The 57,671-nt window shown below is 37.4% G+C and carries 58 protein-coding genes, 1 pseudogene and 1 riboswitch (1 of these 60 only partly in view); of the genes and pseudogenes, 55 read left to right on the forward strand and 4 right to left on the reverse strand.

Annotation, left to right across the window (positions count from 1 at the left end):
* Positions 1 to 110: 110 nt before the first annotated feature.
* The 4 genes from ACFQV5_RS02405 to ACFQV5_RS02420 all read left to right on the forward strand — a co-directional run bounded on the left by ACFQV5_RS02405 (position 111) and on the right by ACFQV5_RS02420 (position 1,680).
* On the forward strand, positions 111 to 233 hold the full coding sequence (locus ACFQV5_RS02405; protein WP_379243390.1) for a GNAT family protein: 123 nt from the start codon (positions 111 to 113) through the stop codon (positions 231 to 233).
* Between the two features lie 32 nt (positions 234 to 265).
* The gene (locus ACFQV5_RS02410) at positions 266 to 847 is read left to right on the forward strand and encodes an SUKH-4 family immunity protein (protein WP_379243277.1); all 582 of its coding nucleotides are present in this window, start codon (positions 266 to 268) and stop codon (positions 845 to 847) included.
* A gap of 297 nt (positions 848 to 1,144) precedes the next feature.
* The gene (locus ACFQV5_RS02415) at positions 1,145 to 1,336 is read left to right on the forward strand and encodes a hypothetical protein (protein WP_379243279.1); all 192 of its coding nucleotides are present in this window, start codon (positions 1,145 to 1,147) and stop codon (positions 1,334 to 1,336) included.
* Positions 1,297 to 1,680, forward strand: a complete 384-nt coding sequence (locus ACFQV5_RS02420) for a hypothetical protein (RefSeq protein ID WP_379243281.1) — start codon at positions 1,297 to 1,299, stop codon at positions 1,678 to 1,680. The genes ACFQV5_RS02415 and ACFQV5_RS02420 overlap by 40 nt, the downstream gene beginning before the upstream one ends.
* Before the next feature lie 146 nt (positions 1,681 to 1,826).
* Here ACFQV5_RS02420 and ACFQV5_RS02425 read toward each other — a convergent pair whose 3' ends face one another.
* The gene (locus tag ACFQV5_RS02425; protein ID WP_379243283.1) at positions 1,827 to 1,952 is read right to left on the reverse strand and encodes a TetR-like C-terminal domain-containing protein; all 126 of its coding nucleotides are present in this window, start codon (positions 1,950 to 1,952) and stop codon (positions 1,827 to 1,829) included.
* Between the two features lie 225 nt (positions 1,953 to 2,177).
* Here ACFQV5_RS02425 and ACFQV5_RS02430 point away from each other — a divergent pair, with 225 nt between their 5' ends.
* From ACFQV5_RS02430 to ACFQV5_RS02525, 20 genes are all read left to right on the forward strand, one after another.
* Entirely contained in the window at positions 2,178 to 2,957 is a 780-nt protein-coding gene (locus tag ACFQV5_RS02430) for an alpha/beta fold hydrolase (protein WP_379243392.1), read from the forward strand.
* A gap of 341 nt (positions 2,958 to 3,298) precedes the next feature.
* Positions 3,299 to 3,565, forward strand: coding sequence for a CD3324 family protein (locus ACFQV5_RS02435; protein WP_379243285.1), 267 nt, complete (start codon positions 3,299 to 3,301; stop codon positions 3,563 to 3,565).
* Between the two features lie 156 nt (positions 3,566 to 3,721).
* Entirely contained in the window at positions 3,722 to 4,804 is a 1,083-nt protein-coding gene (locus ACFQV5_RS02440) for a nucleotidyltransferase domain-containing protein (protein WP_379243287.1), read from the forward strand.
* Between the two features lie 157 nt (positions 4,805 to 4,961).
* Positions 4,962 to 5,609 (forward strand): hypothetical protein, encoded by a 648-nt coding sequence (locus tag ACFQV5_RS02445; protein WP_379243289.1) that lies wholly within the window; start codon positions 4,962 to 4,964, stop codon positions 5,607 to 5,609.
* A gap of 346 nt (positions 5,610 to 5,955) precedes the next feature.
* Entirely contained in the window at positions 5,956 to 6,522 is a 567-nt protein-coding gene (locus ACFQV5_RS02450) for an NAD(P)H-dependent oxidoreductase (RefSeq protein WP_379243291.1), read from the forward strand.
* Between the two features lie 174 nt (positions 6,523 to 6,696).
* Positions 6,697 to 7,218 (forward strand): TetR/AcrR family transcriptional regulator, encoded by a 522-nt coding sequence (locus tag ACFQV5_RS02455; protein WP_379243293.1) that lies wholly within the window; start codon positions 6,697 to 6,699, stop codon positions 7,216 to 7,218.
* Positions 7,219 to 7,893: 675 nt separating this feature from the next.
* Positions 7,894 to 8,601: a hypothetical protein gene (locus ACFQV5_RS02460; RefSeq protein ID WP_379243295.1), complete on the forward strand. Its 708-nt coding sequence runs from the start codon at positions 7,894 to 7,896 to the stop codon at positions 8,599 to 8,601.
* 245 nt (positions 8,602 to 8,846) lie between these two features.
* A riboswitch (ZMP/ZTP riboswitch) is annotated at positions 8,847 to 8,925 on the forward strand.
* A gap of 58 nt (positions 8,926 to 8,983) precedes the next feature.
* On the forward strand, positions 8,984 to 9,118 hold the full coding sequence (locus ACFQV5_RS02465) for a hypothetical protein (RefSeq protein WP_379243297.1): 135 nt from the start codon (positions 8,984 to 8,986) through the stop codon (positions 9,116 to 9,118).
* On the forward strand, positions 9,115 to 10,014 hold the full coding sequence (locus tag ACFQV5_RS02470) for a phosphotransferase (RefSeq protein WP_379243299.1): 900 nt from the start codon (positions 9,115 to 9,117) through the stop codon (positions 10,012 to 10,014). The genes ACFQV5_RS02465 and ACFQV5_RS02470 overlap by 4 nt, the downstream gene beginning before the upstream one ends.
* Positions 10,015 to 10,493: 479 nt before the next feature.
* Positions 10,494 to 11,291 carry a phosphotransferase gene (locus ACFQV5_RS02475; RefSeq protein ID WP_379243301.1) on the forward strand — a complete coding sequence of 266 codons (798 nt, stop codon included), beginning with the start codon at positions 10,494 to 10,496 and terminating at the stop codon, positions 11,289 to 11,291.
* Positions 11,292 to 11,614: 323 nt separating this feature from the next.
* Positions 11,615 to 12,685, forward strand: coding sequence for a serine hydrolase domain-containing protein (locus ACFQV5_RS02480; protein WP_379243303.1), 1,071 nt, complete (start codon positions 11,615 to 11,617; stop codon positions 12,683 to 12,685).
* A gap of 38 nt (positions 12,686 to 12,723) precedes the next feature.
* The gene (locus ACFQV5_RS02485) at positions 12,724 to 13,206 is read left to right on the forward strand and encodes a GNAT family N-acetyltransferase (RefSeq protein WP_379243305.1); all 483 of its coding nucleotides are present in this window, start codon (positions 12,724 to 12,726) and stop codon (positions 13,204 to 13,206) included.
* A 74-nt stretch (positions 13,207 to 13,280) separates the two neighbouring features.
* Positions 13,281 to 13,721, forward strand: coding sequence for a phosphotransferase enzyme family protein (locus tag ACFQV5_RS02490; RefSeq protein WP_379243308.1), 441 nt, complete (start codon positions 13,281 to 13,283; stop codon positions 13,719 to 13,721).
* A gap of 16 nt (positions 13,722 to 13,737) precedes the next feature.
* Positions 13,738 to 14,262, forward strand: a complete 525-nt coding sequence (locus ACFQV5_RS02495; RefSeq protein ID WP_379243394.1) for a phosphotransferase enzyme family protein — start codon at positions 13,738 to 13,740, stop codon at positions 14,260 to 14,262.
* A 193-nt stretch (positions 14,263 to 14,455) separates the two neighbouring features.
* The gene (locus tag ACFQV5_RS02500; protein WP_379243310.1) at positions 14,456 to 14,635 is read left to right on the forward strand and encodes a hypothetical protein; all 180 of its coding nucleotides are present in this window, start codon (positions 14,456 to 14,458) and stop codon (positions 14,633 to 14,635) included.
* Between the two features lie 192 nt (positions 14,636 to 14,827).
* The gene (locus ACFQV5_RS02505; RefSeq protein WP_379243312.1) at positions 14,828 to 15,169 is read left to right on the forward strand and encodes a hypothetical protein; all 342 of its coding nucleotides are present in this window, start codon (positions 14,828 to 14,830) and stop codon (positions 15,167 to 15,169) included.
* A gap of 462 nt (positions 15,170 to 15,631) precedes the next feature.
* Entirely contained in the window at positions 15,632 to 16,309 is a 678-nt protein-coding gene (locus tag ACFQV5_RS02510) for a Type 1 glutamine amidotransferase-like domain-containing protein (protein ID WP_379243314.1), read from the forward strand.
* A 43-nt stretch (positions 16,310 to 16,352) separates the two neighbouring features.
* Entirely contained in the window at positions 16,353 to 16,751 is a 399-nt protein-coding gene (locus ACFQV5_RS02515) for a hypothetical protein (protein WP_379243316.1), read from the forward strand.
* Between the two features lie 250 nt (positions 16,752 to 17,001).
* On the forward strand, positions 17,002 to 17,526 hold the full coding sequence (locus tag ACFQV5_RS02520; protein ID WP_379243318.1) for a phosphotransferase-like protein: 525 nt from the start codon (positions 17,002 to 17,004) through the stop codon (positions 17,524 to 17,526).
* A 272-nt stretch (positions 17,527 to 17,798) separates the two neighbouring features.
* The gene (locus ACFQV5_RS02525; protein ID WP_379243320.1) at positions 17,799 to 19,067 is read left to right on the forward strand and encodes a LamG-like jellyroll fold domain-containing protein; all 1,269 of its coding nucleotides are present in this window, start codon (positions 17,799 to 17,801) and stop codon (positions 19,065 to 19,067) included.
* Positions 19,068 to 19,614: 547 nt separating this feature from the next.
* Here ACFQV5_RS02525 and ACFQV5_RS02530 read toward each other — a convergent pair.
* Positions 19,615 to 20,121 carry a MerR family transcriptional regulator gene (locus ACFQV5_RS02530; protein WP_379243322.1) on the reverse strand — a complete coding sequence of 169 codons (507 nt, stop codon included), beginning with the start codon at positions 20,119 to 20,121 and terminating at the stop codon, positions 19,615 to 19,617.
* A 176-nt stretch (positions 20,122 to 20,297) separates the two neighbouring features.
* Between ACFQV5_RS02530 and ACFQV5_RS02535 the strand changes: the two genes are divergently transcribed.
* Complete coding sequence (locus ACFQV5_RS02535; protein ID WP_379243324.1) at positions 20,298 to 21,152, forward strand: SDR family NAD(P)-dependent oxidoreductase; 855 nt, start codon at positions 20,298 to 20,300, stop codon at positions 21,150 to 21,152.
* 348 nt (positions 21,153 to 21,500) lie between these two features.
* Here ACFQV5_RS02535 and ACFQV5_RS02540 read toward each other — a convergent pair whose 3' ends face one another.
* Positions 21,501 to 21,785 (reverse strand): hypothetical protein, encoded by a 285-nt coding sequence (locus tag ACFQV5_RS02540; protein ID WP_379243326.1) that lies wholly within the window; start codon positions 21,783 to 21,785, stop codon positions 21,501 to 21,503.
* Between the two features lie 271 nt (positions 21,786 to 22,056).
* Here ACFQV5_RS02540 and ACFQV5_RS02545 point away from each other — a divergent pair, with 271 nt between their 5' ends.
* The 24 genes from ACFQV5_RS02545 (at position 22,057) to ACFQV5_RS02660 (ending at position 44,748) form a co-directional block, all read left to right on the forward strand.
* Positions 22,057 to 23,796, forward strand: coding sequence for an ABC-F family ATP-binding cassette domain-containing protein (locus ACFQV5_RS02545; RefSeq protein ID WP_379243328.1), 1,740 nt, complete (start codon positions 22,057 to 22,059; stop codon positions 23,794 to 23,796).
* Between the two features lie 427 nt (positions 23,797 to 24,223).
* Complete coding sequence (thyX, locus tag ACFQV5_RS02550; protein WP_483874789.1) at positions 24,224 to 25,003, forward strand: FAD-dependent thymidylate synthase; 780 nt, start codon at positions 24,224 to 24,226, stop codon at positions 25,001 to 25,003.
* Positions 25,000 to 25,707, forward strand: coding sequence for an HAD family hydrolase (locus ACFQV5_RS02555; protein ID WP_379243330.1), 708 nt, complete (start codon positions 25,000 to 25,002; stop codon positions 25,705 to 25,707). The genes thyX and ACFQV5_RS02555 overlap by 4 nt, the downstream gene beginning before the upstream one ends.
* A 284-nt stretch (positions 25,708 to 25,991) precedes the next feature.
* A complete protein-coding gene (locus ACFQV5_RS02560; RefSeq protein ID WP_379243332.1) occupies positions 25,992 to 26,669 on the forward strand; it encodes a hypothetical protein in 678 nt (225 codons plus the stop codon).
* 322 nt (positions 26,670 to 26,991) lie between these two features.
* The gene (locus ACFQV5_RS02565; protein WP_379243334.1) at positions 26,992 to 27,468 is read left to right on the forward strand and encodes a hypothetical protein; all 477 of its coding nucleotides are present in this window, start codon (positions 26,992 to 26,994) and stop codon (positions 27,466 to 27,468) included.
* A 108-nt stretch (positions 27,469 to 27,576) separates the two neighbouring features.
* Entirely contained in the window at positions 27,577 to 27,867 is a 291-nt protein-coding gene (locus tag ACFQV5_RS02570; protein WP_379243336.1) for a hypothetical protein, read from the forward strand.
* A gap of 315 nt (positions 27,868 to 28,182) precedes the next feature.
* On the forward strand, positions 28,183 to 30,201 hold the full coding sequence (locus ACFQV5_RS02575) for a DUF5054 domain-containing protein (RefSeq protein ID WP_379243337.1): 2,019 nt from the start codon (positions 28,183 to 28,185) through the stop codon (positions 30,199 to 30,201).
* 179 nt (positions 30,202 to 30,380) lie between these two features.
* Positions 30,381 to 31,256 carry an aldose 1-epimerase family protein gene (locus ACFQV5_RS02580; RefSeq protein ID WP_379243338.1) on the forward strand — a complete coding sequence of 292 codons (876 nt, stop codon included), beginning with the start codon at positions 30,381 to 30,383 and terminating at the stop codon, positions 31,254 to 31,256.
* Positions 31,257 to 31,862: 606 nt separating this feature from the next.
* Complete coding sequence (locus tag ACFQV5_RS02585) at positions 31,863 to 32,240, forward strand: hypothetical protein (RefSeq protein WP_379243340.1); 378 nt, start codon at positions 31,863 to 31,865, stop codon at positions 32,238 to 32,240.
* A 213-nt stretch (positions 32,241 to 32,453) separates the two neighbouring features.
* A protein-coding gene (locus tag ACFQV5_RS02590) for an IS3 family transposase (protein ID WP_379243342.1) occupies positions 32,454 to 33,616 on the forward strand; the annotation gives its coding sequence in 2 pieces (ribosomal slippage) (positions 32,454 to 32,718 and positions 32,718 to 33,616; 1,164 coding nt in all).
* A gap of 464 nt (positions 33,617 to 34,080) precedes the next feature.
* Positions 34,081 to 34,632, forward strand: a complete 552-nt coding sequence (locus ACFQV5_RS02595; RefSeq protein ID WP_379243344.1) for a hypothetical protein — start codon at positions 34,081 to 34,083, stop codon at positions 34,630 to 34,632.
* A 346-nt stretch (positions 34,633 to 34,978) separates the two neighbouring features.
* A complete protein-coding gene (locus ACFQV5_RS02600; RefSeq protein WP_379243346.1) occupies positions 34,979 to 35,434 on the forward strand; it encodes a HEAT repeat domain-containing protein in 456 nt (151 codons plus the stop codon).
* Positions 35,435 to 36,382: 948 nt separating this feature from the next.
* Complete coding sequence (locus ACFQV5_RS02605; RefSeq protein ID WP_379243348.1) at positions 36,383 to 36,913, forward strand: SMI1/KNR4 family protein; 531 nt, start codon at positions 36,383 to 36,385, stop codon at positions 36,911 to 36,913.
* Positions 36,914 to 37,093: 180 nt separating this feature from the next.
* Positions 37,094 to 37,327 (forward strand): hypothetical protein, encoded by a 234-nt coding sequence (locus ACFQV5_RS02610; RefSeq protein WP_379243350.1) that lies wholly within the window; start codon positions 37,094 to 37,096, stop codon positions 37,325 to 37,327.
* A 1,142-nt stretch (positions 37,328 to 38,469) separates the two neighbouring features.
* Complete coding sequence (locus ACFQV5_RS02615; RefSeq protein ID WP_379243352.1) at positions 38,470 to 39,147, forward strand: SDR family NAD(P)-dependent oxidoreductase; 678 nt, start codon at positions 38,470 to 38,472, stop codon at positions 39,145 to 39,147.
* A gap of 767 nt (positions 39,148 to 39,914) precedes the next feature.
* Complete coding sequence (locus ACFQV5_RS02620) at positions 39,915 to 40,184, forward strand: hypothetical protein (protein WP_379243354.1); 270 nt, start codon at positions 39,915 to 39,917, stop codon at positions 40,182 to 40,184.
* A 132-nt stretch (positions 40,185 to 40,316) separates the two neighbouring features.
* Positions 40,317 to 40,484, forward strand: a complete 168-nt coding sequence (locus ACFQV5_RS02625; protein ID WP_379243356.1) for a hypothetical protein — start codon at positions 40,317 to 40,319, stop codon at positions 40,482 to 40,484.
* Between the two features lie 34 nt (positions 40,485 to 40,518).
* Positions 40,519 to 40,935, forward strand: a complete 417-nt coding sequence (locus ACFQV5_RS02630; RefSeq protein WP_379243358.1) for an Imm44 family immunity protein — start codon at positions 40,519 to 40,521, stop codon at positions 40,933 to 40,935.
* A gap of 256 nt (positions 40,936 to 41,191) precedes the next feature.
* Positions 41,192 to 41,365: a hypothetical protein gene (locus ACFQV5_RS02635; protein ID WP_379243361.1), complete on the forward strand. Its 174-nt coding sequence runs from the start codon at positions 41,192 to 41,194 to the stop codon at positions 41,363 to 41,365.
* A 143-nt stretch (positions 41,366 to 41,508) separates the two neighbouring features.
* Positions 41,509 to 41,910, forward strand: coding sequence for a hypothetical protein (locus tag ACFQV5_RS02640; RefSeq protein WP_244717210.1), 402 nt, complete (start codon positions 41,509 to 41,511; stop codon positions 41,908 to 41,910).
* A gap of 445 nt (positions 41,911 to 42,355) precedes the next feature.
* On the forward strand, positions 42,356 to 42,568 hold the full coding sequence (locus ACFQV5_RS02645) for a hypothetical protein (protein ID WP_379243363.1): 213 nt from the start codon (positions 42,356 to 42,358) through the stop codon (positions 42,566 to 42,568).
* A 127-nt stretch (positions 42,569 to 42,695) separates the two neighbouring features.
* Positions 42,696 to 43,526 (forward strand): hypothetical protein, encoded by an 831-nt coding sequence (locus ACFQV5_RS02650; RefSeq protein WP_379243365.1) that lies wholly within the window; start codon positions 42,696 to 42,698, stop codon positions 43,524 to 43,526.
* Between the two features lie 289 nt (positions 43,527 to 43,815).
* Positions 43,816 to 43,995, forward strand: a complete 180-nt coding sequence (locus ACFQV5_RS02655) for a phage terminase small subunit-related protein (RefSeq protein WP_379243367.1) — start codon at positions 43,816 to 43,818, stop codon at positions 43,993 to 43,995.
* Positions 43,996 to 44,268: 273 nt separating this feature from the next.
* Positions 44,269 to 44,748: a hypothetical protein gene (locus ACFQV5_RS02660; protein WP_379243369.1), complete on the forward strand. Its 480-nt coding sequence runs from the start codon at positions 44,269 to 44,271 to the stop codon at positions 44,746 to 44,748.
* A 67-nt stretch (positions 44,749 to 44,815) separates the two neighbouring features.
* Here the strand turns inward: ACFQV5_RS02660 and ACFQV5_RS02665 are convergent, their stop codons facing one another.
* Positions 44,816 to 45,136: a hypothetical protein gene (locus tag ACFQV5_RS02665; protein WP_379243371.1), complete on the reverse strand. Its 321-nt coding sequence runs from the start codon at positions 45,134 to 45,136 to the stop codon at positions 44,816 to 44,818.
* Between the two features lie 1,363 nt (positions 45,137 to 46,499).
* Here ACFQV5_RS02665 and ACFQV5_RS02670 point away from each other — a divergent pair.
* The 6 genes and pseudogenes from ACFQV5_RS02670 to ACFQV5_RS02695 form a co-directional block, all read left to right on the forward strand.
* Positions 46,500 to 47,367 (forward strand): annotated as a pseudogene (locus ACFQV5_RS02670) (AraC family transcriptional regulator).
* An 859-nt stretch (positions 47,368 to 48,226) separates the two neighbouring features.
* Positions 48,227 to 49,198: a patatin-like phospholipase family protein gene (locus ACFQV5_RS02675; protein ID WP_379243373.1), complete on the forward strand. Its 972-nt coding sequence runs from the start codon at positions 48,227 to 48,229 to the stop codon at positions 49,196 to 49,198.
* Positions 49,188 to 50,927: a DUF6273 domain-containing protein gene (locus ACFQV5_RS02680; protein WP_379243375.1), complete on the forward strand. Its 1,740-nt coding sequence runs from the start codon at positions 49,188 to 49,190 to the stop codon at positions 50,925 to 50,927. The genes ACFQV5_RS02675 and ACFQV5_RS02680 overlap by 11 nt, the downstream gene beginning before the upstream one ends.
* Positions 50,928 to 52,164: 1,237 nt before the next feature.
* Positions 52,165 to 52,440 carry a hypothetical protein gene (locus ACFQV5_RS02685; protein WP_379243377.1) on the forward strand — a complete coding sequence of 92 codons (276 nt, stop codon included), beginning with the start codon at positions 52,165 to 52,167 and terminating at the stop codon, positions 52,438 to 52,440.
* 26 nt (positions 52,441 to 52,466) lie between these two features.
* On the forward strand, positions 52,467 to 54,551 hold the full coding sequence (locus tag ACFQV5_RS02690) for a S8 family serine peptidase (protein ID WP_379243379.1): 2,085 nt from the start codon (positions 52,467 to 52,469) through the stop codon (positions 54,549 to 54,551).
* A gap of 39 nt (positions 54,552 to 54,590) precedes the next feature.
* Positions 54,591 to 57,671, forward strand: the 5' portion of a protein-coding gene (locus ACFQV5_RS02695; RefSeq protein ID WP_379243381.1) for an RHS repeat-associated core domain-containing protein. 2,409 nt of this gene lie beyond the right edge of the window; the window shows 3,081 of its 5,490 coding nt (coding positions 1-3,081); the start codon lies at positions 54,591 to 54,593; its stop codon lies off the right edge, out of view.

Below are 57,671 nucleotides of genomic sequence, written 5' to 3' on the forward strand. Positions count from 1 at the left end.
TACACGATTGGTTATATACATATTCAAGGTCTTGCTGTCAAAAAGGAATTACACAACATAGTGGGATAGGTACAAAACTACTAAGACACACTGAGAATTATGCTAAAGAAATAGGAATATCAAGTATAATTTTATGTAGCGGATTTAAGCGAACTGACGCCCATGCTTTTTATGTGCACAATGGCTATGACAAAGATTCCTACTGCTATGATAAGATGATTAAACTTGACTAACCATTATACAAGCGAAGAGAGGGAAAGGATCTTTGAAACGTGTTGTCGTCTATGATCCGGATCTTGTCAGATCCGTCAATTTGCCTGAGGAGGTAGAGGTATACTTGCTTAAGGAAGGGCTTCCTCTTATCGAGCCCGCGGATGCGGTCTTAGGCGTTCACTTCCAATCATTCGCGGATATGGGGCTTCTTCACCTTGGAGAAAGTAAGCTACTTCCTATCGGATACGAATGGGAGCCGGAAAGCGCCATTTTGGGGCTGGCTCAAGGTTCGGGGCATCTATGTTACTTCCAACCGTGCTCCGGACAATCAGGATTCGTCAACTCGGATGTCCGTCTGTTTTTGTTGTTCTTATCCTGCGTCCGATCTTTTATAGTAAGTCACTCTGAAGGTGATCAAGTGACGATATGGACGGCCGAGGAGATGCGTGAACGACTGGCCGCTTTCCGCCGAGGTGAGATCGTCCCGCAGCGTCCGAAACGACCAGTCTTTGACCGGAAGACGGAGTTGACCCGGATGCGGGCTTTTTTTGAAGAGAAGGATGCGGCCAGCCTGGCAGACGAAAACCATTGGTGGAGCTGCGTGCTTGAGCAACTGGAAGACGGCTTGTTATAGAACTTAGCAGACAGTATCTTCCGTCCGAACAGGAGTGAAGATATCAAAAAGCATTAATTAGTTAGACACGATTGGATGATGGTAATCATATAAAGATGCGAACAATGATAGGTTCTATTCTTTTCAATGGTGTATTAATGGTCACTTTGAAGCAAACAAAGGAAACAGGAATTAAGGGACACAGAGGGCATGGTTTTGGGATGACTATTAAACTAACGGGATACGATAACTCAATCAAATTATGAAGGCAGCTGATCATTGAGATTGGCTGCCTTTATTTAACTAACGGCGGCTATAATGGACCAATTTACTCAACTTGAAAAAGGGATCAATGATTGGCTATATGGAATCGAGCTGCTTCCTAGAACACTTGCTCATCAGGACTTTTATGAGATGAATATCATGTTGAATTCTGTTCAACAACAAGAAGGGAAACTAACCTTAATTGATTGGCAATTCGCAAGTATTTCAGGATCGGTGAGGATTTAGGGCGGTTCTTAGGTTTAAGTGTTAGTCGGGGTCAGATACCGATTGAACATTTTAAGATCTACCTTGAATTATTTATTTCTTCTTATTTAAAAGGGATGAGGAAGGCTGGGTGGGATGGAGACGAAGACCTGCCTCGTTTCGGATTTCTAGCTGCATTTGCCTTACGTTCGGTATGGGAAGTGCCGAAAATGCTCAAAAATCTTTTACAAAATCCTGAATCACACGAAAGTAAAAAACTGATGTTAATTACGGAATTGCAAATGGAAATTTCAATAGAAGTTGAGAGACTTCGTGTCAATTCAATACTCAAGAAAAAAGGGCAAGAACATGTTCCAAAAACATAGTAGCAATAGAAGTCGCTGATGTGAACAGCACCCCAATTGATAGATTGAGTCTAACAATTGGGGTGCTGTTCACAAGGATGGCCTTTAAACTTGTAGTACAGCACAATAACGGTAGCATGAGCTATATCCTTGAAGAATTCACTTTTTCAAACCAGCTGCAAAATATCAACGTGAACTGTTATGGTTGAAAGGGTTCGAGCCATTTCTTCAGGAGTTTCTTTCCTTCCACTATTTAGCCATTCTTGAATTACTCCAAAATGAGTTGATGCCATATAAGATGTTACATATTTCAAAGGAACCAATGATTCATCCTCATTTATATATTTGTTTCTTGCCCGACTCTCGTAGCACTCGCTTGCTCATCCGCATGCAGAATACCCTGCTTCAATGTGAAAACACACGATCGCAACAAAGTTTAACGCGGAAATCAGGCATTCACCCAGCCTTGGGTGAATATCTTAATGGGAAATTACTTTTTAATAATTGAGGTGATACACTTGGGATACTTTGTAACTGTAGAACCAGGGGTCAACGTATTTATAGAGGACATCAATACGAAGGGAAATAAAACGATACTTTTTATACATGGATGGCCGCTAAACCATAAACAATTCGAATATCAGTTCAATTTCCTTCCAACGCTTGGATATCGTTGTATCGGAATGGACTGGAGGGGATACGGTAATTCGGATAAACCTTTTAGCGGGTACAGTTTCGATAGATTAGCAGATGATGTCCGGATGGTCATCGAGACATTACAGTTAAGAGACATAACACTGGCAGGACACTCTACCGGAGGCGCGATCTCGATTCGTTATATGGCTCGTTACAAAGGGTATGGGGTATCTAAACTCGTCCTGATCGACGCTGCCTCTCCATCTAGCGTTCCAAAAGAATTTACAAATAAAATCATAGAAGATACAAATCATGACCGACCGCAAATGCTTCAAGACCAAACGGGAATTTTTTTCTTTCAGTATATTTCCGAACCGAAATCCGATTGGTTCGTTTTAATGGGATTACAAGCGGCGAATTGGGCGACTTCCGCCATTATGGTCACGCTTCGAGATGAAGATGTTTACAACGATCTCGGTCAGATCGATGTACCCACATTAATCATCCACGGAATTCATGATAAAGTCGTTCCGTTTACCCAAGCTGAGGAAACTAATAAACTGATCAAAAATTCGAAGCTAGTTCCGTTCCATTACAGCGGCCATTGCGCTTTTTTAGAGGAGCGCGATAGATTCAACCAATTATTATCTTCTTTTGCTTAACGACTCGGAATAGCAACACCGTTGCCAATTAATTCATAAGCGTAGAAGCTGCACAAGTACTTCAGTATAGGTGTTCAATCGTGACAGCCATAAAAGGCATCGTTAAACACTTGAACAACAAGCTTTGATATAATAGCAGATAACAGGTATCTATTTTTCTATGGAGGTGAGACCTTTTGAAAACAATCGGGGTAGGTTTCTTACATGCATGGCTCTATGCAAAGCCAGTGTAGGATATGGCAATGCTTTGCATAGAGTCTAGGAACAATCACACTGCCAGCGATGAATCGTAATATTCTACTAACTGGCTTTGCACCTTATTGATTTAAGGAGTGAAGCACATGAAATATTCAAAAGCCGAAATTATTTTTCCAGAAGAATTGCTACGTATCATTCAAGAATACGTTCAAGGCGAATTGGTTTATATCCCAAAACCCAAAGAGGCACACTTAAAATGGGGCGAGAAAACACATAGCAAGAGTAGGGTTTCTGCTCGAAACGCTGAGATTAAATCCTTATTCCACAATGGAGTCAGCATAAGCGAGTTGGCGGAGCGGTATTTCTTGTCCTGTGAAAGCATAAAGAAAATTATTTATAAAAAGAACTAATGAAATCCGCTAAATCGTCGTATCGATGGTTTAGCGGATTTTGTGCAAAGATGAATTAAATCAACTTATACATAGCAACTGCACCTCTAAATCGATAGACTCAAGTTAAGGTTGTTCTGATGAAGGACGGCCGGCTCATACGAAGGGGTGTAACGAATGAACGAAAACATAAAAAAGAAGCTGCTGGGCAAAAATGAACTGCTGATCAACATGGTGATCGAACGCGCAAGAAGAGATTTTCTAGACGATATCGCAATTATTGGGCTAACGGGTTCATTTAGCACCGGGGATTTTCACGAGAAGAGCGATCTTGATTTAATTATCATTAATAATACAGAAAGAGGATGGGAAATATCCGATTGCTTCATCTTTGATGACGTTGGATATGACATCTATTGCACGCCTTGGGATACAAGAATACACGCGCAGTCTACCTTGGAGAGTCCCAACGTATCGAGCCTAACCGAGCTCAAAGTACTCTATTATGCAAAGCCTGAGGATTTGGAGAAACTAAACGAATTCAAGCAAAAAGCTCTTGATGCACTTGCGAAGCCGATAGGAGAAGCGTGTCTTAATCGAGCAAAAAAATGGATCGATCTGGCTAAGCAAGCATACAGCGATACGATCCTGGGTGAAGATATCGGATCAGTGCGACATGCATCTGCCAGCGTTCTGTACAATCTAGTCAATGCCTTGGTCAGCATGAATAACACGTGCATCAAACGAGGAATCAAGCGATATTTGGAAGAAATACGCTCGTATCGCTATGTTCCGGATGATCTCGAACCCTTATACATGTCAGTCATCGAAGCTCACACTATTGAAGATATCCGAATAGCATCTTTTAATATGTTGAATAGCGTTACCAAGCTACATAGCACAATGTGTGATAACTTCATTTTTAAACCTGCTCCAACTTTTGAAAATCTGAGGGGAACTTATGAAGAATTGTGGTGTAACTACCGCAATAAAATCTTGAACAGTGTTATAACGAACGATGCCTCCTATGCCTTTCTTTCGGCCTTTGGAGCACAGGATTATCTTGATGAAATGGCTGCGGAGAAAGGAACCAAGAAATTTGATCTTATGCAGTACTTTGATGCTAGTGATTTATCAGTAATGAAAGAGAAGTTCCTTGAAATGATGGATGAATATGTAGACGAATATGGTAAAGTCGGCAGAGAAGTTGAACGTTTTACAACCTTCGAACAACTATATGCCCATTATATGAATCATTGACCTTATATCCCAGTTCGTAATAAGTTTATGGACAAGAACATGAGCCGATTACCGATTAGATAAGTATCCAACTATTTTCGTGCAATTTCATTAAGCTAACGGGCAGGATCGTGTAACATTACGGCTTTCTGAGCGTTTAAAAGTTGAGGTGATTTTGATGAAAGTTGTTTACACTTTCCTTTTGGTAATTTTGATCGCTGGTTGTACGGAATTAAATACTAAGTCTCCTGTTTCAGAATCAAATTTAGAGTCCGAAGCATCGTATGTAGACTATATTAATATTGGAGATAAGCACTATCTAAATGCTTGGGAACTTGCGTTGACCGATACAAATGGAATCACAGAAATTGGTGAGGTTGAGAAAGGATCTATAATACCGAAAGGTACTCCGGTATACGAAATTGCGGGCTATCCTGAACACGATGTAGTTGCAGTAAAAACCGGCTATAACAATACTGGCTTAGTATCCAATATCTCTGGATATCTTCTTTACGTACTGCATGAGGAGGGGAAGTCTCATTATCCGAATATCCATGATCAACAAATCAATCAGATCAATATTTATAGAAGTAGTAAATTACTACGAGAATTGAAAGGAGAAGATATAGGTAGTTTTCTTACTTTATTCCAACAGCAAGGACCGTACAATGAATTTCAATTCGAAAAAGAAGCTGAATATTCTGTTCTATTTATAGGAGATAATGCGTTAGGCACTAACTACAGGGTAATGGAAAAGAACGGACAGTTTGGGCTTCCTCATATTGAGAGCAAACTACCAGATGAAATCGCGTATTATTTTATGTAGTATTTCATATTGAACCAAAGTATTGTGAGCATTACGCTAAAGGAATACGTAAGATTTAATGAGGAGGGGCTGAATAAAATCAGCCCTTTATGAGATTACGAATGGGGGTTGCGTATCTGGCAAAAATAGGATACAATCCTTTTTAGTTAGTGATTGATCAATTACAACTCGTTGGTAGGTAATCTCGACGAATAAGAATATTGAAAATGTAGCACCGAATAAAAGTAAATTCATCTTCGAGCTAATTGTATAAAGAAAAAAGCATAAAGTTCTCAAAATTTGTAATCATGTAATTGATCAATCACTAACAAAATATAAAGAACTGAAACTGAGAGGAGATAACCCCATGAATCATTTGTTTGTGTATGCTCATCCGAGAAAAGAAAGTTTTAACCATGCCATTCTGGAGACTGCTGTCCAAGCCCTTCAGGAAAAGGGACACGAAGTTATCGTGCGCGATTTGTACGCAATGGAATTTCAACCTGTCATTAGCAGCAGTGAAATTTTGGGTGGAGTTGGCGAGGACATTGAACAGGAGCAGGAGTATCTGAAGTGGGCGGACGTCATCACTTTCATCTATCCAATATGGTGGACCGGACTCCCAGCAATCGTAAAAGGCTATATTGAACGGGTCTTTACTTATGGGTTTGCCTACCGTTACGTTAAAGGCGAGCAAATGGGATTGCTAAAAGGAAAAAAAGCTATAATCATCAACACACAAGGAAAATCGCATGCCCAGTATGCAGCCAGCGGCATGGATAAGGCGCTACGACTGACTTCCGACAAAGGAATATTTGAATATTGCGGCATAGAAGTCTTGCACCATGAATTTTTTGAGTCCGTACCGAGCTCCGATGAGGCGACGCGAACGGCTTGGTTGAAACAGATCGAAGGCATGGCAGCCAAAGCGTAGGTAATCGTCTCTTAAAGATTGAACAGTTGTATAGGGCTGGATTTCTCATCCTGTTTATGACAGGAAACATTCTGGTTTCTCCGTCTTCGTAAAGAGCATTTGTTGAATTGATCCTTCGCCCCTAGTATAATTAATTTTTATTGATCAATTCACTTTCTATAGGGAGGAACATTAATGGCGAAATCCGAAACTGCAGCAGTCAATCGAAGAGCGGACATTATTTCAGCTGCAATCGAAGTGTTCTCGGAAATAGGCTACTATCGGGCGACGACAGCGCAAGTGGCGAAAAGGGCGAACATCTCCCAGCCTTATGTATTTCGATTTTTCGCTACAAAAGAGCAGCTGCTGTTGACAGCGATTGAGGTGTCATGGACCCGAGTCATTGAATCATTCCGTAAAATTGTGGAGACGGCTTCCGCTGAAACGCTTGAGAAGCAGTTGATCCAAGAGTACGAGAGCATTCTGACCAAACACCAGAATGAGATATTCTTGCAGTTACAAGCACAGACCATTCGAGAGGAAGCCATTCAACAGACGATGCGTGACGGGTTTAAGCAAGTGCGAGAGCTTGTACTTATGGCCTTTTACAATGCTGGCATTGCAAACCCCGAAGAGCGGACCATGCTGTTCCTCGCACGTGGAATGCTGTGCAATGTCGCAGTGGCGATCCAAATGCCAGAATTGATGAAAAGGTGAGTGAGAAATTAGTTTAAGATGTTTAATAATCACTAGTTAGTGATTGATCGATTAATATTAAGAATACGGATTATTCTGAAGCACTGAACTGGAAATGTCTTTAGAGAGACAAAAATGGGTAAAAGAAATTACTTTATATCTAATAATACAGCCTGTCTCAAAGTTAACTTATGAGATAGGCTGTATTTATTAGTTTCTTACAATGTTACTCCTAACAAACTCAGAATCATTAATGAGTATGTTCTCGATATTTATGTTACGGAATTGGAACGATACCAAATTGCCCGAGAGCCCGACATCCGTTTCATGGCATCGATTGGACATGCTGTTGTGCACATTGGTTTTCGGAGATAAGGTTGTCAAAATCCAATGATAAGAACATTGTTAGATTCCCGATTTGATTTCATCGACGGCGGTAGACGCCCTTTTTTTAAACTAATATTACTAGTTCGAGATAAAGATACAGCTAAAATTAAGGTGTTAGCTAATGGGGGACGTCTATGCAAAAGCGGTCGATCAGTTTGCGGCATTAATGGTCGGGCGGAAACATGAAAGCTCCCCTAAGCGTGAGCTTTTTTTGGATAGAACATACAGGTCATTCCCATTGAATTTCCTTTTATCTGTAACCTTTTGGAAAAAAATGCGTTTAAAGGGTAAAGAGAAAGGAGAGAAAATATGAACAACGTTAAAAAGCTGCTTCTGCTAGTACTGATATCTGTACTGCTCGTGCTAGCTGCCTGTACCAATACAACCAATGAAGCGCCGAATAACGTGCCGAAACAGGAAGAACAGCCACAGCCACCGAGGAATGAACAGCCAAAGGAGAGCGATCCAGAAGATACACCAGCAGAAGAGGAGGCGCCCGAGGAAGGTACACCACCGACAGCACTCGAGTCTGCAAAGACCGTCATAACTGCGCTTGAGAGAGGCGACATGAGCACAGTAGCTAACTGGGTAAGCAGGGATAAGGGTCTGCGTTTCTCCCCTTATGCATATGTAGATCTGAAGAAGGACGTACACTTTTCTAAGGACGAGGTTGCAGGCTTGATGGAGGATACGACTTCATATGTATGGAGGGCGTTCCCTGGCAATGGTGAGCTTATTGAAATGCCTTATTCTGAATATCATCAAAAATTTGTATATGATGCGGATTTTATAAACAAGGGTGAGATTTCACTTAACACGGTGTCTGGTGAGAGTACTACGCTCAATAATTTGAATAAGGTATATCCGCAGGAAAGCTATGCCTTCGTCGAATACCATATCAGTGGCATCGACCCGACTGTGGAGGGAATGGACTGGCGAAGTCTTCGTCTAGTATTCGAGAAGATTGGTCAGGATCACGCACTGGTTGGAATTATTCATGATCAATGGACACCATAACATGATTAAAATCAAATCACCGCATGCAGTCAGCATGGGGTGATTTGTTGTTTGCTGGCATAGCTGTGAATAATGCTGAGCGTGCTTGAAAATGAGGACAACAGGATGGTGGCATTTCGTTCGGATATCTAATGACACAAATGTGCTCACATTCAAATAATGTACTAAAGCCGGATTGCTTGGGCTCTGTATGAAGCATATTGGTATTGATTTGTAAGATTATCCAGAATACAATATAGTAAATATCTGGTATGTGCAACTGGCGTAAACGTGGATAACAACGAGGGAGCAGATACTCATACGCCGTATGCCTGGGCAAAGTATTTGATCATAGATCAGATGCTTTTTTTATTTCACATAATGAAAGGTCAGGTGCTCAGTAATGAAGATGGCTTACATTCTGTTTGACAATATGACTACGTTAGATCTTGTTGGTTTTTATGAAGCTGTAACATGGATGGGAATTCTAAAAGCAAAAGAAAATGTGTCGTGGGAGTCGAAGGGAGTGATCGAATGATTCCTGCATGTTTTTCAAATTATTCCTCAATCATACCTATGATTAATGAGGTTACTGAATGGTCATTGTTAAGAAAATGGGCCCTTTCAGAAGTCTACAGAGTAAGACTCACAACAGGTGTTTCACGTATAATTAAATGGGGCGGCAATGAGATGGCGGAAGAAGCAGAAGTTTACCGGAATTTGGTTCATCCCCTACAAATCAAGGCTCCAGAGATCTTTGAGTTTGTTAAACTGAAGGATAGCGGAGTCATGGTCATGGAGGATGCGGGAGAAAAAAATTTGGAACAGCAACCGTATCCTTCTCATTTCCTTGAAGCATCAAGAGAATTAGCAAGACTAAGAGTCAAAGCAACAGAAAACATAGAAAGTATGGTACCTAAGAGGATCATTGACAGATACTCCATTTTAAAGGAACACTTTTTAGTGCTGCTAGATGATCTGATAAAATCGGATAAGCTAGCAGAAACCGAAATTTTATTGAAACTAAAAAAAGTATTACCCCGTCATCTAGAAAAGCTCTATCAAATGATACCAACTTCAATAATTCATCATGATTATCATGCAAAGAATCTTTTGCTTCATAACAATGGCATTGTGCCAATTGATTGGTCCTTATCATATTTGAGTCCTCATCTCGGTGACTTATATTGCTTGGTCAACGAGGCTCACTCTTTGGGATGTCTAACAAGAGAGGAAATATTATATGCTTATCTTGACGTAACTGGCTATCAAATGGCTCATCTAATCTGGCAATTGCAGGTAGGCGGTTTATGTTGGCTGATCAAGACAATACATTGGCTTGTTTATGGTGGGACAGATACAATCCCTGGCTCAGAAGCTTGGATACCGGACTTGTTAAAAGATTTAGAAGATCTTTACCAGGAAATTGTGTAGTGTCTTTACGTTAACGGGAAACGATAGTGCAATGAAGTAGGATCAGTAGTATTAGTAGAGTTGCCGATTACCAAAAACGAAGTAACATTACGGGCAATATAGGTAGAGCAGAAGTTATGTGCGTTAGAGGGTGACAATACATACGTTCTAGCACAAGCAATAAAATTGAGTGATTTTGATGAGATTATTCTTTTCTTATTTGGTAAACCCTAGTAATATCTAATTTAGAGATGTAAGAGAGGGGAATCTGTACTTATGTTGAATACCTTGAAATGATTAATTAATTGGATAGAGACAGTGGCGGTCCTAGGTTCTTAAGGATGCGTTTATTTGTCTATCTTAAATCATTCAAGGGATACATGGTGTGGACAATTATATTCCCATTACCGAGCAGATACCTTTGTATATCTGCTTTTATTTATGGGAAAAAATACATCTCTTTTGACACAATCATAGAGTCCCTAATAGGGGGAATTTTCATGAAAAGTCAGTACGAAAAAGAAGAAGCACTAACTGGAGGGAATGTCTCCAATGTATATCGTTTGGGAGAAACTGTCCGACGAGAATTAAAGCCTGACAGTGTTAAAATTCATACATTGTTAAGGCACCTTGAAAGCAAAGGCCTAAATGGCGTGCCAAAGTTTCTAGGTATTGATGACAAAGGGAGAGAGAGATTATCCTTTATCGAAGGAGAAGCTGGAAATTATCCGTTAAAAAAATACATGTGGTCAGACGAGACTTTAAAAGGGATCGCAAAAATGCTTCGTCTCTATCATGATGCGGTGAGTGATTTTCCAATAGAAGAACATTGGCAACCCATTGATAACACCCCGCAGCCATTTGAGGTGATATGCCATAATGATTTTGCCATCTATAATATTATTTTTAATCGTGAAGAACCGATAGGTGTGATTGATTTTGATTTGGCTGCTCCTGGTCCAAGACTTTGGGATATCGCTTATACGCTTTACACTTGTGTTCCTTTAAGTAGGCTTTATCATACGGAAGCAGGCGAAGCCATTTATTATGATTCGTTAAGGGATGCTGGGCGAATCAAACAAAGGATTAAATTGTTTTTTGATTCCTATGGTATGGAGGGAATAGATAAAGGGTTGTTAGAGATGGTATTGCTACGAGTTGAAGGATTATGTAAAACCATGCAAAGGAAAGCCAAAGAAGGCGATAAGGCGTTTCAAAAAATGATCGACGAGGGACATTATGATCACTATCAAGAGGAACTTCGATTCATTCGCGATCACGGAAGAGAGTGGAATTAAGAGAAAAATCTTAGTGAAACAACGAAGTGTAAGCGTGAAAAAAGAAACCATCTAATAAGAATATACTGAAAAGTAAAATAGTGAGGCCTTTCCCAACTATCAGTCGGGGTAGGCCTCACTGTTTTTGTGTATGGTTGTATCTATTTAAGGTGGTGTTTCTCTTGCTCCCAAGCCCTTTAATTCAGCCTCTTAAGCCAGCGGGGCAGGTGAATTGAGTGTTTGTAACGAATACATATTCTGATTTCCAAAAAATAGGTTGATTAACTTGATTTCAACATTCGAGTAATGCAAACATCATTAAACTAAAAGGAGTAACTTTTACAATGAAGGATTTACAAAATTTTGTTTCGGATTACACGAAAGATAAGAAACATTTACATCTTGCTATCGGGATTATTAGGGAGGGAGATATTGAATACCATTCGTTCTGTAATAGTAAAAAGAAAAGCATGGTCCCTCCTGAGAATATGTTGTTTGAAATCGGATCCATAACTAAAGTTTTTACATCCATACTTTTATTAGAAATGGAACGGGAAAAACTCGTTTCCCCGGATGATATTGTTGGGAAGTATGTGCAAAACGTTGACAACGATTATTTGAATAAGATTACCTTGAAAAATCTTGCTACTCATACCTCAGGATTACCTATATTGGCAACAAACCACATATTGTCTAAAAATAGATCGAATCCTTATTCAATGTATACTGAGGAAGATTTAACTGCTTTTTTATCTAATGCTGACTTCACTGATAAAATTGGTTCGTTTGAATATTCCAATATCGGTGTGGGCTTACTAGGAAATATTCTATGTAAGGTGTCAAGAAGTACGTATGATGAACTGTTACAAAAATATATAACGACTCCATTAAAGATGAATGAGACAGCCGTTATGCTTAATTCAGAACAGAATGACAGGTTTTTGAATGGACATGCTTCATCTGGGAAAAGAGTCCCTCATTGGGATCTCTCTATATATGAAGGAGCTGGGGGGATTAAGTCATCTGTTAGCGATTTGAGTTTATTTGTCCAAGCTAATCTAAATGATGATAATCCGCTAGCCTCTACACTAGAAAAAAGTCATCTCCCTATGTGGATCGGAAATTCAAACCTTTATTTTGGCTGGGGTGAGGATAAAGTTCTAGATAAAGGTATCCTCTGGCATAACGGGGGTTCAGCTGGTTTTAATAGTTATCTAGCTTTCAACAAGGAACTCCGTGTAGGAATTGTATTACTATCAAATTATTCTTTTTTCTCGAATACTCTAATGGATTATTATTTTGCTCAATTAATAAAATTGATTACTAAAAAAGAGCCTTCTCAAGGAACTATGATCGACTTTACAGGTAAAAAAATATTTGAAGCAATCATATCTAGTGAAAAATCATTAAAGTAACGGGCAGGATAGTCTGATTTAGGGATGAGGTATAAAACATGGAAATTAATCTGATGCCAGTTACAGTAGAGCAAAAAGAAACTTTATACAACCTTTATCAATACTATCTTTATGATTTCAGTCAGTATACTGAAGAAGATTTGGAAATGAATGGACAGTTTAATATTGACTTGGATCATTATTGGGAAGACCCTAGATGGAACCCTTATTTGGTATGTCATAAGGAACGAATTATCGGATTTTTAGTAATACTTCTTGAAAATTATGATACAAATCCTGATCCAACTCACGTAATTTATGATTTTCTGATTCTCAATAAATATAGAAGAAAGGGATTAGGGAAACGAGCCGCTATTAAGGCGTTAAATTTATACCATGCAAATTGGAAAATAGTGCAGATGAAAGATAATCAGCCAGCAATACTTTTTTGGCGGGATGTAGTGAGTCAATATACCGCTGGAAAGTATATCGAAGTTTTTCGAGAAGATCTAAACAAATATGTACAATCGTTCAGCAATTGATTTGTTTCTGTTTTTTGGTGATTTCGTGTAGAGTGGTTTTACCGGGCCGTTAGTACCTAAATTGGAGGTTCACGATGGTGAGTCCAGAGATATTAAATAAAGCTGCTGCGTCTTTTGGGTTTGATACTAGCTCTCTTGTGTTTATAAGCAACTCAACTAATGAGGTATTTCGTTTTGCAAAGAATGATGAGTCCTTTATATTAAGAATAACTGAAAAGTCTCATGCTTACGTCGGAAAAATAAAAGCAGAAGTTGATTGGGTAAACTACTTGGTTCAAAACGGTGTCCGTGCATCATTACCAATCAGAACTATAGATAATCAATTAACTGCTGTGTACGAAGAGGACGAGAAGTGTTTCATTGCAACAGCTTTTCATATGGCACCCGGAAGATTCTTTGATAAAAACGATCCTAAATTGTGGGGAACATCTATATTTAAGCAGTGGGGAGAAATTATGGGCAAGATGCATATGCTCTCTAAATCATACATCCCCTTAGAAAACAAAGAGAGATGAATGGCGAAAATCTGAAATTGAAAACCCGCATCTACAAGGCAAGTATCATGCGCTACTGAAGAGATTGAATTTTCTTGAAACCAGAATTATGAACCTCCCTAATGAGGCTAATTCGTATGGTTTGATTCATAACGATCTTCATCCCTACAATTTCCACATACACGAAGACTTGATTACGGTCTTTGATTTTGATGATAGCATATATGGTTGGTTCTCGTTGGACATTGCAATCGCGGCAACACACGCTGTTTGGTGGGGTGCACCAAAGGATGATAGACAATCCAAAAATGAATTCGCGACCAAATTCTTGAACGAATTCCTTGAAGGATACTTTAAATATAATCACCTAACTGATTATTGGGTTAAGCAAATTCCATTGTTCATGGATTATAGAAACATATGCTCATTCTTTTGGTGGCTTAGCAGCTGGGACGGAGATGAGTCCAAGTTTAATAACTTTCAGCGAAGCGCAATCACATATGCTTTAAAGTTAATCGAGAATGAACAGTCTTTTGACGGTTGTGAGATAGCTTTGAACTAACGGAACGAGAGCTGAAGAGCGATTTGCATGGCCTCCGCTGCACTAAATAGACATGAAAGTTCAATGAAAACATTTGAAGGCAGCTGGATTTTTGGTCAGCTGCCTTCTTCTCATATAACTGGCAGTAGAGCAAGAATAATGTTGACTCTTTATTCAGTAGTGGTACTATATTTCAGCTAGCGTCTACATATGAATGCCTGAGAAAGATAGATGGACACCATTACATTTAAGTACACCTTTTTTAGATAAAATAAAGAAGATTGACGTACAAATTGTGAGTCTAGAAGATGGAGGTCATTATCCGGTAGAACAGACAGCATTAGATCAAATGTTAATCGCAATTGTTATGTTTATTAATAAGGTTTTGCAATAACACAGGCGATGGTTGCTAGGGTAGAACATGTTAACTTTATCATCACAGTTATTGCGGTGATGCTCTCATAAACGTATACCATGCACGTATTCGTGTACAATCCCATTCTATGAAATGGATGTGAAAGCCTCCCGCGAATTATTTATCTTATTTTTGTTAATTATAAAGGTAAATCATTGAAGAGGTGATAAAGTGAAAATAAAAACAATAACACTCTTATTACTCTCAACATTATTAGTTTCTATGAATGTGAGGGGTATTTGTTTAGCTAGTCCTGAAGATCAAAATGAAAAATCAGTAGTGGACTTACGCACCTACACGTTACAAATACTATATGAAGAAATCAATGACTCTATATCAGAACAATATGGAGTAGATTGGGCATTCTCTCCAATAAAAATTTGCGAAATAAATGGCACAAATCTTACAGTTGAGGGGACTCTCTTAAAAGACCATACAACCAAAAAGCTTAGAATAAATTTGAGTAAGGACACATCAAATTATAAAGTTATAAAGATTTCGGAAATTAAGTGATAAGAATTTATAACATGCCAAAGCCGCTCTTTTTATGTACGAGAACAAAAAGAATATAATGTGTCCCATCATATGATGTGAAAGTTGTATAACGACACCAATCCGACCCCATTAAAAAAGGACTAAAGCCTGATTTTTTGGGCTTTTTTTATTTTATGTGGTTTGATTTGAGTCAATATTAAATGCACAAATGTGACTCCAATGTAGGGTTTTTGACACGTACATTGTGAAGGGAAGTACATAATCAACCTGAGCTTGATTGAGCTAATGGATAGGATACGCGAGGAAACGTATTTCTCATACTTTAATTCCATGTTATGGTAATATAGAGTTGCGTTTATGAAAAGTGTACAAGTGAGCGTAAGGGAAATGGATTAAGAACCGTTCATCTTTCTAGCAAGTAAAACATATTTGATCGTTAAGAATGGATGAATGTAATAATACATATGGAGGTAATTAAGTTTGAAAACTCACTACTATCTCAGTTGGTTTAATGATTTTTTTCCAGAGAAGCTGGTCAAATGGTTGCATGAGGATATAAAAGATAGAAAATCGCTTGTTATGATTAGCGCTCAACCATCTGGTTATAAAGGTGAGCAAGTTAGCATTGATGATGTTTTTGAAAGAACATGGTTTAATCAGGCTAATATTATTTTTGATGAATATCATTTAATTGATCTCCGCATGCAGAAGGAAGATGCCCAGCGATTAATTCAAAACGCTTCCGTCATTTTTTTATGCGGTGGAAATCCTATTTTGCAGAACGATTTTTTGGCTGAATATGAATTATCGGATGTGATTAAGAACAGCAATGCCGTTATAATGGGAGCCAGCGCCGGCGCGATAAACATGGCTGCAAAATGGTTATGCTCGAAAAACAATGGCTATGAAGTTGAAACAAGTACTATTTATGATGGTATAGGCTTTGATCATTTTGCCTATGAAACTCATTCTAAACTCGACTACGCTGTGCTGGTTCAAGGCAACCTGTTCCCCTTATCTGAAAAGATTGATGTTTATGCGGCAGAACAGGAGAGCGGTATGCGTGTAAAGGACGGCAAAATAGATATAATCGGTAATGTATATTTAATTTCCCACTCAAAGATTCAGAAATTGGTTGAGACGTTCTACTTAGGGTGAAGGCGGAATAGTTACAAATAAATTTAATAAGGAGTGCTTGATCGTGAAGCTTAAGTCTGTTTTCAAAGGATTAGTATCATCTGCTCTGGTAGTTTGTCTAATTGCTGGATCTAGTATTATACCTGCTTTTGCGGAGTCGACTGAAAGTTCGTCGAAAGATTATGAAGCTAAAAGTGGCAGTCAGTCAGGAACTGAGTTTCAGGCTACATATCCATTAAAAAAGAGTAATGGGGCACAAGTAAACTTCTGGATTAAAAATACTGGGAATGTAAGCGTAAGAATCTCAATTAATGGAGATCTGAAAAGAACTCTCGCACCAGGTAAAAGTGGCCACATTAGTGCTCCAGTTGGTTCCTTAAGTAGCAAATATATATTTAAAGCTGTACCAACGCCTAATGGTGGTAAAATTAGTATAGACTATCGTATTGCTCAAAGAGATTAGATTTGTTGCTTAAATAAAAGTCGCTATTAGCGGCTTTTTTTGTTTTAACAGAACAAGTTCTTGTTCCGAACCAAAGATAAGAACTTATACCGATTGCCGTTTAGATTAAGTTTTAATTATTTACACTGCTCTCGGGCAGTTTTAGTTTAAATTCACGTTGAGAAAACAAGGTGTTTTTTCAAATCAGTGTCGAATATGGAGTGTTGAGATATGAAAATGTATTTATATTGAACGAATAGGGGGATAAGAGATGAGCAAAGGGAAAATCGTATTTTTGAACGGAGTAACCAGTTCAGGGAAAACATCTATAGTAGATGCTATTCAGTTAAAATCGGATGAGTTTTTTTATGTTGTTGCAAATGATCTTTTTGAAAATACAATTGGTGATAACTATCTTCGAGAAGATTATTGGAAATATTTAAGTGATGCAATAATTATGATGTATCATACGGCCAAACTATTTTCTGACCATGGTAAAAATGTGCTTGTCGATGGCATTTTGGTAGAAAGACCTGAGTTAAAACCGCATTATGAAAAAGTTAAAGACATATTTACTGGTTCCCCCTTTTATATTGTTGAAGTATTTTGTCCTTTGGAAATTTGTCGCCAAAGAAATATTGAACGTGGAGATAGAACCGAAGATCAATCAGACTGGCAAAACAAAATTATGGCAAAAGATATACAGTACGACTGTACTGTCAACACACACATAAATTCGTCAGAAGAATGTGCGGATTCAATTCTAAAATGTTTGTTTGGCAGGTCCCAAGGATAATCACAGGACTTAATAAGTATGTAATCTAATGGTGATAACAAGAAGATCTAGGTCAGGGCCTACCTTGTGGTATACCAAACCATTTGAGATATCCAAAATGTCGGGAAAAATAGGTTTAACCTATTCAGATTATCCGCTCAATACAATATACCTCATAAATTCAACTCTTAGTTGAGTATAGACTGCCCAGCACTCAAAAAAGAAGAGATAGCCCTATGTATTGGTATTTTATACAATTGAGATACCCACTGAGGGAAGGGTGAGTAAAACAGATGAATACTAATTTTACAAAACGCTTGTGTTCACAAATCCGGATATTAAGAAAGAATTATGGTCTAACTCAAGAACAGCTTGCAGAACGGTTGGGCGTTTCGTATCAGGCTGTAAGTAAGTGGGAAAATGAACAAACATGTCCGGATATTGCATTAGTACCAGTGATCGCTGAAGTGTTTCGTGTATCAATTGATGAACTATTCGGGAGGAGAATGGTTTTGGAAAATTTGTACTCGGGTTTGATAGCTGAGTATTTATTTCAAGGGGATGCCCGTGACAGCAGTGGGAAAGAGCATCATGGCACTGTTGTTGGAGCTAAACCGTGTACGGATCGATTTGGTAATCCCGATAGTGCCTTTTTCTTCGACGGTAAGGATGATTATATTGTCGTAGAAAAAGCACCCCAATTAAATAGCGATGCTTTCTCTATTTCCCTGTGGTGTTGCTATGATCGGGACACCAAGCTGGAAGGCTGGAATAGTGCGATTGTGTCTCAAGATGGACATTTTAAAAATCGTGTATTTCAACTCAGCACGTATAATGCAAATATGGCCTTTCATCTATTCCTAAAAGGTGTAGATTTACAGATGGATTCACCCATACATAAAGATTATTGGTACCATATAGTAGTAACTTACGAGAAGGATACATTTAAGCTTTATAAGAATGGGATATTAATTAGTGAAAGTAATGGGACGCTAACAACGTGCGACGAGGAACCATTATTCATAGGCAGAAAATCCACGGATGAACCGTATTTCTTTTTCATGGGGAAAATTGATGACGTAAGAATATACGAGCGGGCTTTACTGGAAGAAGAGATCAACGCACTATTTCTTGAAAACAACTGGGTTCCTGTAAAAGAACCAACAGCTCTCGAAACAGATGTAATGGATGCTCCTATAATAGAATGCGTAGAGAGTGTGCAGTTAATGCTTCCAAAAAGAGACATCAAAGTTGCTGCTGAATGGTACATAAAACACCTCGGGTTTAAGCTTCTATTAGCTGAACAACAAGAGTTTTACATATTAAGCTTATATAATGGCCCAAATCTACATTTGCATAGTACTTTGTCCGATGCTGACAACAAGGAATCATTCCCTTCGTTTGTATACAATACTAGGCTTTCTCCCAAACAGTTAGAAGAGCATTTGATCGCTGCAGGGGTTGCAAAAGTAGATATAAGAGATGAAGGATTTGCTTATTTTACATGCTTTAGAGATCCCTTTGGACAAGACTGGGTTGTTAAGCATCATAAGCGTTTGTGAAGTAGTGCTTCTTGCTGCATTAACGGGACACGATAGACAGGAAGGTAGACGATATTTTGTGAACGATATATCCAAGAAGAAATAGTATATTTACAAAATTCTATTAAACTTCGTCATGTATTGCTGTATATTTATTTTCATCAAGTTGAGAATATCCAGCTCCAAAAATCAGTTGATCTTTATGTTAAAAAATTGAATGTTTAAAGACCCGTTGTAGATTTAAATTCAACGGGTTTTATTTTACCGATTAGACATGTATCTAATCGATTTACGTCCGTTAATTCATTAAGCTAACGGGCAAGGTAGTTTAAGATCAATCGCGGGGAACCGTATCACAAGTAGGGCGAAATTTTTATTAGGGGGGAATAAGAATGGAAAGTGGTGCAATTATGGCCTCGCACGCTGAATGACGGTCAGCACTCTTCGTTCTTGAGTGAGTCCGCATGAGCGTCAACATCACGCCACAGCTCGGTGACTCAGATAACATCGGGTTCATCTACGGATTCATTGATAATATACCGCTCGCAAGCCCCTTGCTATTGCGAGCTTATCTAACGGAGGTCGGTGACTTGCCCACTCTAGCCGGTGTGGAGAAAAAACTCATCTCAGCAGAGGAAGCGAGCTTTGACTTCGGTTCACCCATCATTTTTTCTGACACGCCGTCCTGAATTTGAACCGAATAGTCCCCTCTGTATCTCCCCTCCTCCAATTTCATATCGATAAAATCGACGACCTGCTGCAGAGATGCGATTTGGCTAACAATATTTTCTCGGTGGCTCCTTAATTGTTCCACCAGTTCGGGATATTCCGCGGGATCAGTATCGGTGGAGACCATCAAAAAAGGCCGCATTTCTTCCAGTGGCATCCCCGTTTTTTTCAGGCAAGCTATCAGCCGGATTGTATTGATGTCCTCCTGCTGGTAGACACGGTGCCCGTTATCTCTCCGGTCTGCCCGGGGTAGAAGCGCGATCTTTTCATAATAACGGATCGTATCTTCAGAAATTCCGGTTTGCCTAGCGGTTTGCTTTATCGTAAAAGTTTGCTCTTCTTTCATCTTGTCCCCTCCCAGATATATTTTTATGTGCTCATCATACATCTTGGAGCTGGCTCTATGTCAAGTCTCTTATCCTTTGGACAAAACTTAATTTTCCTGCCTTGACTTGGAGTCGACTCCAATTTATAGAATGTGCACTATCAGGGAAATATCCCGACATCAGGAGGAGAAGTGAAATGAACAATAGACAAGATGAAAATATCGCAATGATTACGGGTGCAAGCGCCGGGATCGGATTGGAATTAACCCGAAAATTGCTATCAGAAGGCTGGCAGGTGGTTGCTTTGAACCGTTCCAACTTTCCGCCGGACGATATGAGAATACAAGAAGCAGACAAGAGTGGAGGGCTTCGAATTTATAAAACGGCTGATCTTGCTGATTATGCCAGCTTGAGGGAGACTTTGGAAGAAATCAAAAGCAAGGAACAGCGGATCGATATTCTGTTCAACAACGCTGGCGGGACCTTTCCCGAGCTGAGCTATTCGAAACAAGGACGCGAAAAGCATTATGAGCTGATGACGGTCGTTCCATATATCATTCTGATGGAATTAATGGAACTTATAAAAAGCGGTCACTTAAAAACGGTGGTCAACACCTCATCTTCAGCACTAAAATTTACGAAAGAGTTTAATATCGAAATCCTAGAACGCCCCAAAGTCTTCCGCAAGTTGATTGGTCCTTACGCCACTTCAAAGCTAGCGCTGTCGCTGTGGACTCAGGCGATCGCGCCGCAGCTTGCTAAGGACGACATCAAGATCCGAAGTGTTGACCCGGGCAGCAATAATACGCTAAGAAAAGGAAAAAATTCTGGGCTGCCCATAGTGGTTAGACCGTTGATGAAGCTGTTTTTCTCTCCACCTACCCATGGTGCCAACAAGCTATATGAAGGAGCTCTCGGGGAACACCGTAATGAGACCGGCGTGTTTTTGCTGAAAGGTCAGGTTGCGGAATTAAAATTTAAAGATCAAGCACGGAACGTTTTAGAAAGGATCAATGCGATTTACGAACACGAATTTTCACAAGGTAATTGAACCTTACGGCTATATTAATACCTGTGTGCAGCACTCCCATGGTATCATCTCTAGATGTTCCATCCTTATCAAGCACTATTCTCAGCCCCAAATCCAGTGTTGAGACAGTCCTTCTTTAATTCAAAATCCTTTATTTCATATCGTTGCTAAGAGTCTGACTCCATGTCTCGCTTCCATCCATTTTGCACAAGAGAGTTAATGGTTCGCCTGTGAGTCATTATGGCATTAATAAATGCGCTGCTAGTCACCATTATGACTCTTAACGGTCGAAAGACCTCAGTTACACAATGAAGGTACTCAACTCGGCTGCCTTTCGATTTCGCTCTATAGATGATACAGTGAACCGTATCACAAATAGGGCGAATTTTTTGTTTGGCTAATACAGGGAGTGTTGAAGAACTCTCGACCAGCATCACCTAAAAAGGTTTTAAGCTGCTCATTTGTAAATTGTTCTTTAATCAAATTTAAGAGAGTAGAGTATGTTGATTTAAAAGCAGAGGAGAAATAACGCTTTCCATTTGCTGTAGTCGATTTCATCAACGCAATGTTCATTGCCGCTGCGTCGCGCACATCAACCCCATATAGTTGCGAATCTGCCATAGCTCTATCGTCGCGAAGCATGGCATAAATCATATCATTGTGTCAAGGCACAAAGCTTGGCCCCATAATATGCGTAGGGTGGATCATTGTCATGATTTTGATGGATCTTCATTACCGTAAGCAATCGTTGATTCTGAAAATCGTCCAACAAGCCACCAATCTAAAGAATGTATTAGAATTTCGAAGTGAGGGTAAGGGCTAAAAATGAATTGTACTTGGTAGTAAACAGTGTTACTCTAAAAGTCTGTGTTCGACAATATATTTAATAATAGTCACCATTTTAGTTGTAAAGAAAGGTAACACTATGATAAAAGTTGATAACTTATCCTTCTCATTTCCACAAAAGGAGCTATATAAAAACATTTCATTTACGTTAGAAGAGGCACAACATTGCGCTTTTATAGGAACAAGTGGCAGTGGGAAAAGTACACTGATTGATATACTGATGGATCCGGAAAGATATTTGTTCGAGGGCAAGTTAGAGATAGACCCAACTTGCAGAATTGGGTATGTAAGTCAGTTCTCGCAAGTAGACAAACCTAAAGAAACAACCGTTTTTGAATATATAGGAGAAGAATTTATTAAGATACAAAATGAAATAACTTCTATTTGTACTGAAATGGAAACATCATCGGATATTGAATTGTTACTAGAAAAGTACCAATCAGCCTTAGATGCATTTGATTCAATGGGTGGGAATGATTTTGAAAGCAACATTAATAAGAAACTAAATCTAGCAAACCTAATGAAGCTAAAAGATCTTAGTGTATCCGACTTGAGTGGTGGGGAATTCAAACTTATTCAAGTGATGAAGGAAATGCTTAGAAGTCCAGACTTAATGATTATGGACGAACCCGATGTATTTTTAGATTTTGAAAACCTAAATGCGCTTAAAAATCTTATTAATTCCCACAAGGGAATGCTGCTAGTTGTTACGCACAACCGATATCTATTGAATCATTGTTTCAACAAAATTATTCACCTTGAAAACACGGAGATCCAAGAGTTTGATGGTCGATATATTGAGTATAATTTCTCATTACTTCAGACAAAAATTGAGTTGCAAGAAATCGCAGTCGCTGAACAAGTAGAAATTGAGAGATACGATAACATCATTGATAATCTTAGAGCGATCGCAACTATTAATTCTGAAGCATCTAGAGGTAGAGCGTTAAAAGCGAGAGTTAGATTTCAAGAGAGATTAGAAGCGCGTAGAATTAAGGCAGCATTTGTAGAAATTAAGCAACCGAATATTAGTTTTGATATTGATCATGAGATTGAAGACACCACTGTTGTAAATGTCAATAATTATAGCGTTGCCTTTGATGAGCTGCTGTTAGACAATGTTAGCTTTGAGATTAAATCTACAGATAAAGTAGCCATTATCGGTCCAAACGGTACCGGAAAAACGACTTTACTCCGAGAAATCTTTAAAAATAGTCATGATTCGATTGAAATCAATGATGATGTTAAAGTGGCTTATTTATCTCAGAATCAAGGCGAGATTCTAAAGGATTGTAATACAATACTAGAAGAATTCATCGATGCTGGGTTTAAAACATATGATGAGGTTAGATCGTATATTTCAAACTATGGCTTTGAAGGCGAAATCGTTAATCAAAAGATTGAATCACTATCTGGTGGAGAAAAAAACATTCTGCAATTGGCTAAAGTTTCTGCTAGTCATGCAAACGTATTGCTTCTTGATGAACCGACAAGCCATTTAGACACTTATACACAAATTGCACTGGAAAAAGCCATTGAAGAATATAAAGGTGCAATTGTCATGATATCTCATGATTTCTATTCTGTTGTAAATGGTATGGACTATGTATTAATCATTGATAATAAGACGATCAGAAAAAAGACTATGAAAAAATTCAAACAGATGATTTATGCTAGTCACTTTGATAAAAACTATTTAGAAGCGGAACAAAACAAAAAAGCAGTTGAAATGAAAATAGAATTGGCTTTAAAAGATACTAATTTTGAATTAGCAAAAGTATTGGTTGATGAGCTAGAAGAGCTAATTAAGTTGCTTTAAATTACAACTCTCTGATTGAAATGATTACAAGAAAGTGAAGTCAGTTACAGCGAATAGGGCTAAAGTGATTTAGTCTGAGTTCAACGATGAAACATGATGTTGGTGGAAATGTATCAACAAAAAAGACACTGATGAATAGAATATCAGTGTCTTTTTACTGCATTGATTTCTTGATAGCTCTTGCCGTGATAGCCTATCCTTTTGATTGTATTACAGAGTTTATGTTTTTCGAAACAGCTATTGAACCATCTGATGTAATACTCATCAGTAAACACTATGAGAAAGCTAAACTGGAATGCGACAACATCTTACAACAATGTATCTACACTGCTTCACCTGGTCCCCTTTAGAGTTTGGAGTAACTCAGAATCATAACTTAAAGTAGAATTAGAAGCCGCTGCAGGAATTAGCAGTACCTAAGGAGAAAATGGTTAACAGTAAAAAAGGGGAGAAAATAATGTCTTTTATTAAAGTTCTCGATGAAGGTTATGTACGACTAGTGGATCACATGGGCACCGATTTAACTGTCGTAAATGCTGCTCGAGTCTCTTATGCCATGGAGTCATCAGAGCTAAGTGAACGAGATATTAAACTCATTAAGTTTCTTGCTCGGGAAGGCCATACTTCACCATTTCGGCATGCTATAGCACAATTTGAGGTTTATGCACCATTAATGGTCGCTAGGCAGTGGTGGAAGTATGTAGTGGGTTCAGCTCATTACGAAGGTACCGGCGATAGTTTAGATGCTTGGAACGAATCTAGTCGTCGATACATAACCGAAGAACCAGCTTTTTATACACCAAAAGCGGATGAATGGAGATCTAGGCCTGAGAATTCCAAACAGGGCAGTGGAGACATCATCTCTTGGGAACTTGGTGAAAAACATACACAAGAATTATTGTCATATATCGAATTAGGGATGGAAAAATATGAGCGGGCATTGGCAGATGGAATTTGCGCTGAACAAGCGCGCTTGTTCTTACCTTCATATGGAATGTATGTACGTTGGTATTGGACCGCATCAGTTCAATCGGTTGCTCATTTCTTAGTGCAACGATTAGAACATGATGCTCAGAAAGAAATACAGGACTATGCAAAGGCAGTACTTGAACTAATACAATCAATTTACCCGACATCTCTTGAACAATTAGTTTTTAAAGAAACTGTGGAGGGGCATTCACCTCTTTCATTGGGTGACACGATTTGAGAAAATATAGTTTACTATTATTTGACTTGGACGATACGATCTTAGATACCTCCTCATGGTTCAACATTGGACTCATTAAAACTCTTGAAATGCATTCTATAACTAGTACACTTGACGCATCTGTGTTCTTAGAGCAAATGTTACATCCTCCGAAAATAATTTTGGAGTCATTTAAAAAACGCGAGCTTTCTCCAGAGGCATTCAAGAAAGCTCGATGGAGCCATGCTTTGTCCTATTTCAATGTCAGATCTGATGCAATACTCATTGATGAAATTGATATGCTATTCATCAAGACAAGTATGGATTACGTCCGCGCAAACGAAACAATTCTCGATTTACTCAAGGATTTGAAACAGTACTATGAAGTAGGAATTGTCACCAATGGATTATACGACCCTCGTTTAAAAATTCAGCAAATGGGATTGGCAGAAGTGTTCCGTGATGAAACCATATTTCACGCAGAACAGTTAGGCTATCGCAAACCAGATCCACGAATTTATACAATTGCATTAGAACTGTTTGGGAAAAAGCCCGATGAGACGCTCTTTATTGGTGATTCTTGGACTCATGATGTAGTTGGTCCAATGGAAGCTGGGATAGACTCTATCTGGGTAAACCCCAAGGGACTCCCTCAAATTACAAATCATATTCCAATTGCTATTGTGCCTGATGTTACAGAGATACGGAGCTTATTACTTAATTAATTGAGGAGACAAGATGAGCGAATATAGCCGTTCTTCTTAAGGTTTACAAGTTGCTTGCAGAGAGCAGATCATCCTTTTAATAGGAATCTGCTCTTTTTTTATTTGCAATAAAAAAGAGAGGTCCATATTTATGAATATAATATCTAAGTTTTTATTGAATCTGCCGATATATTAAGGGGCACCATTACATCAGTAAAGACAACAATAAAAGAAATCCTAAAATCATTCTATTTCTAATGTTGCAACGAATTTCTATACAACCATCTAGAAAGAAGGCTCATAAAATGACTAAATCAAAAAGCAGTTTCGCAAGAAATATATTGATTTTTTTATTCTTGGTTCTAGTTCTAATAACAATAAGGGGATGCCAAGTAATATCCAATAATATAGGGGATCATAGAATCATTCAAGATTTCGAGAAGAATGATAAAGCTATATTCGAAAGTTCGCTCTACAGTGTATCGAAATATGAAGCAGAATTAAAAAAAATTTACCCTGATAAAGATTTATCTGATAGCCGATTTTGCAATTCGAAAGATGACCATCACAGTTACGAGTTCGAAATAAATAAAGAAAGTATTTGTGTCTCAGCGTATTTTGAATCGGAGCAGTTCCAAGAATATTACCCAGATGTATTAAAAGATCGTATTTATTTCATTTCGATTGATTTCGATATGAATACTGACATTACGGATGAATGGGCATTATTGGTCAGAAATGTCTTATTAAGTATAGAAAGAGATGTATCAGTAACGGATATAAAAAATGCAGCATTTAAATTTAAGAAGGAAGTAAACCAAGCGCGTTGTAATGAAGTTAAGGTCTCGATTGGTGGAAATCAATATTTTGAAAAGTGGCATAATTCTGATTGTGATCCTTATACAAATTTTATGATTCGAGTCTTAGACGAAAATATCGCAGAAAGAGCTAGGAAATATTTTGATGTTCTAGATCAAAGTTAGAGAAAATGAATATAATGTGACACATCACATACGAAAGCCTAGTTTTTGATATAAATGGATTAAAATCATATCGGGGGACAAGAACATGGTCCCTTTAAAAGTCGCTATTAGCGGCTTTTTTGTTTTAAAACGGTACAAGTTCTTATCCCGAGCCGAAGATTAGAACCTGTACAGATTGCCGTAAAGGACAAGAACATAGTCCGATTACCGATTAGGCATTTATATAATCGATTTTCGACCGTAATTCATTAAACTATCAGGCAGGTGGTTAGCGCAACTAATTGTTCTCTTTTTCGTTAATGTAATAAGAGGTGGTGAAGCAATGAAGAATATTTCTTTTACTTTTATAGTATTGATTTTTTTAATAAGTGGATGTAGTAGCAGCAATCCAACCGATGAAAAAAGTAAATCAATGCTCTATGATTTCAATGAACCGTTTAGATATCCATTTGAAGTAAATGAAGTTCGCACGGAAATAGCAATTGATAATCCAGATGTACTTCAACAATATGTTTTTCATTATAAAAACAAGCAGACCAAGCAAGAAATAAGGTATATCTTGAGTAAGGTTATTGATAAACCAGAGAAAGTATCTGAGCAAGGTAAAGAACCTTTTGAACTTAAAAATGGGAAACAAGCATATTACGAAGAGGATGAGACCAGCCAATCAATTTGGTGGGAGAGTGAAAATGGATTTTTGGCTCGATTTGTTTATTATATCAACGGTAATCTTGATGAGTTAGGTAGTTATAAATTAGATGTGTCCGACCTAATAGACTTAGCTAGTCAGGTTCAATAGTATCTTTAGTTGGCTTTAATATTCAGTTCATTATTAAACTAACGGGACACGATAGTTTAATTCGATAAGGAAACAACTTACAGTGACATACTTATAGGAGGTAATTATTTGTTTGAAAATATCGACTTTTCACCAGGAGAGATTTTTTATGATGTAACAAATGATGCTTCTTGTTTAAAGGAGGAAGACATATTTCAAGTTCGTTATCTGAACTTGCCAATAGACTTGGTAATCGACTTAGGTTGGTATAGGACAAACTATACCATTATGGTGATTAAGGATATGAATTGGACGAAACCATTGCTTGTTAAGAAGTGTACGGAAGTATCAGACCTTAAATTTATAATGAATGAATGTGCCCTTTTTGTAAGATTGCTTTTAAGAGACTCGCTAAGCTAACGGAGAACGATAGTTATATATCTATAAGATGGCAGCCGATCAATACGATCGGTTGCTTTTTCTTTATGCTAACGGGCAGTTTATTAAACAATTCAATTAGTGTATTAATGACTTTTCGCGTTTGATTTGGTTTTATCAGATTTTATCGTATGAAACAGGTGGTAGACACATTAAAATGTCAGGATTTTATAAAGATGTGTCCGTATAAGATAAATACTAGACGTATGGAATGACTTATTATTACTTCGAATACCTCACAATAGTGGAGCAAAAGCCTGAAAGCAAGTATTTCAAGACGTATTAACTAAGAGAGGCGTGATTATAGAAATGAAAAAAATCTATGTGGTAAACAAAACTCATTTTGATATTGGTTTTACTGATTTAGCAGAAAATGTCTTGCACAAGTATTGCCATGATTACATTCAAAACGCAATCACTTTAGCTGAAGACTTAAGAAAAGAGGGCAAAGACTTTGTCTGGACAACAGGTAGCTTTATTATTGAATATTACTTCAAGAACATGGATGAAGAAGCTTGTAAAAAGCTAGACGACGCCATAAAGAAAGGTTACATTCGCTGGCACGCAATCCCGTGTACGTTTGAATCTGAAACTATGACGCCTCAAACTTTACATTACATGACTTCAATCTCAAAGAAGTTAGATGCTCGTTATGGATACACAACAACAAGCGCAAAGATGACAGATGTCCCAGGACATACAATCGGGATTGTTGATGAGTTATATCGTCAAGGAATTAAATTCTTACACATTGGTGTGAATGGCTCGAGCTCAATTCCAGAAGTTCCAGATACATTTCTGTGGAAGAACGGCGAAAGTGAGATCATTGTCTCTTATTCAGACGACTATGGTGGCATAATCGGAATTGATTGCATGGATAACAAGCTGGCGTTTATGCATACTCATGATAATAGTGGGCCAGGAACAAAAGAGAAAATCAACGGCTTTTTGTCAAAAATGGCGAATGAGTATCCAGACTATGAGCTTGAAATGACTTCAATGGATCAGTTTGCAAATGAAATTTGGGAAGTACGTGACCAACTGCCAGTTATTACAGAGGAAATTGGGGACACATGGATTCATGGGATGATGTCTGATCCGAAAATCATTCGTGACTATCGGATTTTAACGAATTACATGTCTGATAACAAAATAGAAAATGATGATGCTAATTTCTATGCGATGTTAGTTCCAGAGCATACTTGGGGAATGGATATCAAACGCTATTTCAGTGACTATATGAATTATGAAAAGAAAGACTTCCAAAGAGCGCGTAGTTTAGACCAAATTACCGATCTTGATTTAACATACGCATATGGAATTGTTAAAGATGCAACTGTTGGCGAAATGCAATTCACATATAATGAGTGGACTGATCGTTCGTACAAATTTTATGAGTCTTCATGGAAAGAACAACGCAAGAACGTTGATCGTGCAATAGCTTGTTTGGAGCCTGAAGATCAAAATAACATTAAAAAACTTATCGAAGTTCCATATCATATGTTTGAAAACCAAGGTATTGAATGTGGTTTGGAAGAATTGATTTCGGTAAACGGGTATCAAGTTATGTTTGCTAGCGATGGTTCAATTAACCACTTAGAAAAGGATGGAACACTTTACTTTGATCAGGACAACAAACTCGGGGTTCTGAGCTATACAATTGCTGGACAAAATGACTATGATAACCTACGTTACAACTATTTGCGTGAATTACAACATAATTGGTGGGCAATTGACTTCTTAAAGCCAGGAATGGAGATTCAAAAACGCATTCAATTGAATGAACATTTCACACCACATGTTGTGAAATTAGTTAAGGAAAATGATTCGATTATTGTAACTTTAAAGTATAGCCAAAGAGCTGTGGAGGAGTATGGTGCTCCAAGAGTTGTAAAGATTAAATATCAATTTGGAGATAAAGTTGAAATTGCACTTTTATTAAAGGATAAAGATGCAATTCGTTATCCAGAAATTTATTCTTTTGACATTACACCACGTTTGAATTCGCCGTACTTAACTAAGATTCGTAAAATAGATACCGTTATTTCACCTTTTGAAGTGGTAGGTCACGGAAATAAGTTGCAACACATGATTGAAGAGTTAATTTACGATGGTAGCGATAAAAAAATCAATATAAAACCTATTGATGCCCCTCTTTTGGGAATCGGAACAAATAATAATCTAAGTTATAACAACAAATACCATCAAGACAACAATAAATTTACGTTTACTCTATTGAACACAACATGGGGAACTAATTTCACGATGTGGTATGAAGAAGATATTTTCGCTCGTTTTGAATTAGTGTTGGGATAAAACATTTACTGCGATCATTATTCACTCTGTTCACAGGGTAAACGGATATTACAGACAAGATAGCTCAATAAGCACGAAGAAACGGCAGCTGATGAATTGGCTGTCGTTTTCTCAACTCCCTCAAGAACTTTGATATAATATGGGTATCTGGACTATAAGTATAAAAGGGGAGTACAACAATGAATAAAATTTTGCGCAGCAACTCGGCGGAAGCTGAGATTAATACCCTTGGGGCGGAACTGATCAGCTTCAGAAAGCTGGATCCGGAAGCTGAATACATCTGGAGCGGTGACGCCACGTATTGGACAGGTCGTTCTCCGGTGCTGTTTCCCATTATTGGTGCGGCTCGGAACGGAGAGATTAAGGTGGACGGCAAAGCCTATAAGATCGGCAATCACGGATTCGCCAGACGCAGCGAATTTACGCTGGTCCAAGAAAGCGACACCCACGCGGTTTACCGGCTCTCTTATGATGAGAAAACCCTGGCCAGTTATCCTTTTAAATTCAACCTATATATTACATATAAACTGAATGCAAGCACACTGGAACTTAGTTACCGGGTGGAAAATAGCGATGAACAGGATATCTTCTTCCAGCTCGGAACCCACCCGGCGTTCAATTGTCCGCTTGATGACAACGGTAGCCTGCGCGATTACTATCTGGAGTTCGCTGAATCGGAAAACCTTGAAAGGTTGTTCTTAAATTCGGACGGCCTGCTGATCAGCGGCAAATCGGAACCCGTTCTGAAACAAGAGACCATCCTGCCGTTATCCCATGAAATGTTCGCCGAAGGCGCATTAATTTTCCGAAATGTGAACTCTCGGCAGATTTCGCTTAGAAGCAAGCACTCCGCCAAAAGCGTAGTTGTCACTTATAAGGGTTTTCCCGACCTCGGCATTTGGCAGCCTTTGAACGCTCCGTTCATATGCATCGAGCCTTGGCAAGGAGTAGCGGATATGGACGTCTTCGAAGGTGAACTTCAAGCTAAAGAGGGTATAATCACCCTGAAGCCGGGGACGAATTTCACAAGCTCCCTGACCATTGAAATCAACTGACGATCCGAAGGGATCTGCAGGGTTCTCAACTGGTTAAGCTCAGCTCCATACCCTTGCAAAAAACTTTAATCTATAGGAGAGGGCATTGAAGAACTTGCCGTTTTAATTTCACTCATTCTGATTATATTGTCCAGTAATCTATAACTATAACTATGGAGGAGATCAATTGAATATTGTATACTTCTTAATTGGTGTTGTATTTATGTGGTGTTTTATAAATAGTTTAAAAAACTCGAATAATCAAATTATATACAAAATTGTAGCATCTTTAGTATTCGGGTATATGTATTATCACGTTACATATTTGTTGGGTTTTAAATAAAGTTAACATTAAAGCATCCTAAAAAAGGGTGCTTTTTTCATGTATTAATTTCAAACTGATCTCTCATGTAGTATATAGACGGAGCGTAGCGATCGTTTTGAAATGAGGAAATTTAAAGATTATTGGAGTGGGACGGGGCAGAGAGGTTTTTTAAAGTTCATGTTAGTCATTCATTGAACTAACGGGAAACGATAGCTTAACAAATTATTCAAACAGTGAACGTAACATAACATGGGGCGGTCACGTCTATCTGTCAGAAACTATACATTTGTTCAAACCAAACTTTGAAAGAAGTTTTTTCAAGTATTCAAAAAGGATACGTTATTGAATTATGTACTACATCTTCTAAAGAAGAGTTACAAGAAGCGATTTATGAATCTCTTAGTCATTGCAATGTTGAACTGCTTGACGAGATACCTAAGTTAACTTCATTAGAGCAACATTTATGTATTAAAGGATGGAAAAAGGCAACAAAAGATAAAAAATGTGTATCAATTTTATTGAATCCAGACGGCTTTTCTATAAGCCCAATGAATAAACATCCGCGGTATGGTTATCTTGGTAGTGATGAAATAGACATACATTTAAATGTCGAAGATGCAATGGTTAGTAATAATTTAGCCCGAGCAGTTATTCAAGCAATAAACTTATCTAGCCTTTAGTACGAAAAACTTCCTTACGATAGGATAAAACAAGTGAAAAAACAAATGAATGTTTGTAATCCTTTAAACGTCACACTATACAACCATTGTCTGGTGACAAAAACATAGTAACAATAGAAGCCGCTGATTTGGTATTATCCCCTTTTAGTAGACAAGAGAAAAAAGACATCTGGTAAGATGGACTTAATCTTGTTGAACGGAGGGGATTTTTTTATGGCCAAAAAGGGGCAAACCTTCCGGAACTACTCCTTGGAGTTAAAAATGGAGGCAGTTCGGTTGGTGAACGAAGAACATATGAGCATTCGTGAAGTGGCAAAACGTTTAGATATTCGAAATAAATCTCAGGTACAAAGCTGGGCGGCAAAATATAGAACTGAAGGGATTTTGGAACCCACCACTTCAAGACGTGGACGTCCTAAAACGAAGTTCGCTAGCGTTGAGGAAGAAATGGCTTACCTGCGAGCGGAGATTGAATATTTAAAAAAGCAGTATCCAAATCTACACAAGGAGTGACGAGCAAAACAGCCAGATTTGAGATCATAGAGGATTTGCGAGTACGCCATTCGCTTATATGGCTTTTGAAGTTAGCTGAGGTTTCCCGGTCGGGTTATTACAAGTGGAGAAAAGCTAGGCAGACCGCAAATGAGCGTAAACAGAAGGAAAAAGAACTGGAATCACATCTAATGGCTATCCACCGAGTTCATCCTTACTTCGGCTATATTCGAATGACGGTAGCCTTACGCAGAGAAGGCCTTCTGGTCAACCATAAAAAAGTATACCGGCTGATGAAAAAATTAGGAATCTGTTCCGTCATTCGAAAGAAGCGTCGGTTCTTTGGTAGTCAAGTTTCTGTCGTGAATCCCAATCGCCTAAAGCGTAAGTTTCAAGCTGATTCACCACGAACTAAGCTAGTTACTGACATTACCTATATTCGCGCTGGAGACCAGTTTGTCTACCTTTCTGCTATCCAAGATCTGTTTAACAATGAAATTGTAGCTTGGCATCTTTCGGAGCGAAATGACCTTGCTTTAGTTCACGAAACACTCGATATGCTGAGCCAGGATACGGATCTCAGTGGTGTTATTCTGCACTCCGACCAAGGATTTCAGTACACTTCAAAACCATTTAACCGTAAACTTAAGCAACTCGGCATGCTGGGAAGTCATTCAAGGCGTGGGAATTGCCTAGACAATGCCTGCATAGAATCCTTCTTTTCTCATTTAAAGACCGAGAAAATTTATTTGAATGAAGCAGCAAGCAAAGCGGAGGTTGAACAACAGGTAAGTGAGTATATTTTGTTTTATAACCGAGATCGATTTCAGAAAAAATTAAACAACCGTTCCCCGATGGAATACCGGGAAACGGTTGCTGCGTAAAGGCGTCTTTTTTGTTCTGTCTACTTGACAGGGGTATGACCAATTAAGCGGCTTTTTATATTTATGTTATCAAGTTCTTGTCAAAACACAATGACAAGAACTTGATAACATTCCCGACGGATGACAAGAACATTGATACATTCCCGTTATGATTTCATCGACGGCGTCAAATAAAGATAATTTGACGTCTTTTCATTATGCTAACGGGCAGTTTATATGAATTAGTGTGTAACTACTCCTTAGTTTTTTCCGTTATTTAAAGTAAGCGTATAATTGGATTTTTTAAGTATCAGGTTTATTAGAGAAGTAAAGTAGGGGAAAATAAATTCTTTCAAATCCAGTTTGCTTAAATAAGCGAAGTGTGGGTGATTACGGAGTCATAGTCATGGAGGATTTAAAAGAATATTTATTGATTTCTTTAGAAATACATATTTCAAAAATATTGAGAGGTGTTTTTAAAAATTATGAAAAATGATTTTAATACTATAAGTTTACGCTTAAAACTCTTATTATTTTTGCTTCTGTTTGCGTTCATATCGGACACAATATTAATGTTACTAAGTTTTAATGACTATCATTTTATATTTGATACCTCTGGATGGAATACTCCTATCTTAATTAATATAATATTTGTAATTTTAATATTTTTTATAACTAGAAAAAAAATAATATGGCTACCGGCTGTTCTTTTATTTTTTTGGTTAATAGCAAATCATTTTGGTTTTGTAATTATGGATTGGCATTATACCGAAGTGGTCTCTCCTAAAGGTACGGAAACCCTAATTATAAAATACCGCCAAGCAACATTAGGAGAAAGTCATTATTGGTATGAATTCTATCAAAAATCTTATTCTATTTTAATGAAAAAACACATTTATGATGACATGGGATTTATCATTTATAATGACCATTTAAATGCTAGACAAGCATTAGGAATTGACCATGCTAACTGGCTGAATGAAGAAGAAGTCATCTTTGAATCAGCAATAGGTAAAAAAAAGATTATCTTATACTAATAGAGCTTACATAATCTATGAGAAACTCCAAAAGCCTCTTCAGTCCCAAGCCCTTGCAATTGGCAGATGTCGGGTGACAAAAACATGGTAACATTAGAAGCCGCTGATTATGCGGTTTTTTTATTTATGTTATCAAGTTCTTGTCAAAACACAATGCCAAGAACTTGATAACATTCCCGCCAGATGACAAGAACATTGTTACATTCCCGATATGGTCTCATCAATGGCTGCAAATAAAGAAGATAAGACACCCTATTATTAAGCTAACCGGCAGTATAGTACAACAACAAAATGGTATCTGATACAATAAAGTAAAGAACATATCGTAGGATACAGGTGGTTGTCGATGAATAATGCAATTCTGAATCTTGAAAATGAAATAATATCCTTTAAGAAATGGGCAGATGGAGCATCTGTTACATACGGAGAATGGGAAACTGATTATCTTCACTGGGATAAGATTTACAGTGCCGTATATGGAGTCTTAAAACATGATCGTATTGATGAATGGGATGCTGAAGTTTATGAGTTAATACTCTACATTTTGGCAAGAGATAATGAGTGTGAAAATATAATACAGACACTAATTGAACATCCAAGAGCATTAAAATGCCTAGCCCATATAGCCTTGATGAATGAAGATTATGAAGCACGATGGCAGGTAGCCTACGCCCTTGGAGAAATTGCTGATCCAGATAATAATTTAGATGAGCTTTTAAGAATGTTTTTACAAGACAAGCACGAATATGTACGAAGGAGAGCTTCGTTGGCGATAGAGAAAAGAATACTTATGGACTTATAAACGGTTTCCTATATTCAACTAACTGGATATGATAGTGTAATATCGGCTTTAACTTAGGAATATGATAGATTCGGAGGATGATATGAAGTGTACTGAATGTGGGTATGAGTATAATTCAAATGCTGAAAATTGGGTGTACCATGGAGATGCATGTTATGAAATCAAGTCCCATATAATTAATGCCCAATTGCTTAACGAAATAGCTGAACATGCGTTATCTATAGACTCTCAGCTTGAGGAAATTAATATAGATACTTGGCTAATTGATTGCCTTCCTTGCAGTTCGTGCTCTCTTCTAAATATAAGAAACCAAATTAACAGGTTAGAACTTGGACAAAAATATGATAGCAGAGCATTAAACATTAATTATTATTTTTAAAAATCTATTTTTTCTAACGGAAAACGATAGTTGAAATCATGGAGCAGTTTGTCGGTTGGCAGATGCTCCATTTTTCATTAAGCTAATGGGCAGTTTTCCTTACAATATATGGGTACCATTAGATTGATGGGGCAAGAATGACAATCGTAGTAGGGTTTTAAGGTGCGAAAATAAATTACTTCGTGAATATGTTGATAACTATGTAAACAGATTTTCATTTAAATAAGTCAAAAACAAGAAACCATCATTCAAGAAATGATTTTACTGTAACACTTTCACACGGTAAGGATAGCCACCATTTAAAATTTATTTATGGGCAAGGAAAGTGGAACGAAACCTGGAAAAAGTGGATTGAAATAATCCGAATGCTACAGCTGCTGAGGTATATCAACAAGCTGGGAAAATGATGGATGACTACGGATTATGAGGAAATAAAATACATCCATATGGAAAGTAGGGATAGATATGTTATTAAAGAACATTAATGATCTTAAAGAGAAATTAGCTAATTTAGGGATTACCATAACTTTCAGTGAAAATCCAGTAGTTGATGAAACTACCTGGGTAATTTGGAGTCGCATCTAAAAGTTGAGCTTCCTGAGGCATTGAAAAACATATTTCTCAGTGAAGCAAGTGGACTCTTATTAAAATGGTTTGCTCCACCCGAAATTTTTGGGGAAAAATGCACAAGAGGTTACTTTCATCTGTTGTCTCCCATCGAAATCATTGATTTATATGAAGATATGCTTTCTATGGTAAGCGACTTAAGCGTTAATAATTCAGAGATTGAAACAAACGAAGGATTGCAAGTACTTGTTGCAGATTGGCCGAATTGGATTCCAATTATTCGATTCCCTAATGGTGACGCTTTTTGTGTTGATATTAAGAATAACCATTCAATTGTCTTCTTAGAACATGATGTTATGGATGGTGGTCCAAACATTCATGGTACAAAAATAGCGGAGGATTTGGATGATCTCCTGAATAATTGGAATGTCATCGCTTTCGTTGACTATTATGATTGGTCGGAGTGTGTTGATGATAATCGAATTGATATTGAAAATAGTGATTTTTCCAGTATAAGAAAATTAATAAAGTAATTCTTATCTGAGGTTAAAATTTGTACAGATTTCAAATTATCCAAGAACTAGATGAAGATCAACCTTTAGTGAATAGCTATGCGCTAGGCGTTGCAAAGTAACCACATCCTTCTGATTCAAACGTTCATAATGAGCATGTGAGCTATGAAGACAGGGAGCTAAGTTGTTTCTGACTCTGCGATGGCTATTGATCAGGCTGTCGTACAATCTTTGGATGTAGAAAATACAAACATGGTGAGTGGAGAATTTCTTTTTCCGGTCTGGGAAGGTATTGATTTAGTTCGTAAGCTGCCAAAGGGTAATTTGACTTTTACTCAAAAGGATTCGTTAGTCTATATCTCGTCCGGAAGTAGAGGAGGACAGGCGACTCTTAAAGTACTGAGTGCAGAGGAATATCGGAGCTTCCTGAACTAACTCGTACTGAGGTGTTTTAAAATACCGGCAGATGTACTTCGGAAAGGAGTGCTAGCTTCACGATTTGCAGCAGTTGTCGAGATACAAGAACTGCTCCTTTTTTTGGTACGAGAATAAAACGAATAAAACGTGTCACATCATATTTTTTTCATTTAATTGAGGCGAGGCGGTCCGGTCAGCAATTGACCTTTTTTCTATGCTGCAACAGTATATTTCTGACTTTATAGGGAAAGATTGACGATATAGCCCTATGACAGAAAGCGAGCTGAGTATACTATAATGTCTGGGAAAAAAATATATATCTTAATATTTATATTTCTTTTTTTCTTCATTTGTTTTGTGAGGTTTGAAAACCATCATGCTTCGGCAAGTAACAGCCTAGGATTTCACAAGAACGATGTTCCAATAATTGATGATACAGTGAAATTAAAATCGGTTATGTTTTGGATAGTTGAAGATAAATTGAAGGAAGACCTTTTAAACAATAGAGGAAAGGTATCAAATTTTACGGTTGAATGAGTCGAAACTAGCATCAAACTTAATGAGGATTACTCAGTAAATGTAAAGCTTAATATAAGAATAGATCACGACATTATAGATACGGCAGAGTATATGATTTCACCAAAAAAACTCGCTGGCATCAATAATGCAATAGTACTAACAAGCTATATCAAAGACATTCCCTCATCTGGAAAATCGAAATCTTCTAAATGCTGCCATGGGGAAGTTATTCAAGTTCTTGTCATTTTGTTATCAAGTTATATGAAGCATTCGTTTGTTAAGCCCTAAAGGTACAAGTTCTTCCAAGGCGGAAGCATTTTTTGGATGTCGGGTGACAAAAACATAGTAACATTAGAAGCCGCTGATTAAGCGGCTTTTTAAATTTATGTTATCAAGTTCTTGTCAAAACAAAATGACAAGAACTTAATAACATTCCCGACAGATGACAAGAACATGGTTACATTCCCGATATGTTTCATTGAGGGCGTCTAATAAAAATGATTAGACGCCCTTTCATTAAACTAACGGGCAGGATAGTTCTATAGGAAGGAAAGAAAGATTGAGTGTGGAATAACAAAAAGAGAATATTTGATAAGTTATTTTGATTTTTTAAGACTGGATTAGGTTGGGGGGGATCGGAAGTGAAGTACATTATCTTGACGGGAGCTTCACGTGGGATAGGCGAAGCCCTTTGTAGAAAACTTTTATCAAAAAATCATCATCTGCTATGTGTTTCAAGGAAAAAGAGTGAATCACTGATTGCTTTTGCTCACTCTGAAAAGCATAAGATGGATTATTTCGAATTCGATTTGAACAACGTAAATGAAATTGATGTTTTCATGAAAAAAGTATTCGAGAAGATTGATTCATCAAATGTTGAATCAATATATCTAATCAATAATGCTGGTATTGTTTTTAATCAGCTTATAGAGGAGACAGATCCAACTTCAATAATTCAAATGATGAACATCAATTTGGTTTCACCGATGATTTTGACATCTTGTTTTATAAAATACTCGGAGCAATTTAATGTTGAGAAAAAAATCTTAAATGTTTCGTCTGGGTCATCATATAATTTGTCATCAGGAGGAAGTTGTTACTCTACATCAAAAGCTGGCCTAGAGACATTTACGAAAAGTATTGGTATTGAAAAATTGAACGTTAAAATAATGGCGATTAGGTTAGGTATGGTCGATACTGACATGCATGTAGCCACTGAAAATAAGAAGATGTTAAAAACACCTGAGTATGCAGCCGATAGAATACTTACTTTTCTTATGCATAAATTTGAACACGGAAAAACGGTAAAAGCTTGGTAAAAAACATTGATCTGTGATTATATAGGCGTACGCATGAGGACAATTTTTCAAACTTGTCGTTAAGCTAACGGGCAGAATAATTTAATTTAGTGTTTTCATGAACTGATTTCACGTTACCTATCGGAAGGGGAATTAATATGAATTGTTACATTTGTAGTGCGGTTGATATTGATGCCCTTGGAAATAACTTTTACAAAGTTGGCAGTCTTGAAGTAGGCGTATGTGGAATTGAATGCGCAAAAGTATACCTTTCAAGACATGTCCCAAACTCTTCAACATTAAATATAAATAATATATTAAAAAAGTACCAAAGGTTACCACTGTCTCGCGGGGATAACTTATCATTAATCTTTATGTAACGCGATTATTTAATTTTCCATGTGGTGAAATCACAGTAATCTCAGTAATTCAGAATCAGGAAGTTCACCCCGAACAGTGTCCCGAATAATTTTAGGTTGTTTATTCGATTACGCTAACGGGACACTATAGTTCAACACTGGGGGGGGAGAATTGGAGGGGATTCTCTCCAAATTTTTTCACCGTTTCGTCTACGTTAGGGCCTTATTCAACTAAAGCGAGTGTTTTTTTCAAGAGTACTTAAGGGAAAAGCATCTTAAGAAAAACAAGATCCAATGGCGATAAATTATTTTAAATTCAAGAACTAATGAATTTGGTTCTCTTACTAAAAGGGGTATAATTAAGACATTCTTTAAACCTAGAGATGGAATTCGTTATTAGAGAAGACAATAATTAAAGGAGCAAGAATCATGAAATATTATACTTGTATGGTATGCGGATATGATAAGCTTGATGAACCACCTATAGATGAATATGGTTATAAGACTTTTGAAGTTTGTTCATGTTGCGGTTTTGAGTTTGGGTATCATGATGATGATTTAGGTTATACCTATAGAGGATATCTTGAAGAATGGATAAAAGAAGGGGCTAAATGGCATTCACTCCCCAAACCAAAAGACTTCGATCTGAAAAAACAACTTCTTAATATGTCGCTATGCAACATAAATTTTGTAGAATAGCCCCTAGATGATGCTAGTTACGGAGCTGGATACCATTCTTGTCATAGCTGAACAATGAAAACCCGCTCCCTTAGTGAGGAAGCGGGTTTTCATTTATTATGTGGATTAGAACAGGGTAGGGGAGATGGGCTCATGCAAAGTTTAAATATTGACCTTACATCGTATAGTGAAACCAAACGTACGTTTATCGATATCTTTGGAATACACGACCGAGAGTATCTGATATCCGAGTTGTTCAATGGCAGCATAAAAGAATACTGGCATATAAAAAGCTTAACAATGGTAAACGACCACCATTAAATAAAAGTGATTATTGATTGGGAGGAAACTTGTTGTGGAATTTTTTATGACTAGTGAAATTCATTTCGATGTTCGTAAAGATTTTCAAGTTATTAAAAGTGAAATTGATGAAAAAATGAAACTACTAGAAGATCGAAGCTATGGAGATAAGGTAGAGCAATTAAGTCTTATTCCAATTATTGTTCACAAAGATTTATTAGAAGAAGGTTTTTTTAAAGAAAGAGTCATGTATAAAAAAAAGGATAAAGATACGGATATAAGACTACAGATTGATCATCAAACATTCAAAAATGCCGATAAAGAAACTAAAAGGCTGCTTGTCATCAACAATATTGTCAACTCCGTCAGAGCATTAGGCTTAAAATTAATGAGTGGGTTCGATGCTGCTTCACTGGAAAGAGATATTTTAGAGTTGTTTAACGTAACAAAAGACGACCTTGATCAATTGTAATAATTGAACTTAGAAAAGCAATTGCTTCCTAAATGGAGGTCATTTCTTTTTTGCTTTCTGTTACACAAGTGTCTTATTAACAGCTTTCAAGTGCTAAATAAAAATTCATGGGCGTTTCAGCATTATCTTTGCAACGGGATTTCGTTTCTAATCTGCCTTTTTTTAATCATAGTGTGTATCAAACAGCATTAAATTATGCTAGAAAAGATCGTGAAGTTACCATTGAGAGATACTTTAATAGGGAGGCTATCGTAGGATGGATACCAACAATAGAATGATTTTTATAGAAGACCAGATTATAGATAAAATAGCTGCTATCAACACAAAACTGAGATTTAATAAAAAAATACGCCTAGAAGAAGAGGATAAGTTATCGGAGTTCTTATCACTATATAAAAATGAGTCTGAACTTGTATCGATTACCGATTAGGCATGAATCTAATCGATTTTCGCCCGTAATTCATTAAGCTAACGGGCATGATTGTTTTAAAAGTAGGTCAGGTATCAACTGAGGATGGAGTTGTAAAATACTGAGCACAATAAACGAAAAACCCAGAGGTGATACATTTGAAAATGAAACAAAGTTTATGCATTTTAGTCTTAATCGGTATAGTGTTAACAAACTCAACTTTAACTTTAGCATCAAATACAGGGGTTAGAGAAAAACAGCTTGAGGAAGCCTTATTACAACAGCTGCACGCTTCTATAGTGTCAGCACTCAAGAGTATTTACAAAACAGAATATGTTATGATTGGATGCAAACAAATTTCTTCCATCAATACACTTGTCACACTTAAAAATAAGGATAAAGAAAGCATACGTGCAGATGCAACGCACGGAGGAACATACTTTGAACTAACCATAAGCTTATGTAATGTGGGACCAAAAGGGGACTATGTTGAACTGTACTTCAAGAATGATACTGCAGGTGCTAGTTACTATTTGGTCGACTATAAAATCACACCTAAAGATTAAGCTAACGGGACACGTTAGTTGAATAAAGATAAGGAGGCAGCCGGCTAGATCGGCTGCTTTTTTGAATATCACGGGCTCTTTTAACAAAGACAGCTGCATACAATCTCCCTGTAGGAGATGATTCAGATGGTTGAGATAATTAGTGCTGTGTTTCGAGTGATCGGTTATGCAATTACAATCGTTGTAACCGCTATTTGGAGGAAAGAAAAATGATTAGTTGAAAGCTGTTCCAGATATTGATTGAATTCACGGAGAACTATAGTTTAGATCAACCGCCTGATATGGGCGGTTTTTCTTATGCTAAGACATATTAAAAGGAGGACGTAGCAACGTACCCCTAATCACCAAGGGTATCCCCCGGCTGAGATAGCGGTCCGCCACGCGTGGCATTTTGCAGACATCCGCTATTTCGCATTCCAGTATAAAGGAAAGCCGAGGGGTACGCATGAGAACACAAGATGAAAATTTATTGAAGCATGAGCTTGCGGTAATGGAAGGCATTATGGAATCTAAGGAGCAATACCGCAAGATTGTCAAAGCTGGAATAGCGAAGTGGGTCAAGGATTTTCAAGAGGGCCGGATCGAGATCAAGACGGTGGATGACCAGAAGAAGCTCATTGAAATAGATATTGAATTGCAAAAGGATGAATTATTATAATAAGAGGTTATTTCACAAAGGTTAAATGTGAAGAGGTTTACAATTTTTTCATATAATGTTATGGTTTTTACCAAGTAAAGGAAAGGAGGACGGATGTAAATTAAAAAATAAATTTTGGAGGTATTAAATGAAACGAATATCTATGGTATTGACTTTGGCTGTTTTTGTGACTTTTGTTTTCTCTGGCTTTGCTAGCAACTCTTACGCATCTTCAAATACTGATGAGTCTTTTAAAGAACTATCTTATTCTTTCGAAGAGAATAATGGTGATAAAGAGATTCAGGGTGTATATCAAGATGTAAATACTGGAGATACTGTTCGCTTTGATATAAGTGAATCAGGTGAAGTAAGAGAAGTTATGCATTATATTAATGATATATTAGTAGTTGAGACTACTTATAATAAAGCTTCAGGTCAAATAATTTCCACCGATCTTCAGACTGGTGAAACCACAACATATAATGTTGATGATTTAGTTACTCCATTAGATCGACAAGACGAGGGATCTACTTTAGACTCCCCTTCATCAGGATATAACTTCGTGAAAACTAAATATAATTCTACATGGAATCAATATGGTTCGTTGTATAAGAAAACAACCGTTAAAGACTCTACGTATATTGAAGTGAATTTCGGACCGGGAACGGCATTAGGCGTTATTTTATCTGCTATTGATATCATATATACTAAGGGCGGACTTACTTCAATACTTAAAATGATTGGCATAACATTTTCTTCTATTGCGCTTGATACTGCTTGGTATGGGATCTTAGATGCAAAAAAGTATCTTACACAAATTGAAGTGTTTTCACAAAATAAACTTGGTTTGAGAAGTGAACAATATATTTTAGAAGTTAAGATAAATGGGGTACCAAAACAAGTGCATGATGGTGGGGATGGTCGTACTTATGATCAGATGATTGATGATGCTATTTATAATGTAATTATCTTAGGTTAAAGTGAGGGTCTTCTAACATGAAAAACACATCAAGAAATACTTTAATGAGAAGACGCATTATATTTGATGCTATTTATTTGTTATTCTGTTTAGTGGGAATAGTGTTGATTGCAGTCACTGGACATTATTGGCTTACTATAGTTCCGATCCTTGCTTTAATACTCGGAATATTTATTCTCCGATATCATCTAAAAGAGTTTAGCGAAAAATCAAAGTAACATACAGTTTCAAGAAAGACGAGCTATTTTTATGGCTCGTCTTTTTTTGTTGGTGGTGGTGATGGTGTAGCATGGCTAGAACACGCGATCCTAACCGTGATCATGCTTATAAATTATGGCAAGAGCACGGAGGAAATATAACGAATCGTCAGATTGCAGAGCAGCTAGGTGTGGATGAAAAGAAGATAGCTGTCTGGAAACAAAGAGACAAATGGAATGTTGTACAACAAATCGAATCGAATAGAATCTGAAGGACTAAATCCATAATGAGCTGACCGATCCCTTCCCGTTTCCAAAGAGTGCTGGGATCAGTTTCTCTCATGTAAGCCACGATCACTATCAGGAAATTGTTCTTTGAATTTTTTTGCTCTCTCTCAGAAAAGCAAGTATAATAAAATTAGGAAAATAAAACATTTTATAGTTGAATCTTTTCCTTCACAGACCTTATCAATTAGTTCAACATGTTGGTGAATATAATGTTTTAAAGTAGGAAATAATTATTGGTATAGAAAGGGCGGGGTAATATGTTTAAAAAAATATATTTAACAGCCTTTGCAGTGACTATTATTTCAGGAGTGGTATTAATATCGAATTCAAAAGCAGAGACCTATCCAGAAATGGAAACCGTAAATAAGACAGTTAAAAATCCTGTTAACACTAATTTTTCAACAAATAACGTGAAATCCGTAGAATCCGAAGAATCAGTAAAAAACGTAGAATCCGTAGAATCAAAAATCGCAAAAGGGGCTTATAGTCAACTATATACACCTCATGGCATGTTCTTGCGAGCAGATGAACAAAGTATCTTTAAGGAATCGGAGATAGCAAGAAATTTAAATCAAATCGGGCCTAATACGAATCAACTAATTTTTGAAGGCGAGTTTTTTTTAAAAGTAGATGAAGCAGAATTTCTTAAAAATTATCCAAATTCGTTGCTCTTAAATAAAACCTTAAATGATGAAAACCCGACTGATACTGATGTTCCATCAAGTTCATCAAAATAGTATTTCATTTCATAAAGAAGGAGCCATTGTTTTCGACAATGGCTCCTTCTTGGCCTTCTTGTTTTACTTAATCGTTGATTGATCCATATCCACTAGCAGTGGTAACTCCAATATTTTTTATTTTCAAAGCATAAGTACCCCCTTGAACACCGGAAAAAGTTATTGTTTTAGTAGCACTTGAATAGTTACCAGCGATTGGTATGCTATTTTCTTCAGCAGCTAGCAAAGTATACTCAAGAGCTACAGTCCCGCTACCATAAGAGGGATACTGGGCAAGCTTTATAGTTATATTCCCGTAAGAGTAATGGTTGAACCAATCCTTAGTTGTATAGTCGTTAGATGAAAGAGGCCCAAAGGAATAGTTTTGCAATAAAGCGAATGGTGTCACGATTGCGTTCGTATTTTCTTCTGTAGAATTTGTAGTAACAACTACCGAACTAACTGCATACGACGTGCTGCTAGTTTCTACTACCGGATCAGCAGCATAAGTGCTTGGAACAACAATAAATGCTAGTAAAGAAGCCGTTGTTAGCAGAGACCTGCCAGTTTTTTAAGTTTCATTACAAAATTCCTCCCATTAAATAGATGTAGTTGCACCACTAAACTATCACATCCATTATATGTAAATGGTGATTCGAGTGATAAGAAATCAAACAATATACATCGGTCCAACGTACAAAGGCCTGATACCTAATCAGGTCTTTTCCTGACCGCAGGGGGAGGTAACGAAAATAGTGAAGGAGTGAATCAATGTAATGAATAGTGAATATTTTAATACGCCAGTACCAAGTAGGCAGTATAACAGTGCAGGTCAGATCATTAACCCTGTTTAAGGACTGTCTAATGACACAAAAGTGGACCCATTACTGGGATCTCGGAATACAGGAAGGATATTTATCAAAAAGACTAAACTAAACGTTAATAATTGCCATCGAAGTAAAGCACCAATGCTTAATTTATGGGATATCGGAAGATCAAACCTAATGACTGTGGAAGCCGTACTATGTGCGGCATTTTCATTATAAAGTACCAATGATAAGAACTTATATGCACATACTTGGTGTCGGAGGTCTTGAACATTCATGCTTAGGTTCTCGTTAGGATAGCACAAAGGGATAGCAACCCATATACAATTTGAATATTAAACAATGCAGATATTTTGCTGTCGAGGGACACGAACATGGTCCGATTACGGATTAGATAAGTATTTAACTACTTATCTCCGCTCTAATTCATTAAGCTGATGGGCAGGATAGTTCAATAAAAAAGAAGAGACGACTAACTAAATGACTGAAGTTCCGTCTATTCAAATGTCATTAGTCATATGTGGTTGAATAGTGTCGGATGACAAAAACATAGTAACACTAGAAGCCGCTGATTATGCGGTTTTTTTATTTATGTTATCAAGTTCTTGTCAAAACACAATGACAAGAACTTGATAACATTCCCGACAGATGACAAGAACATAGTTACATTCCCAATAAGATTTCATCGTCGGCAGTAGACGCCCTTTTATTAAACTAACGGGATCATGGTAAAATTAGGATTGTGATCTTTGGAGGTCTATAAACATGAGATTAAGTTGTGAATCAATAGTATTACAACTTCCTTGCCTGATACAGGGTATATTGACGCAAAGTTAAAGGGGATGTTCTACGACCATCAAAAGACCCTGCAGGATTGTGCACTAAATGTCGGGAAGGGGATTACCTTCTCTGCTATGCTTTGAGTAACGAGGGGAGGCGATATTCATGAATATGCTAGCGCACCTGAACAAATCTTTAAGCTATATTGAGGAGAATCTTACTGATCGTGTGGACTATCAGGTGGCAGCGAAAATTGCCTGCTGTTCGGAATATCATTTTACACGGATGTTCTCATTCCTTGCAGGTATTACTCTGTCGGAATACATCCGCCGAAGACGCCTAACTTTGGCAGCACTCGAGCTAAGCCACAGTGACATCAAGATCATCGATGCAGCGATGAAATACGGATATACCTCGCAGGATTCCTTTACTAGGGCTTTCCAAAGCATGCATGGGATTACTCCCTCGGAAGCCCGGATCCATGGACAGTCCCTCAAAGCCTTCCCACGGATGACATTTCAACTAACTATCAAAGGAGGAATTGAAATGAACTACCGAATTGAAGACAAAGAGGCTTTTCGCATAGTGGGGATCAAAAAAAGAGTGCCAATAGTATTTCAGGGGGGGAATCCGGAGATTGCATCGATGTTTGAAGGACTTACACCAGAAATGATTGATAAGATTAAGGGCTTTTCGAATGTTCAGCCTTCAGGACTAATCAGTGCTTCCACGAATTTCAGTGAAGGGCGGATGGAGGAGATAGGAGAGCTTGATCATTACATCGGGGCGGCCACAACGAATGAAGCACGAGATGGCTTGGCCCAGCTGGAGGTATCAGCCTCTACATGGGCTGTATTCACGGCCGTTGGCTCTTTTCCGAGTGCGGTTCAAGAGATCTGGGGACGCTTCCGAATGGTTTCCGTCTTCGGAATATGAGCTAAGCGAAGGGCCTGAAATACTCAGGAATGAGCAGAAAGATGTATCATCGCCGCAATTTAAAAGCGAAATATGGATACCCATTAAAAAGAAATAAGCAGCGTTTGTTGAAGTAACGGGACACAATAGCTTAATTTAAATGGAGCAGACTCCTCAGTCGGCAACTGCTCCATTTTTCAATGGAGTTTTGTGTCAATTAACAACATCGGTTCAGTCTATTCGGGTGACAAAAACATAGTAACATTAGAAACCGCTGATTATGCGGTTTTTTTATTTATGTTATCAAGTTCTTATCAAAACACACTTGACAAGAAATTGATAACATTTCCGACAGATGACAAGAACATTGTTACATTCCCGATATGATGTCAACGACGGCGGCTAATAAAGATGATTAGACGCCTTTTTATTAAACTAACGGGCATAATAAAGGTAAAAGATGGCTTTTAAGGACTGCGAATATTATAATAGAAGCGTAATAATATAGATTAGTATCATGTCGGATAATATGAATCAATGAGTCAAATGAGTTATAAGGGCAAATTAGCACTAATAGAGTGTGGTCACTGCAAAATAGAATAACAGTAACTATATACTTTTCGAGGTGCTGAGAAAATCAGCCCACTTCTTCATGACGCATGTGAATTTGACATGAACCGAGCTGCCGCAAAAATCGGCAGCTATTTTATTTCTTTGTTGAAATAGGAACTTTATTAAAAAACACCAATTCTCTCGAGTGACTTTCTATATTCGCTAATCAACTCATTCAATCTAGTACGGATGGATTTTACTAGATTAGGTCTTACTGGGTAGTCCATTTATTTTCATTGAAGGAAACAAATATATCTAATAAAATAGTAATATATACCTATTTCGACTAATAAAGATAGGACACTTATTTCGTGACAACTTAAAGACCTTATTTTTTATTAAGATGAATCTATGGAGCTGATTTTATGCAGGGATTGGCACTTGTATTAGCAGGCGGTGGAGGAAAAGGTGCATACCATATAGGGGTATGGAAAGCACTCAGAGAATTTGGTGTTGATAAGAATATTACTGCTGTAGCTGGAACTTCAGTGGGGGCTTTAAATGCTGCATTTTTTATGCAAGGAAATTATGGTCTAGCTGAGAAAGTATGGCGTAACATATCTCATAACAAGCTTTTGGCGATAGCCCCTGATAAAATCGTGGCAACATTAGTTAATCTAGGGTTAACGAGTATATTTTCAATGTCTCAGATAATAGCATTCTCACTAAAGTTCTCACAGCACGGTATTTTTTCACGAGAAGGGTTGATAGAAATTCTTAATGAGAACCTAAATTTGAATTACATAAGTAATTCAAATTTATTAGGATTTGCCACTTGCTGTGAGTTACCATTTTTGAACACAACTTATTTCAGTCTTAATAATTGCACTTCCGACCGATTACAATCCATTCTCCTCGCTTCATCAGCTCTTCCAATTATTTTTGGAAAAGAAGAAATCGATGGTAACAAGTACATAGATGGTGGTATGCGTGATAACTTACCAATAAAGCCTTTGTACGATAAAGGTTATAAGCAAATAATTGTCGTACACCTAGATAGAGGATCTACAATTGAGCATGCCTGTTTTCCCGATACAAATATTATTGAGATATTACCACAAAACCATCAAGGAAATATTATGAATGGTACACTTGATTTCTCACCTGAAGGGTCAGCAAGGCGTATTGAAGAGGGTTATAAGGATACTGTTAGAATTTTCAAGCCAATTTATGAAATGGGCTTATATCAACATAAGACCCATTTGATATTAAGAGAAATGAAAGTGAATGAATCGCAATTTTCAACAAGACGTAACAGGCTTTTGGATGAACGAACATCAATAAAAGTTGAAATTAATGATCTGATGAACAACGGGGGTATAAAGAATGACACTTGAGCTTCAACTAAGAAAAACTGAAAATCTTACGTTAAATGAAAAACATGAAATTGAAGAGCTCATTGAACAAACTATATCAGTATATAAAAACAATCGTTCAGAAATTAATAAGTTAACGATGGAAAGTGTGACATGTCTTGCGGTAAGCAAATCGAGAGCAAGTGAACTAGCTAGCCAAGGGCTCTTCAAAAGGGGTTTAAATAGTCTAAACGGGAAGAACAAAAAAATCCGAGCAGATATTGACCGAAATGTAGCTAAGTCACAATATGCTGCACAGCAAACTATTCAAAAATTAGCTGAACAGAATTTGTTAACTTTTGATCTGGTTATGGCAGTAAACAATAAGTTAAATTCATTAGTTCTTGATATCGATCAAGAACTAAATCAAGTATACAAAGTTCTAGTTTCGTTTTTTAAGAATACTCGGTCAGATATGTTACAAGTCGAAGCAAGATTAGGTATACTTGAACGGAATGTTAACCTGCTTCACTGGAATTCTACCATTGAATATCAGATGTACAAAGGAATAGAATATTCAGAGTTAAACGATGTTGAAAAAGTAATTTGTGTTGTTAATGATTTCTTTGGAATCTCTAAGGGGGAGTGGAATACAGCTGATTTAATGCTTCTTAAAGCAACCCTTTCAGATGTCGGCTTAAATATAAAAGGAAGTTTAAATTACAAAGACTTTTTTCAATATCTGATTAGTAAACCGGCTACAATAGATCGACTATTTAAGGACATAAATCTCGAGCCACTAAAAGAAATTCAACCTATATATGCGTCAGTTGTAAAAGGTATTGATAAAGTAATCAAAATCAGTAACGAAGAAAAGTATATAGTTGAAACGATTTCGGAGCAGTTGGAGCAATCAAACGTATCTGTAGAAAAACATGAATTAAAGTTATCAATTATAAGACAGTATCTTAAAAACAATGCATTTATGATTACTGATATTGATGTAAATGTTTTTGATTTCTCTATTGAATTACTAGTTAATCTTAAAATGATTTCGCAAGGGTCTTCGCAATTAGAAGTAAATGAGGTCCGTTCAATTGAAATAGGCGATTATGTAGAATTCGGCAAACATAAAGGGGAAAAGATCATTTGGAGAATAATAAATGATGAAAATGATACGTTTATGTTATTTTCTTATAAATTCCTTAGCAACAAAATGCCTTTCGGAGGCTTAGGATATTGGGAAAAATCAGCGCTTAGAAAATTTTTAAATAGTGAAAATGACTTTCTCCATGAGTTTTCAATGAATGAAAAAAACTCGATTATTGAAGTGGATAATGAGTATATTGCTTGGCGTAGTACAAGTGAGTTACTCAATTATGATGAAAATGTGGTGGATTGTTGTTCTAATTACGATGTTGCATATAAAAGGACTAGTGTTGATAAAGTTTTTCTGCTTTCATTATTAGAGATTACCCTTTATTTGCGAGATCAGCAACTCGAGTTTCGAGCAATATCAGAGCAAATGAATACCTTCTATTGGTTAAGGGATATGTCCACTAATTTAGATAGTCCAGAGAAGTCTATATTTAATAATAAGATGGACGGCAATGGAACGTGTAGTAGGAGAGTCCGAGGGATTTTCGATAGTGGAGCTATTGGAGAAAATTATTTTAATGATCATCATTATGTAAGGCCGGCTCTCTATATTAAAATAAAATCTCCAATTGGAGGTAAGGGGACATTAGAAGAGCCCTACATACTCGACTAAAATTAGATGTTCTATCACTAGCAGTAACCACATTCAAACTTGTAGTTTGGGTATTTGTTCTTAATTAAAATTAGATACTGTAGAATTATTTAGACACTTATGAGTAACAGCGCCTCACCATCATGTTATGATGGTAAACGATTAGTTACAGCGTTGTTTGAGGGTTGACTCAATGTCCTTCAATCTTAAAGGTCTTTCTCCAATGCGTTCTTCAGTGGAACAATAAAGGTTGATAAAATTCGAGCTTGGGATGCAAGGAGTGCGAATAGGGAAAGGCCAAATTTCGTACAAGGATTTAATTGAAGGGGAACGGTTAAATTGCATCTGTAAATTGATGTCGGGGGACAAGAATATGTTCCCTTTGAAAGTCGCTATTAGAGGCTTTTTTTATTTTTACGGTACAAGTTCTTAAGAAAATGCTTGGAGTGAAGGCGAATTTTGCTGAATATCCGAAATATGAAGACCACTAGGAAGAAATCCCCTCTCTTCATTTTGGGAATAAATGACCTTGACAATAGCGATGGAAAATCATTCAAATAATTTTTTTATGCATTGAAGATCGCCAGTATAATAACTCAATATTCAAATGATTATTTGATTGTTAATAATACACCTTAGTGACAATCGCCTAAGCAAGTGTCGGGGGACAAAACATGGTCACTTTGAAAGTCGCTATTAGCGGCTTTTTTTGTTTTAACAGTACAAGTTCTTGTCCCGGGCCAAAGACAAGAACTTGTACCGTTTACCGTAAAGAAAAAAGTCCGATTACCGATTAGGCATGAATCTGATCGATTTCCGCCCGTAATTCATTGAGCTAACGGGTAGGATAGATTACTGGGATCTCGGAATACAGGGCAGCGGATCATTGAGTTCGGCAACTTTTCGTTGAGCTCACGGGCAGTATATTGAATATAAGTCGCTCTGAACCATACCACAAGTAACGGCGAACTATATTGCGAAAGATACAAAAGAAGCCCCTCCCGAAATATGATCGAGAGGGGCTTGCTTTTCAGGCTATTCCCTAAAGCCAAAACCACCTACATTGTATAGGATCCTTAAAACGGTTAATTTACCTTCCGGTTTTCCCAGATAATCGAAATGCAAATATACCAAATAGTCCAGTAATTACCGTCTGTTTAAGTACTTACCAATATGATACTATGCTTGAGGTACATAATTGGAAGGAGTTGAGATTTTAGTATATGTATTCCGAAAAAATAGGATAGGAGTGGTATATTTGAAGCGTGGAAATAAAATCTCAAAATGCTTTCTAATGCTTTCTTTATTATTAGTTTTTTTCATTTTCTTGAGTAATGTGGGGAATTCAAACTCTACTAGTTCAACTGCTTTTGCTACAGAGGGCACTCAACCTCCAAAGCAAAGCTATGAATACGATTCTTTAAATCGTTTACAAAAAGTAACCTTTTATAAAGATGGTGTTCCGTATTCTCGTCATTATACCTACGATGATAATGGTAATGTTAAATCTATTACTACCATTCCAGCCTCGTAAACACTTATCGCACCAGGAGGACATAAATGAGAATTAAGAAAATAACTAGCATATTTTTATTGATTTCATTATTTTTTGGAATGAACTCTATTTACGTTGGAGCATCTTCACAAGAACAGCAAGCACCAGAACAAGAGCAGAAAGAAACAACACAAGATTTGAAAGAATCGAAACAAAAGGAGAAAGAGTCAACACAAGAAGATTCGAAAGCACCAGAACAAGGGCAGGAAGAATCAACACAAGATTCGAAAACATCAGAACAAGAGCAGAAAGAAACAACACAAGATTCAAAAACACCTGAACAAGGGCAGAATGAACCCACACAAGAACCGAAATCATCCTCACAAGTAAATGAATATATCGTCTCTTTCAAGAATGGAGATGATCCACTCACTGTTCTTAAAAAGAATAAAATTTTAAAAAAAGAGAAAAAGAAGCTTAAAAAGCATAACATTTCTGTCATTGCATTGAGTACCGACGAAGTCGAGCGTTTAAAAAAAGACAGCAGCGTTGAGTTTGTTGAACCAAACGCAAAAGTCTCTATTAACGGAATTATTGCCGTAACAGGAGGCGCAATTACAGATGCTGAGATTAATAATGAGGAAGTTCCTTGGGGGAATGTAGCCATTGGTTCTCACATGCTAGATAAACAAAACAATAAAGGTAAGGGTATTAAAGTAGCTGTTTTGGATACTGGTGTATCGAATCATCCTGATTTACGCATAACCGGGGGAATCAACATCGTTAATGGAACTTCGAATTATGTAGATGACAACGGTCATGGAACTCATGTGGCAGGTACAATTGCAGCACTTGAAAATAATCAAGGCATTGTCGGCATTGCACCAAATGCTGATTTGTATTCTGTAAAAGTACTTGGTTCTGATGGTACAGGAACCTACACTCAAGTCATCGAAGGCATTCAATGGGCCATAGATCATAAGATGGACATTATTTCTATGAGTTTTACTGGTGCGGAAAATAGCGAAGCGCTTCATAAAGCAATAAAAGAGGCAGAAGCTTCTGGAATCATTTTGGTAGCAGCTGCAGGAAATAAAGGATTAGGTAAGGATACCGTAATGTACCCAGCATCATATCCTGAGGTGATTTCAGTTGGTGCAACAACAAAGTCAAATGATAGAGCGAACTTGTCAAGTACGGGAGAGAATCTGGATATCGTTGCTCCGGGTGTCGACATTAGAAGTACTACCAAAAACGGAAGCTATGGAAATATGTCCGGAACATCAATGGCAGTTCCACATGTGGTAGGTGCCGCGGCAGTAATTTGGTCGGAAAACAAGACATCGAGTGCTAGAGAAATTAGAGAACTTATGATGAAAAACGCAACTTCGATAGAACCAAAACAAGAGTATGGTAATGGACTACTAAACTTAGCTAAATCACTTGGGATCATTGACTCAGAGCTTCCACCATTTCAGCAGGATTACAAAGATGAAACCGAGCCTGGGCAAGGTGGAAACGGTGAAATTAGTATAGCTGCCATTGAACGTGGTTCTATTGCTTATTTAGACAGAGGGGTACCTACTCCTCCTAGTGGATATAGCAGCTGGACTAAACTAAATATGGGGGTAGACAGTACGACAGGTAGGGTTTGCTCTGGAACATTTTCAGGTCCATTTAAAGCGGGCCAAACAGCACCCAATCCACCCTTAGCATGTGATACTTCGAATTGGAGTTTAGGCACTTACGAAGTTAAGTATACGTATTACTATCCAGATGGTACTTATAGTATGACACCAGAAATCTTTACGGTAACACCGGAAGCTCCAACTGGTTTAACTGCATCTAAAGTTACACAAAACAGTTTGTTATTGTCTTGGAATCCCGTGAAAGACGTCACTACATATAAAATTCTAGTCAATGGTCAATTGCATAGCAATACGACTTCAACAAGTAAAAAACTAACGAATCTCACGCCTAATACAGCCTATTCTATCAGGATAAAAGCAGTAGATCCTACGGATCCGAACGCAGGTGCAACATCACCCGTAGTTAATTTAACCACAGATGGTCCAGGTGCTTTGCCACGTTCTATACCTCTTATTATTGAAGGTCAAACGTATAATGCTTATCCATATCGAGAGTATTAATTTCAAATTTACAACTAGAACAGTCAATAGGGGGAACATATGAAATCCAAGTGGGTAAGAGTTATAGCACTTTTCATGACCATAGTTTTGCTTATGACATCCGTTCCTTTTTCAAAAGCGGATGCAAAGAATGCCAATAAGGAAAATAAAAAAACAAAAGATCAACGCTCAGAAATTGCACAATCTTTTAAAGTGAAAGAAAGTGAAGTACAGTCACTTTTAGATAAAGGATACACTGTAGAAGAAATTAAATTGGCTTATATGAATCAAAAAGTGGATTCGATCCCTTTAGATAAAGCTTTAGGGAAAGCCAAGAAAGTTCCGATTAATCGTTCTAAAGAGAAAAGTGTTATCGAAAACTCTGCATCTAACTTAGAGATAAAGAAAAAAGAGTCAACTTCTAGTGAAAAAGATTCCTCGGTTGATTCATCAGCTACTGTTGTTGAAAATCCAGTTAACAAGGAAACTTTAAACAATCTGGATATTAAAACTGATACTGCACCATATTCAGTCGGATCTTCAGGGGAGTACATTTCCACTTTAGACGGAAGTGTATCACTTTCAACAACTGATATGACGTTACCTGGTCGAAATGGACTTTCTTTTGATCTGACTCGAACATACAATTCTTCGGATGCCCAGTATTATGACATCAAAGGCACAATTTATGACGATGAAGATTTAATATTTTCTGTATATTTCAAAGGCCGGGAAAAAGTATTTCGCTTAATGTTTGCACCTAAATTTCAAATGGTACATAAAAGAGAGTATGCAAAAGCAGATGGAACAGAAAGCGAAGTACAAACCATTGGTACAGATGAATGGACTCTCGATAGTAGTATAAAAAAGACCGATGCTGATAAATTGGCAGCTAAACTTCAAAATTCTAAGCCTTCTTATGTTGGTCCGTGGTCTACTGTTAGTAATGGTTATAAAAAAAGAGAGATTTTTACTTACGTTGATAATTCAGTTCAGACCGTAGATGTGGACAGGGTGTATACAGAGGTATCTCGAACAGGTGAATTCCTGCGTCATGAATATATTAATGAAAAAGAAGCAAAGGCTGAACTGAATGTATTAAACAGTCTTGCCGGGTCAACTGAATATGAATTCGATGATGCTGAGATTACAGGTACAGATGATACAGAATATCTCATTAAATTATATGATATTGACAATATTGACGATAGTGACCCTAACAGACCTCCAATTAATCCAGCAAGTATAAAGGTTGAACCGAATACAGATGGGAAATGGGTTTCAAGTCAGACTGCGGTTAGTACGTATAACGATACATGGTTCCCGCTTGGAAAAGGGTGGAGCTGGAACATTCCTTACATTAAGGATGGGACCTACGTTCATTTGGCAAGTGGAGGGACATATGAAATAAACAAGGATAAATCTTTAAAAGGTTATCCGTGGAAAGATCTCTCGATTAAATACCCAGGCGACGAACCAGACCTAACAGGGACCGTTTTGGTTAACGGGAAGGAAGAATCCTATACACATGTTCTTAGTTCCATTGATGGTACCAAGCAATACTTTAACGATACGGGTCATCTCATTAAGACTACAGATTCTTATGGGAACTATATTGATTTTCAGTATGCTCACTCTGCTGCCTATGGCAGAGAACTGCTATCAAAAATTCTAGATCCATTGGGTAATGAGATAAATATCTCTTATTCCGAGACGAAAGTGACTGTGACCAGTGGAGATAAAACAGTTACATATACGAAAGTTCCAATTCAAAATAACGGAAATGTTTTCGAAGTTTTGGACCGAGTGACTGACCCAAAAAACCGGGTAACTCGCTATGAATACACGCAAAAGACAAATACAAGATATAACATGCTTAACGGTGATATTTCAAGTGGTATCTCTAATGGCTATTCACTTATTGATACGGTGTATCATCCAACCGGGGCAGAAACCAAGTATGAGTATAAGCCACTACCAATTACCCGTTATGTTGGTCCTGATGCTGTAAATCAGGAATATCAAATCCACTCTCGTGAAGACCGTATCATATATCCGAATCAGGACACACAAAAACCTACGTATGAGGCATATAACCGAGTCAATTTCAATTACGAAGGTGATATTGGTAGCTCATATGGTTCTGATGTTTCGTTTTCAACGATTATGGATGATGGATTAGCCAAAACAACTTATCAATACGATAAAGATTATATCGATGCTTCGAATCCAATAACTTATTATCAAACGAACATAAAGCAAGTACAAAGTGGGTTAGAATCGTCCATAAATTACATCTATGATCGCGCAAAGCGTCTTACTTCACCAAATGAAACGAGTACTACCTATAAAGATAGCCAAAGTGGCAAAGTGAGAACGGAAACTACAAAAACTCTATATGACTCCTATGGAAATGTGGAGTCACAAACAGATGAACAAGGGGTTACAACTCAATATACGTATCATCCAGGAACGCATTTGGTTGATACGATTCTTCAGCCTGTTGATGAAAATCGTAGCGTTTATACTAAAGTTACAAAAACTAGCAATGGCGATCCAGATATGGTAACACAAAGGGAAAACAACATAAACGGAAAGCTACTGGGCAAGAGTGACTTCGACTATGATCAGTACGGTAATGTTTCTACGGTCACGACTACACTTGATGCGGACGATTTAAGTAAGGTATCTGTTCAAACATTTGCTTACGATCCCAAATATAAAAGTGCATTTATGACCGCACAGCAGACAACTGGAGTGGATAGTGCTGGTAACCCCTTTACATTAAAAGTACAGGCTGAATATGACTCTACTACAGGTCAGATGAAAAAGTATATTGATGGGAAAAATGCTGTTACTTCTTATGAGTATGACGAGTTGGGCCGGGTTAAAACAGTAACAAATCCGAATCAAACAACGGTAGATATTGAGTATATTGACGAGAAAAATATAATTACTCAGACGGATGAATCTGGTGCCGTTAATGAGATTCGCTTTGACCCATTGGGACGTGAAGAACAACAAGGGATTTATATAAATGGCAGCTATGTCGCCAAACTGAAGATTTATTATGATTCTTATAGCCGAATCGACTATCAGGAAGATGCAATAGGATATATTACAGACTATGATTATCAGCCA

Origin of the sequence: Paenibacillus sp. GCM10028914 (genome assembly GCF_042666275.1) — a bacterium.
In the GTDB taxonomy this organism is placed as follows: domain Bacteria; phylum Bacillota; class Bacilli; order Paenibacillales; family Paenibacillaceae; genus Paenibacillus_AQ.

Excerpts from the sequence above, each read along its gene's own strand:
- ACFQV5_RS02415 (WP_379243279.1), top strand. The coding sequence starts at position 1,145 with ATGGACCAATTTACTCAACTTGAAAAAGGGATCAATGATTGGCTATAT.
- ACFQV5_RS02425 (WP_379243283.1), bottom strand. The coding sequence starts at position 1,952 with ATGGCATCAACTCATTTTGGAGTAATTCAAGAATGGCTAAATAGTGGA.
- ACFQV5_RS02435 (WP_379243285.1), top strand. The coding sequence starts at position 3,299 with ATGAAATATTCAAAAGCCGAAATTATTTTTCCAGAAGAATTGCTACGT.
- ACFQV5_RS02440 (WP_379243287.1), top strand. The coding sequence starts at position 3,722 with ATGAACGAAAACATAAAAAAGAAGCTGCTGGGCAAAAATGAACTGCTG.
- ACFQV5_RS02445 (WP_379243289.1), top strand. The coding sequence starts at position 4,962 with ATGAAAGTTGTTTACACTTTCCTTTTGGTAATTTTGATCGCTGGTTGT.
- ACFQV5_RS02450 (WP_379243291.1), top strand. The coding sequence starts at position 5,956 with ATGAATCATTTGTTTGTGTATGCTCATCCGAGAAAAGAAAGTTTTAAC.
- ACFQV5_RS02455 (WP_379243293.1), top strand. The coding sequence starts at position 6,697 with ATGGCGAAATCCGAAACTGCAGCAGTCAATCGAAGAGCGGACATTATT.
- ACFQV5_RS02460 (WP_379243295.1), top strand. The coding sequence starts at position 7,894 with ATGAACAACGTTAAAAAGCTGCTTCTGCTAGTACTGATATCTGTACTG.
- ACFQV5_RS02465 (WP_379243297.1), top strand. The coding sequence starts at position 8,984 with ATGAAGATGGCTTACATTCTGTTTGACAATATGACTACGTTAGATCTT.
- ACFQV5_RS02470 (WP_379243299.1), top strand. The coding sequence starts at position 9,115 with ATGATTCCTGCATGTTTTTCAAATTATTCCTCAATCATACCTATGATT.
- ACFQV5_RS02475 (WP_379243301.1), top strand. The coding sequence starts at position 10,494 with ATGAAAAGTCAGTACGAAAAAGAAGAAGCACTAACTGGAGGGAATGTC.
- ACFQV5_RS02480 (WP_379243303.1), top strand. The coding sequence starts at position 11,615 with ATGAAGGATTTACAAAATTTTGTTTCGGATTACACGAAAGATAAGAAA.
- ACFQV5_RS02485 (WP_379243305.1), top strand. The coding sequence starts at position 12,724 with ATGGAAATTAATCTGATGCCAGTTACAGTAGAGCAAAAAGAAACTTTA.
- ACFQV5_RS02490 (WP_379243308.1), top strand. The coding sequence starts at position 13,281 with ATGGTGAGTCCAGAGATATTAAATAAAGCTGCTGCGTCTTTTGGGTTT.
- ACFQV5_RS02500 (WP_379243310.1), top strand. The coding sequence starts at position 14,456 with ATGCCTGAGAAAGATAGATGGACACCATTACATTTAAGTACACCTTTT.
- ACFQV5_RS02520 (WP_379243318.1), top strand. The coding sequence starts at position 17,002 with ATGAGCAAAGGGAAAATCGTATTTTTGAACGGAGTAACCAGTTCAGGG.
- ACFQV5_RS02525 (WP_379243320.1), top strand. The coding sequence starts at position 17,799 with ATGAATACTAATTTTACAAAACGCTTGTGTTCACAAATCCGGATATTA.
- ACFQV5_RS02530 (WP_379243322.1), bottom strand. The coding sequence starts at position 20,121 with ATGAAAGAAGAGCAAACTTTTACGATAAAGCAAACCGCTAGGCAAACC.
- ACFQV5_RS02535 (WP_379243324.1), top strand. The coding sequence starts at position 20,298 with ATGAACAATAGACAAGATGAAAATATCGCAATGATTACGGGTGCAAGC.
- ACFQV5_RS02540 (WP_379243326.1), bottom strand. The coding sequence starts at position 21,785 with ATGATTTATGCCATGCTTCGCGACGATAGAGCTATGGCAGATTCGCAA.
- ACFQV5_RS02545 (WP_379243328.1), top strand. The coding sequence starts at position 22,057 with ATGATAAAAGTTGATAACTTATCCTTCTCATTTCCACAAAAGGAGCTA.
- thyX (WP_483874789.1), top strand. The coding sequence starts at position 24,224 with ATGGTTAACAGTAAAAAAGGGGAGAAAATAATGTCTTTTATTAAAGTT.
- ACFQV5_RS02560 (WP_379243332.1), top strand. The coding sequence starts at position 25,992 with ATGACTAAATCAAAAAGCAGTTTCGCAAGAAATATATTGATTTTTTTA.
- ACFQV5_RS02565 (WP_379243334.1), top strand. The coding sequence starts at position 26,992 with ATGAAGAATATTTCTTTTACTTTTATAGTATTGATTTTTTTAATAAGT.
- ACFQV5_RS02580 (WP_379243338.1), top strand. The coding sequence starts at position 30,381 with ATGAATAAAATTTTGCGCAGCAACTCGGCGGAAGCTGAGATTAATACC.
- ACFQV5_RS02595 (WP_379243344.1), top strand. The coding sequence starts at position 34,081 with ATGAAAAATGATTTTAATACTATAAGTTTACGCTTAAAACTCTTATTA.
- ACFQV5_RS02600 (WP_379243346.1), top strand. The coding sequence starts at position 34,979 with ATGAATAATGCAATTCTGAATCTTGAAAATGAAATAATATCCTTTAAG.
- ACFQV5_RS02610 (WP_379243350.1), top strand. The coding sequence starts at position 37,094 with ATGGCTATTGATCAGGCTGTCGTACAATCTTTGGATGTAGAAAATACA.
- ACFQV5_RS02620 (WP_379243354.1), top strand. The coding sequence starts at position 39,915 with ATGAAATATTATACTTGTATGGTATGCGGATATGATAAGCTTGATGAA.
- ACFQV5_RS02625 (WP_379243356.1), top strand. The coding sequence starts at position 40,317 with ATGCAAAGTTTAAATATTGACCTTACATCGTATAGTGAAACCAAACGT.
- ACFQV5_RS02635 (WP_379243361.1), top strand. The coding sequence starts at position 41,192 with ATGGATACCAACAATAGAATGATTTTTATAGAAGACCAGATTATAGAT.
- ACFQV5_RS02640 (WP_244717210.1), top strand. The coding sequence starts at position 41,509 with ATGAAACAAAGTTTATGCATTTTAGTCTTAATCGGTATAGTGTTAACA.
- ACFQV5_RS02645 (WP_379243363.1), top strand. The coding sequence starts at position 42,356 with ATGAGAACACAAGATGAAAATTTATTGAAGCATGAGCTTGCGGTAATG.
- ACFQV5_RS02650 (WP_379243365.1), top strand. The coding sequence starts at position 42,696 with ATGAAACGAATATCTATGGTATTGACTTTGGCTGTTTTTGTGACTTTT.
- ACFQV5_RS02655 (WP_379243367.1), top strand. The coding sequence starts at position 43,816 with ATGGCTAGAACACGCGATCCTAACCGTGATCATGCTTATAAATTATGG.
- ACFQV5_RS02660 (WP_379243369.1), top strand. The coding sequence starts at position 44,269 with ATGTTTAAAAAAATATATTTAACAGCCTTTGCAGTGACTATTATTTCA.
- ACFQV5_RS02675 (WP_379243373.1), top strand. The coding sequence starts at position 48,227 with ATGCAGGGATTGGCACTTGTATTAGCAGGCGGTGGAGGAAAAGGTGCA.
- ACFQV5_RS02680 (WP_379243375.1), top strand. The coding sequence starts at position 49,188 with ATGACACTTGAGCTTCAACTAAGAAAAACTGAAAATCTTACGTTAAAT.
- ACFQV5_RS02690 (WP_379243379.1), top strand. The coding sequence starts at position 52,467 with ATGAGAATTAAGAAAATAACTAGCATATTTTTATTGATTTCATTATTT.